The 57671-nt window shown below is 60.2% G+C and carries 48 protein-coding genes and 3 tRNA genes (1 of these 51 running past the window's edge); 40 read left to right on the top strand and 11 right to left on the bottom strand.

Features of this window, described 5'->3' with window-relative positions; genetic code table 11:
* Positions 1 to 990 carry the 3' portion of a universal stress protein gene (locus tag CRD60_RS07175; protein ID WP_113860604.1) on the top strand. 30 nt of this gene lie to the left of the window's left edge, so only the last 990 of its 1020 coding nucleotides appear in the window; the start codon falls outside the window, past its left edge; it ends in the stop codon at positions 988 to 990.
* Between the two features lie 194 nt (positions 991 to 1184).
* Here the strand turns inward: CRD60_RS07175 and CRD60_RS07170 are convergent, their stop codons facing one another.
* A complete protein-coding gene (locus CRD60_RS07170) occupies positions 1185 to 1598 on the bottom strand; it encodes an OsmC family protein (RefSeq protein WP_113860603.1) in 414 nt (137 codons plus the stop codon).
* 166 nt (positions 1599 to 1764) lie between these two features.
* Here CRD60_RS07170 and CRD60_RS07165 point away from each other — a divergent pair, with 166 nt between their 5' ends.
* Genes CRD60_RS07165 through CRD60_RS07155 form a run of 3 tightly spaced genes read left to right on the top strand, consistent with a single transcriptional unit; the run spans position 1765 to position 3941 of the window.
* Positions 1765 to 2637, top strand: a complete 873-nt coding sequence (locus CRD60_RS07165) for a thymidylate synthase (protein ID WP_113860616.1) — start codon at positions 1765 to 1767, stop codon at positions 2635 to 2637.
* A gap of 46 nt (positions 2638 to 2683) precedes the next feature.
* Positions 2684 to 3382, top strand: a complete 699-nt coding sequence (locus tag CRD60_RS07160; protein WP_113860602.1) for a dihydrofolate reductase — start codon at positions 2684 to 2686, stop codon at positions 3380 to 3382.
* A complete protein-coding gene (locus tag CRD60_RS07155; protein WP_113860601.1) occupies positions 3375 to 3941 on the top strand; it encodes a low molecular weight protein-tyrosine-phosphatase in 567 nt (188 codons plus the stop codon). The genes CRD60_RS07160 and CRD60_RS07155 overlap by 8 nt, the downstream gene beginning before the upstream one ends.
* A gap of 143 nt (positions 3942 to 4084) precedes the next feature.
* Here the strand turns inward: CRD60_RS07155 and CRD60_RS07150 are convergent, their stop codons facing one another.
* Entirely contained in the window at positions 4085 to 5554 is a 1470-nt protein-coding gene (locus tag CRD60_RS07150; protein ID WP_113860600.1) for a DASS family sodium-coupled anion symporter, read from the bottom strand.
* A gap of 317 nt (positions 5555 to 5871) precedes the next feature.
* Here CRD60_RS07150 and CRD60_RS07145 point away from each other — a divergent pair, with 317 nt between their 5' ends.
* Positions 5872 to 7494, top strand: coding sequence for an NAD-dependent malic enzyme (locus tag CRD60_RS07145; protein ID WP_113860599.1), 1623 nt, complete (start codon positions 5872 to 5874; stop codon positions 7492 to 7494).
* 264 nt (positions 7495 to 7758) lie between these two features.
* Positions 7759 to 8709 carry a LysR family transcriptional regulator gene (locus CRD60_RS07140; protein WP_161522210.1) on the top strand — a complete coding sequence of 317 codons (951 nt, stop codon included), beginning with the start codon at positions 7759 to 7761 and terminating at the stop codon, positions 8707 to 8709.
* 241 nt (positions 8710 to 8950) lie between these two features.
* Here the strand turns inward: CRD60_RS07140 and CRD60_RS07135 are convergent.
* The 3 genes from CRD60_RS07135 to CRD60_RS07125 form a co-directional block, all read right to left on the bottom strand.
* Positions 8951 to 9023, bottom strand: a tRNA-Phe gene (locus CRD60_RS07135).
* A gap of 45 nt (positions 9024 to 9068) precedes the next feature.
* Positions 9069 to 9142, bottom strand: a tRNA-Asp gene (locus tag CRD60_RS07130).
* 99 nt (positions 9143 to 9241) lie between these two features.
* Positions 9242 to 9907, bottom strand: coding sequence for a DUF4190 domain-containing protein (locus CRD60_RS07125; RefSeq protein ID WP_113860597.1), 666 nt, complete (start codon positions 9905 to 9907; stop codon positions 9242 to 9244).
* 181 nt (positions 9908 to 10088) lie between these two features.
* On the opposite strand from CRD60_RS07125, the gene trmB reads away from it, so the two are divergent.
* Together trmB and CRD60_RS07115 are read left to right on the top strand one after the other, a co-directional pair.
* Positions 10089 to 10973, top strand: a complete 885-nt coding sequence (gene trmB / locus CRD60_RS07120) for a tRNA (guanine(46)-N(7))-methyltransferase TrmB (protein ID WP_113860596.1) — start codon at positions 10089 to 10091, stop codon at positions 10971 to 10973.
* Positions 10974 to 11049: 76 nt separating this feature from the next.
* Positions 11050 to 11121, top strand: a tRNA-Glu gene (locus CRD60_RS07115).
* Positions 11122 to 11541: 420 nt separating this feature from the next.
* Here CRD60_RS07115 and CRD60_RS07110 read toward each other — a convergent pair.
* Positions 11542 to 12315: a (S)-acetoin forming diacetyl reductase gene (locus tag CRD60_RS07110; RefSeq protein WP_113860595.1), complete on the bottom strand. Its 774-nt coding sequence runs from the start codon at positions 12313 to 12315 to the stop codon at positions 11542 to 11544.
* 226 nt (positions 12316 to 12541) lie between these two features.
* Here CRD60_RS07110 and CRD60_RS07105 point away from each other — a divergent pair, with 226 nt between their 5' ends.
* The 10 genes from CRD60_RS07105 to CRD60_RS07060 all read left to right on the top strand — a co-directional run bounded on the left by CRD60_RS07105 (position 12542) and on the right by CRD60_RS07060 (position 25231).
* Entirely contained in the window at positions 12542 to 14122 is a 1581-nt protein-coding gene (locus CRD60_RS07105) for an AI-2E family transporter (protein WP_113860594.1), read from the top strand.
* Positions 14122 to 15348 (top strand): glycosyltransferase family 2 protein, encoded by a 1227-nt coding sequence (locus CRD60_RS07100; RefSeq protein WP_113860593.1) that lies wholly within the window; start codon positions 14122 to 14124, stop codon positions 15346 to 15348. Before CRD60_RS07105 ends, CRD60_RS07100 begins: the two co-directional genes overlap by 1 nt.
* 214 nt (positions 15349 to 15562) lie before the next feature.
* Entirely contained in the window at positions 15563 to 16489 is a 927-nt protein-coding gene (locus tag CRD60_RS07095; RefSeq protein ID WP_113860615.1) for an ABC transporter ATP-binding protein, read from the top strand.
* Positions 16486 to 18135 (top strand): ABC transporter permease, encoded by a 1650-nt coding sequence (locus tag CRD60_RS07090; protein ID WP_113860592.1) that lies wholly within the window; start codon positions 16486 to 16488, stop codon positions 18133 to 18135. Before CRD60_RS07095 ends, CRD60_RS07090 begins: the two co-directional genes overlap by 4 nt.
* Positions 18136 to 18246: 111 nt before the next feature.
* A complete protein-coding gene (dacB, locus tag CRD60_RS07085) occupies positions 18247 to 19716 on the top strand; it encodes a D-alanyl-D-alanine carboxypeptidase/D-alanyl-D-alanine endopeptidase (protein ID WP_113860591.1) in 1470 nt (489 codons plus the stop codon).
* 2 nt (positions 19717 to 19718) lie between these two features.
* On the top strand, positions 19719 to 20873 hold the full coding sequence (tilS, locus tag CRD60_RS07080) for a tRNA lysidine(34) synthetase TilS (protein ID WP_113860590.1): 1155 nt from the start codon (positions 19719 to 19721) through the stop codon (positions 20871 to 20873).
* 1 nt (position 20874) lies between these two features.
* Positions 20875 to 21438: a hypoxanthine phosphoribosyltransferase gene (hpt, locus tag CRD60_RS07075; protein ID WP_113860589.1), complete on the top strand. Its 564-nt coding sequence runs from the start codon at positions 20875 to 20877 to the stop codon at positions 21436 to 21438.
* Complete coding sequence (ftsH, locus tag CRD60_RS07070; protein ID WP_330848984.1) at positions 21435 to 23729, top strand: ATP-dependent zinc metalloprotease FtsH; 2295 nt, start codon at positions 21435 to 21437, stop codon at positions 23727 to 23729. Before hpt ends, ftsH begins: the two co-directional genes overlap by 4 nt.
* A gap of 12 nt (positions 23730 to 23741) precedes the next feature.
* Entirely contained in the window at positions 23742 to 24656 is a 915-nt protein-coding gene (locus CRD60_RS07065) for a hypothetical protein (protein ID WP_113860588.1), read from the top strand.
* Positions 24653 to 25231 (top strand): DUF3180 domain-containing protein, encoded by a 579-nt coding sequence (locus CRD60_RS07060; RefSeq protein WP_113860587.1) that lies wholly within the window; start codon positions 24653 to 24655, stop codon positions 25229 to 25231. Before CRD60_RS07065 ends, CRD60_RS07060 begins: the two co-directional genes overlap by 4 nt.
* Positions 25232 to 25510: 279 nt before the next feature.
* Here CRD60_RS07060 and CRD60_RS07055 read toward each other — a convergent pair whose 3' ends face one another.
* Positions 25511 to 26440: an acyl-CoA thioesterase gene (locus tag CRD60_RS07055; RefSeq protein WP_113860614.1), complete on the bottom strand. Its 930-nt coding sequence runs from the start codon at positions 26438 to 26440 to the stop codon at positions 25511 to 25513.
* 447 nt (positions 26441 to 26887) lie between these two features.
* The gene (gene ettA, locus CRD60_RS07050; protein WP_113860586.1) at positions 26888 to 28564 is read right to left on the bottom strand and encodes an energy-dependent translational throttle protein EttA; all 1677 of its coding nucleotides are present in this window, start codon (positions 28562 to 28564) and stop codon (positions 26888 to 26890) included.
* A 313-nt stretch (positions 28565 to 28877) separates the two neighbouring features.
* On the opposite strand from ettA, the gene CRD60_RS07045 reads away from it, so the two are divergent.
* Positions 28878 to 29552 carry a GNAT family N-acetyltransferase gene (locus CRD60_RS07045; protein ID WP_236630899.1) on the top strand — a complete coding sequence of 225 codons (675 nt, stop codon included), beginning with the start codon at positions 28878 to 28880 and terminating at the stop codon, positions 29550 to 29552.
* A 101-nt stretch (positions 29553 to 29653) separates the two neighbouring features.
* Here CRD60_RS07045 and CRD60_RS07040 read toward each other — a convergent pair whose 3' ends face one another.
* Positions 29654 to 30070: a peptide deformylase gene (locus CRD60_RS07040; protein WP_113860584.1), complete on the bottom strand. Its 417-nt coding sequence runs from the start codon at positions 30068 to 30070 to the stop codon at positions 29654 to 29656.
* A 253-nt stretch (positions 30071 to 30323) separates the two neighbouring features.
* Here CRD60_RS07040 and CRD60_RS07035 point away from each other — a divergent pair, with 253 nt between their 5' ends.
* The 16 genes from CRD60_RS07035 (at position 30324) to CRD60_RS09310 (ending at position 45106) form a co-directional block, all read left to right on the top strand.
* Positions 30324 to 32279, top strand: a complete 1956-nt coding sequence (locus tag CRD60_RS07035; protein WP_113860583.1) for a DEAD/DEAH box helicase — start codon at positions 30324 to 30326, stop codon at positions 32277 to 32279.
* Between the two features lie 848 nt (positions 32280 to 33127).
* The gene (locus tag CRD60_RS07030; protein WP_113860582.1) at positions 33128 to 33553 is read left to right on the top strand and encodes a cupin domain-containing protein; all 426 of its coding nucleotides are present in this window, start codon (positions 33128 to 33130) and stop codon (positions 33551 to 33553) included.
* A gap of 24 nt (positions 33554 to 33577) precedes the next feature.
* Entirely contained in the window at positions 33578 to 33901 is a 324-nt protein-coding gene (locus CRD60_RS07025) for a carboxymuconolactone decarboxylase family protein (RefSeq protein WP_113860581.1), read from the top strand.
* Between the two features lie 761 nt (positions 33902 to 34662).
* Positions 34663 to 37353: an excinuclease ABC subunit UvrA gene (locus tag CRD60_RS09185; RefSeq protein ID WP_407923183.1), complete on the top strand. Its 2691-nt coding sequence runs from the start codon at positions 34663 to 34665 to the stop codon at positions 37351 to 37353.
* A gap of 142 nt (positions 37354 to 37495) precedes the next feature.
* Entirely contained in the window at positions 37496 to 38227 is a 732-nt protein-coding gene (locus tag CRD60_RS07015) for an MIP/aquaporin family protein (protein ID WP_113860580.1), read from the top strand.
* Between the two features lie 316 nt (positions 38228 to 38543).
* The gene (locus tag CRD60_RS07010; RefSeq protein ID WP_127975670.1) at positions 38544 to 38750 is read left to right on the top strand and encodes a hypothetical protein; all 207 of its coding nucleotides are present in this window, start codon (positions 38544 to 38546) and stop codon (positions 38748 to 38750) included.
* Positions 38726 to 39079 (top strand): hypothetical protein, encoded by a 354-nt coding sequence (locus tag CRD60_RS07005; RefSeq protein WP_113860578.1) that lies wholly within the window; start codon positions 38726 to 38728, stop codon positions 39077 to 39079. Before CRD60_RS07010 ends, CRD60_RS07005 begins: the two co-directional genes overlap by 25 nt.
* The gene (locus tag CRD60_RS07000; protein WP_113860577.1) at positions 39076 to 39891 is read left to right on the top strand and encodes a hypothetical protein; all 816 of its coding nucleotides are present in this window, start codon (positions 39076 to 39078) and stop codon (positions 39889 to 39891) included. Before CRD60_RS07005 ends, CRD60_RS07000 begins: the two co-directional genes overlap by 4 nt.
* 33 nt (positions 39892 to 39924) lie before the next feature.
* Positions 39925 to 40113, top strand: coding sequence for a hypothetical protein (locus CRD60_RS08670; RefSeq protein ID WP_127975669.1), 189 nt, complete (start codon positions 39925 to 39927; stop codon positions 40111 to 40113).
* A gap of 358 nt (positions 40114 to 40471) precedes the next feature.
* Complete coding sequence (locus tag CRD60_RS06990; RefSeq protein WP_113860575.1) at positions 40472 to 40990, top strand: hypothetical protein; 519 nt, start codon at positions 40472 to 40474, stop codon at positions 40988 to 40990.
* Entirely contained in the window at positions 40972 to 41250 is a 279-nt protein-coding gene (locus CRD60_RS06985) for a hypothetical protein (RefSeq protein ID WP_127975668.1), read from the top strand. Before CRD60_RS06990 ends, CRD60_RS06985 begins: the two co-directional genes overlap by 19 nt.
* Complete coding sequence (locus tag CRD60_RS06980; RefSeq protein WP_113860573.1) at positions 41225 to 42271, top strand: hypothetical protein; 1047 nt, start codon at positions 41225 to 41227, stop codon at positions 42269 to 42271. Before CRD60_RS06985 ends, CRD60_RS06980 begins: the two co-directional genes overlap by 26 nt.
* Before the next feature lie 96 nt (positions 42272 to 42367).
* Complete coding sequence (locus CRD60_RS06975; RefSeq protein ID WP_113860572.1) at positions 42368 to 42628, top strand: hypothetical protein; 261 nt, start codon at positions 42368 to 42370, stop codon at positions 42626 to 42628.
* A 44-nt stretch (positions 42629 to 42672) separates the two neighbouring features.
* Positions 42673 to 43308: a hypothetical protein gene (locus CRD60_RS06970; RefSeq protein WP_236630903.1), complete on the top strand. Its 636-nt coding sequence runs from the start codon at positions 42673 to 42675 to the stop codon at positions 43306 to 43308.
* 138 nt (positions 43309 to 43446) lie between these two features.
* Positions 43447 to 44580 carry a DUF5979 domain-containing protein gene (locus CRD60_RS08825; RefSeq protein ID WP_161522209.1) on the top strand — a complete coding sequence of 378 codons (1134 nt, stop codon included), beginning with the start codon at positions 43447 to 43449 and terminating at the stop codon, positions 44578 to 44580.
* Complete coding sequence (locus CRD60_RS09310; RefSeq protein WP_113860569.1) at positions 44552 to 45106, top strand: DUF5979 domain-containing protein; 555 nt, start codon at positions 44552 to 44554, stop codon at positions 45104 to 45106. Before CRD60_RS08825 ends, CRD60_RS09310 begins: the two co-directional genes overlap by 29 nt.
* A 222-nt stretch (positions 45107 to 45328) precedes the next feature.
* On the opposite strand, the gene msrB is transcribed toward CRD60_RS09310, so the two are convergent.
* A complete protein-coding gene (gene msrB, locus CRD60_RS06955) occupies positions 45329 to 46249 on the bottom strand; it encodes a peptide-methionine (R)-S-oxide reductase MsrB (RefSeq protein ID WP_236630902.1) in 921 nt (306 codons plus the stop codon).
* Positions 46250 to 46795: 546 nt separating this feature from the next.
* Here msrB and CRD60_RS06950 point away from each other — a divergent pair.
* The 4 genes from CRD60_RS06950 to CRD60_RS06935 all read left to right on the top strand — a co-directional run bounded on the left by CRD60_RS06950 (position 46796) and on the right by CRD60_RS06935 (position 53175).
* The gene (locus CRD60_RS06950; protein WP_161522208.1) at positions 46796 to 50770 is read left to right on the top strand and encodes a DEAD/DEAH box helicase; all 3975 of its coding nucleotides are present in this window, start codon (positions 46796 to 46798) and stop codon (positions 50768 to 50770) included.
* Between the two features lie 244 nt (positions 50771 to 51014).
* Positions 51015 to 51623: a hypothetical protein gene (locus tag CRD60_RS06945; RefSeq protein ID WP_127975665.1), complete on the top strand. Its 609-nt coding sequence runs from the start codon at positions 51015 to 51017 to the stop codon at positions 51621 to 51623.
* A 49-nt stretch (positions 51624 to 51672) separates the two neighbouring features.
* The gene (locus tag CRD60_RS06940; RefSeq protein ID WP_113860566.1) at positions 51673 to 52323 is read left to right on the top strand and encodes an ABC transporter permease; all 651 of its coding nucleotides are present in this window, start codon (positions 51673 to 51675) and stop codon (positions 52321 to 52323) included.
* A gap of 291 nt (positions 52324 to 52614) precedes the next feature.
* Entirely contained in the window at positions 52615 to 53175 is a 561-nt protein-coding gene (locus tag CRD60_RS06935; protein WP_330848985.1) for an ABC transporter ATP-binding protein, read from the top strand.
* A gap of 283 nt (positions 53176 to 53458) precedes the next feature.
* On the opposite strand, the gene CRD60_RS06930 is transcribed toward CRD60_RS06935, so the two are convergent.
* Positions 53459 to 54673 carry a nucleotide disphospho-sugar-binding domain-containing protein gene (locus CRD60_RS06930; RefSeq protein ID WP_161522207.1) on the bottom strand — a complete coding sequence of 405 codons (1215 nt, stop codon included), beginning with the start codon at positions 54671 to 54673 and terminating at the stop codon, positions 53459 to 53461.
* Positions 54674 to 55500: 827 nt separating this feature from the next.
* Between CRD60_RS06930 and CRD60_RS06920 the strand changes: the two genes are divergently transcribed.
* The gene (locus CRD60_RS06920; RefSeq protein WP_113860612.1) at positions 55501 to 57528 is read left to right on the top strand and encodes an HsdM family class I SAM-dependent methyltransferase; all 2028 of its coding nucleotides are present in this window, start codon (positions 55501 to 55503) and stop codon (positions 57526 to 57528) included.
* Positions 57529 to 57671: the final 143 nt, after the last annotated feature.

The following is a 57671-nucleotide window of genomic DNA, read 5'->3' as shown; positions in this document are numbered from 1 at the left end:
GTCGATGGTTCACACGCAAGCTACAAGGCCACCTGGTGGGCGGCGAACTATGCCAAGCACGCAGGGCTGACCCTGCAGATCGTCTGTGCCTATTCCCTTCCTTCCTACGCCGCCGTTTCCTTCGATGCCACCTATACGGCCATGGGTGACGACAATGCCGCCCATAGCGATGCCCAGGGCATCCTCTCCAAGGCCAAGGCCATCGCCGATGAGCAGGGTGTGGAGGCGGCAACCCTCATCGTCACCGGTGACCCCTCTTCGGTCTTCGTGGAGCTGTCACGCAACTACAGGCTGATCGTCATCGGCAACCGTGGCAAGGGCGGCCTGGCTGAGCGTCTGCTGGGTACCACAAGCTCCTCCCTGCCAGCATACGCATACTGTCCCATTGTTGTGGTGCCCTACACCGATGACGACGGCAAGCCCATGCATCTGACCAACAACATCAGCAAGGTGGCTGTGGGTTCCGACGAGTCCAAGTGGGGACTGAAGGCTCTGGAGATCTCTGCCGACCTGGCCTCGTCCTGGGGTGCCAGCCTTGATGTCATCGACGCTGTGCCGGGTGTGCAGGGCATTGACGGTGAGGGGGTCATGGATTCCTATATGGAGGATTTGGATGCCACCATCAAGCCCCTTCAGGAAGCCCACCCGAATCTGAAGATTCACAAGTCCATCGTGCCAGATAGCGCTGTGAGCGCCCTGACCAAGGCCTCCTATGACCATGATTTGGTGGTGGTTGGTTCCCGGGGTCGCGGAGGCTTCACTGGTCTGCTCCTGGGGTCCACCAGCCAGGGGCTGATCCAGCATGCCGCGGGCCCGGTATTCGTGGTGCCGCGCAAGTATGTGGAAGCCGAGCAGCTGCGGGCCGAAGGCAAGCAGGGAGCGCCGGTGGAGGGTGTGGAATCCGTCTCGGTGCAGATGGCCGCAGCGGATCAGGTTGAGGAGCTGGAATCCAGCATTGACCCCATGCACAAATCCGGTGACCAGGCCTGATGCTTAAGATGGCGGGTTGTACACCTAGGCACTCCCGCCGCACAAAGCCAAGCCGGCGCCTGGCTGGCAGCGGTTTAAAGGCGATATGACTGAGGCCGGGACGATAGTATCAATCGTCCCGGCCTCAGTGCATTCTGAGCTGACATGCCCCGGCACCAATAACCCAGCACCAAGGGTGATTGCAGCCCAAGCGGTTACTGCTTGACGGTGATTTCCTCGCTCACCGGCGTGGCATGCTCATAGGTGTGCATAACCATGCAGCTGCGTTCGATGTGCTTCTGCACCCGCTCCTTGAACTTCTCGACATCCTCGTTGTGCAGGCCGGCCGAGCTGGCATCGAGCTCAATCTGCTCCTTGAAACTGGCGAAGCCCTTGAGCTCGTCGTCATAGGTGCCATCCACGGAAATGGTGGCGCCCTTGCCTTCGCCCAGGGTGCTCTCGACCGCGACCTGGCTGGATAGGGCCGCGCAGCCGGCCAGAGCCAGCTTCATGAGGTCGCCGGGGTCGAACAGACCTTGTCCGTGGCCGAACTTGATATGGGCGCCATCGTCGCCGAAAGCATCCCAGGATCCATCCTTATTGCGCTCAACCCACACTTTTTTGGCCATTATGGCCTCCTTCTTCAGGTAACAACTTATAAACATACCGGTTGGAGACCCGAGTGTCCGGGTCTGAGTGGACAAGAACAAATCTAGTCGGTTCAGTGGGCTTTTGCTGGCAGCTGTATCAGGTGTGGTCTTCTTTCCCGTCAGTGAGCTTGCTAGACTGGTCCCCATGGCTTTGACTCCAGAAGAACTCGCACAGATCCGCACCCGCATTCCTTCCCGTCCACAAACCGATATCCCCATGCCCTATGAGGATTTGGTCAGGAAGATACTGACGGAGGGAACGCTCAAGTCGGACCGGACCGGCACCGGCACCATCTCCCTCTTCGGGCAGCAGATGCGCTTCGATCTGGCCAGCAGCTTCCCCCTGCTGACTACGAAGACGGTCTTCTTCAAGGGGCTGGCCTATGAGCTGCTCTGGTTCCTCAAAGGCTCCAGCAACGTGCGCTGGCTGCAGGAGAACAATGTTCACATCTGGGACGAATGGGCGGATGAGAACGGGGACCTGGGCCCGGTCTATGGTGTTCAGTGGCGGAGCTGGCCGGCTCCCACCCCGGAGGACCCCAACCGGACCATCGACCAGATATCCAAGGTTCTTGAACTGATCCGGACCCACCCCGATTCCCGTCGCATGGTCGTATCCGCGTGGAATCCCGCCGAGGTAGACCAGATGGCCCTGCCTCCCTGCCATGCCCTCTTCCAGTTCTATGTGGCAGACGGCAGGCTTTCCTGCCAGCTCTACCAGCGTTCCTGTGACATGTTCCTGGGTGTGCCCTTCAACATCGCCTCCTATTCGCTGCTGACCCTCATGATGGCCCAGCAGACCGGCTTGGAGCCGGGGGAGTTTGTGTGGACGGGCGGCGACTGCCACCTCTACGACAACCACATCGACCAGATTTTGACCCAGCTGGGCCGTGACCCCTATCCCTACCCACAGATTCGCCTGAACAAGGCCGATTCGCTCTTCGGTTACCGGTATGAGGACTTCGAGATCCTCAACTACCAGCATCATCCGACCATCAAGGCGCCTGTGGCGGTCTGAACCGGAAGCTAGAATAATCCCAATCGGATTCCAAGGAGAGTACGAAATGGAGCATGACAGTAGCCGCAGTGGCTATCACGAACCCGTGCCCGGATTTGCCGGGCAGGACGAAGACGAGGATTGGGGCGATGACATCGTCAAGGTCTTCCGGGTCAATCTTATTTGGGCTCAAGCCTCCGGCAAGGACGGTCGTGAAGGCGTCATCGGTTTTGAAGGCGGCATGCCTTGGCATCTGGCCGAGGACATGCAGCGCTTCAAGGAGCTTACGGTCTCCCATCCGGTGATCATGGGTCGTAAGACCTGGGAGTCCTTGGGGGCAAAGTTCCGCCCCCTGCCCAAGCGGGACAATATCGTGATCTCGCGAGACCCTGAATACCGCGCCCCAGGTGCCGTTGTGGTCACCGATTTCGAGCAGGCCCTGGACATAGCCAGGCAGGAGTCCATTCCCGATGACGGGATGGACCGTTCGGAGATTTGGGTGATTGGTGGGGCGCAGATATTCCAGATGGCCCTGCCTCGGGCCAATAGGGCCTATGTCACGCAGATTGACGCGCAGGTGGATGCCGATGCCTACGGGCCTGATATGGAGTCCCTGATCCGTGTGGAGGGTTGGGAGATGACCCAGCAGACAGACTGGCGGCAGTCAGCCAAGTCGCAGCCCCAGGGTGTCCGTTACCGCTTCCTGACCTACGAAAAGCATGATCGCCCCTTTGATGAGAAGGAAGGACGATTCCAGGATGAGTGACCAGAGCAAGGATTTGGCCGGTCAGGGCAGAGGTACGGGAGCCGAACCCTATCGGATCATGACCGTGTGCACCGGCAACATCTGCCGGTCTCCCATGGCTGAGATCGTACTGCGCGCCCGCTTTGAGGAGGCGGGTCTGGGGGAGCGGGTCACCCTGGCCTCCAGTGGGGTCAGCGATGAGGAATACGGCAATCCCATAGATCGCAGGGCGGTGCGGGTCCTCAAGGAACGCGGCTACCAGCTGCCCTCCCGCCATTTTGCCCATCGGATCGACACGCAGGAGATCGCCGAGACCGACCTCTTCCTGCCCATGACCGCCTCGCACATGCGCTCCCTGCGCCGCCTGCTACCAGCCGAGAAGCAGGATGAGGTTCGCATGTACCGTAGCTTCGACCCCAAGCTGCCTGTTCCCACCCCCGGCCGGGAGGACAGCATTGACCTGGTGGACCCCTGGTATGGCGGCCCCGAAGACTTTGAAGTCGCCATCGACCAAGTTGAGGAGGTTGCCCCCCACATCGTTGATTGGGTGGCCGGGCAACTGCAAGCGTCAGGCGACTGAGGGACATAGACACCGAAAACAGAGGGGTTTGGACGATACTTGCGGTATCGTCCAGACCCCTCTTGTCGTGTGTCGGCGGCCATGGGGCGGTCAGTCCGCGAGTACATGCCACTGTCTTGACCCACCCCATGGCATTCGGCCGATCACCAGATGCCGATGACCTTCCACCAGCCCATGCCAACGGTCAGGAAGATGCTGACGGTGATCAGGCCGCAGATCAGGCCGATGCGCAGGAACTCCGATGTTTTGACATACCCAGCGCCATAGATGAGTGCCGCAGGTCCCGAGGCATAGTGGGTCATGGCACCGATTAGTCCCGAAGCCACGCCCAGCATCAGGGCTGCTGCGATGGCAGGGACTCCGGCCGCTACGGCCACACCCACAAAGAGGGTGTAGATCGCAGCCACCTGGGCCAACTCGGATGCGAACATGTAGTGGATGAAGAAGTAGAAGAAGGTCAGGATGGCCAGGACCAGCATCCAGGGCAGGCCATGGACCATATTGGCGATCAGCTTGCCCGCCCAGCCAGTCACACCAAGGTCATTCAGGGGCTGAGCCATGCCGACCAGCACGCCGAAGAAGATCAGGGTGGACCAGGCGGACTTGTTGGAGGCCATGTCGTTCCAGCTGATGATCTTGGTGCACAGGAGGACCGACACGCCCAGGAAGGCCACAGCGGTGGCATTGACGTGGAAGATGGAGCCCGTGGCCCACAGGATCAGCATGACGATGAAGGTGACCATCATGATCCACTCCTGACCGCTGAGCGAACCCATCTCCCTGAGTTCCGTCTTGGCGTCGGCCTGGGCCTGGGGCACATGCTTGATGGTCGGTGGGAAGAGCTTGTATATCAGGGCGGGAATCACGATCAGGCAGAGCAGACCAGGAACGATGCAGGCCAGGGCCCACAAGCCCCAGCTGATGTTCACGCCGGATTTCTGGGCCAGTTGGCTCACCACGGGACCAGCCGCCATGGCGGTAATGAACATGGCCGAGGTAATGGCGTTCACATTGTTGGCCGTCAGGGCCAGGAAGGCACCAATGCGCTTGCGTGACTCATCTGATTTGGGTGTGGAATCCTGCACGTCCGAAACGGAGGTGATGATGGGGAAGAGGATTCCTCCCAGACGTGCGGTGTTTGAAGGCGTCGCCGGTGAGAGAACCAGGTCGGCCGCTGCCAGGCCATAGGAGATGCCCAAGCTTGACTTGCCTAGGAGGGATAGGAAGACCAAGGCGATTCGCCGGCCCAGACCCGTGGAAACAAAGCCCTGGGCGATGAAGAAGGCCGCCACGATCAGCCAGATCGACGGGCTGCCCAATCCACTGAAGGCCGCCTTCTTCACGTCCAATGCGCCAGTGAGCATGCCCACCGTCATGCCGATGATCGCCACCGACGAGGTGGGCAGGGGCTGAAGTATAAGGCCCAGAATCGTCCCCACGAACACGCCAAGCATGTGCATGGCCTGCGGGGTGAGACCTTGAGGTGGTGGTATCAGAAAGATGGCAAGTCCCACTACCACGCAGACAAGCGAGTGTACCAGCTGGTTCGTGTCGAATGTGTCCTTGCCTCCCACTGGCTTTTGGGGGCTTTGTTGTATACCTGTGGTCGACATGAGGTGCTCCTTCACACGGAAACTCAATGACACCATCGGTGTCGCACGGACGTTCGCGCGTCCAAGTCGCGCATCCTTGACGTGGCTTGCGATGGTGTGCCCACCGTATCCTCATGCGAAGCGACGCACAAATAGATGACAGTAATATGGACTCAGCTCCTGAACCGCTTGGCGAGTCTTGCTGGAAGCGCGGCCTTCCGCCCTTGGTCCCGTATTCGAATGCCCTATTTGCAGGTGAAAGTCCGGCTTTTTAGGCTGGCGCTCAGGGAGTCTATACAAGGACGCTAGGCTCCACCAATAGCAAAGGTGAGTGAACAATGACCGGTTTCAATACGTTGAATGATTCATACGTCACCAATGGACTGGGGTATTCCGCACAGGAGAGGGAACGTTTAGGCATAGACGGCCTCTTGCCCGCAGCAGTGCAGACCAACGACCAGCGGGCCGATATCGTCTACCGGCGTTTCCTGCAGGAACCCACCGATCTGGCCAAGCGCATGTATCTCATGAGCATCTGCCGCAGCGATCGCAAACTCTTCTATCGGAGCATGGATGAGCACCTGACCGAGTACATGCCCATAGTCTATGCGCCAACCGTCGCCCAGTCGATCCAGCAGTATGACCAGTATTATTCCGGCTCGGACGTCGCCTACATCTCCATTGAGCACCCCGATCGCATCGGCGCCGCCTTGGAGCAGTATGCGCAGGGCCATGAGATCGATCTGGTGGTATGTACCGACGCGGAAGGCATTCTTGGCATCGGGGATTGGGGGGCCCAGGGGGCCGAGATACTGACAGGCAAGCTGGCCGTCTACACCGCGGCCGCCGGCATAGACCCCTCCCGTGTGCTGCCCGTTATGGTGGATGTCGGCACCAACCGTCAGGCCCTGCTCGACAACCCCGATTACGTGGGCAACCGATTCGAACGGGTGCGCGGCCAACGCTATGACGACTTCATCGAGCGCTTCGTGCAGGAGACGCTCAAGCGCTACCCCAAGGCCTTGATCCACTGGGAGGACTTCGGCAGGCCGGAGGCGGCTCCCATTCTGAAGCGGTATCAGGATAGTATCCTGACCCTGAACGACGATATACAGGGCACGGGCGTCACCATTCTGGCGGCCCTCCTGGCAGCCCGAAAGATCTCAGGCATAGCCCCTGAGGAGACCAGGACGCTCGTGTTCGGCGCCGGAACGGCAGGCGTGGGTATTGCCGACCAGATCGTTGATGACCTGGTGCTGCGTCATGGCATGGATGAGGAGACAGCCCGCAGGTCGGTCATGCTCTTTGACCGTCAGGGTATGGTCATCTCCGACCAGGAGGATCTGACCGAAGGGCAGCGGAAGTATGCTCGTCAACCTGGTGAGTTCCCAGCTGTGAGTGACACCGGTTCCCTGGTTCAGGCGGTGGATGCCTTCCGTCCCACTGTGCTGGTCGGCACCTCCACCAGGGCCGGCGCCTTCAGCAAGGAAGTCGTCAAGACCATGGCCAGCCATGTGGAGCGCCCCCTGATCTGCCCCATCTCCAACCCGACCGAGCTGGCTGAGGCCAAAGCCAAGGATGTCATAGCCTGGACTGAGGGCCGCGCATTCGTGACGACCGGTACCCCCTCGGAGCCCGTCGAGTTCGGGGGCACCAACTACTATATCGGCCAGGGCAATAACGCCCTCATGTACCCCGGCATTTGTTTTGGGGCCATCTGCGCGAAGGCCAGCCGTGTAAGCCGTCAAATGCTGCTCGCCGCCGCCTACGCCATCTCCGATATGATTGATGCCGACCAGCCGGGTGCGGCTGTCCTGCCCGCCATCAAGGACCTGAGGGAGCTCTCGCTGCGTGTCGCCACCGCTGTGGCCCAACAGGCCGTGGACGAGGGCCTGAACCGTGAGCCCATTGACAATGTGGCCCAAAGCGTTGCGGACGCCCGTTGGTCCTTTGAGGACTGACGCACGGCATTGTGCGGCGGCAGGGTCTCACCTGCCCTAGTCCAGGTCGGGCTCCAGTCCCTATTCAGGGTAGGGTTGGAGCCCGGTCAGAACCGGGGCACAGTGTATGCGGGCCTCATTCTGGTATTTGTAGTCAGCTGAACCATGTCAATCCGGTAGACTGAATGACGATGACCAATCTGGACACAAGGCGGTGGTTCCACCCTCGTGCCCCTGCTCCAGGGGGAGGGGCTGGTCGGTCGGTTTACGGAGAGGTGGATGGCCATGGCGCAGATTGAGAACATCCGCGACCTAGAGATTCTGGTTGCTCTTGCCCAGACTCACTCCTTCACGCATGCCGCCTACCAGGTAGGACTGTCTCAACCCACGGTCTCCATGGCCATCAAACGTTTGGAGGAACAGCTGGGCAAGCCCCTGGTGGAGCGTAGGCGCTTCGGTGCGGGCGGCGTGCAGCTGACCGATGCTGGTCTGGTGGCGGTAAGCCGTGCCCAACAGATTTTGGTGGAGCTGGATACCCTTGGTCTGGCTGTGTCAGCTGTGGGGCGCAATCGCATCAGACGCGTTGGCCTGCCGCCCATAATCTCCTCCCTCCTGAACTGCGACCAGGAGGGCGATACGCCCTCGATGCCGTCGGGATTCGTGGGGGTCTCCTTGGAGACCGTGGGCTCCAGCCGGCTGCTTGAGCACATGCGCAAGCACCAGGTGGATTATGGTGCGGTTGCGGCCGTCGATGACCAATTGCATATATCCGGCGTTGAGACCCGCAAGATGACCACCTACCCCTTTGGCCTGGCCGGCAGCCAAGGACTTATGAGCACCTTGGGGGTCGATGTGAGCAGCGGGCTTACCCTTGGCGATATATCAGATCTGCCTGAATCGGTCCGGTTTGTGACCCTCAACCACGACTTCGTCCATGCCCAGGCTTCAGACCAGCTGCTGCGCCAGCAGGTGTCGGTCTCGCGGATCATAGAGGTGGCTGATCTTGATACCCTCAAAGCCATCACGTCCGCAGGCATAGCCTTGGGCTTCATCACTTCCGTGGGTGTGGAGGAGGTAGATGGCCTGGAGTTCATGCCATTCATCGACTCCAAGGCACCCAAGTTCAACATCTACCTTTTCCATGACCGTGACCGCGCCTCCAGTCCCAGGGCTGAGGCCGATGTTCAGGCTTTCGCCCACTATGCCAGGTATCAGCTGGTCTCCGCCCCGCATTAGCCATAAGACTCCCGGCATATTGGGGTGGGCTAAGGTCTGCGGGCATCGTTTCACTTGTGGGCCCGGAGGCAGGGCGGTAGCTATAGGCCCAACTTCACGGACTGATGGACACACCCGTCAGCTACCCGAACTGCACTGACTAGCGGACACACATTGTGGCGTATATCCCAAAACATCAGTCAACGGAATGACAGGAAAACCCCGCAGTCCGAGATTTCTGGGACTGCGGGGTTCATTCTCGTGGCTCCGAGCGGCATCGATCCGCTGACCTCACGATTTTCAGTCGTACGCTCTACCAACTGAGCTACAGAGCCATGGACAATCAAAAACCCGGCAGAACCGGGCACTTGATTTTCCAGCGACCCCGGCCGGACTTGAACCGGTGACCTCCGCCGTGACAGGGCGGCGCTCTAACCAACTGAGCTACGGGGCCGTGGCTTGCTGTTTAAGCAGCCGAGTAGCTATATTACACATATCTGGCCGGTGCGCAAGCCGCAGAGCCTTCCTGCGTGTCGTTGCCCTGCTGCCCAGCTCAGGCCGCTGAAATGGTCAGGTCAGACCAGGAATTGACCGGTGAGCACGTCCAGGCCACCAGTTCCTCCTCGCGGGGGGATTTCCGGCGCTCAAAACGGGTGAATTTGTCATCTTCAAAGGAGTAGTCGTCATCGTCGCCGTAGTTGTTGTCGCTGTAGCAATCATGGGTCTCGCAGTATCGGTTTGCGTAGTCGGTGTCAATGTTGCCGGCAATGAGTGCGAAGAAGAAGACGAAGAATATGAGCACGGCGGAGACCACCAAGGAAAACGCGCTGATGATGGTGCCGGCTATGGCCAGTGCCTTGCTTTCCTCTCCGGTCCGCTTGATCTGCCTCCAGGCGATGATCGATAGTACCAGCCCGGCCGGCGCGAAGAAGAAGGAACAGATGAATCCGACGATGGACATGGCGTTCCAGGAGCCCCTGCGTGGCGTCATATAAGGACTGGTGGGGGGAGGGTATGCCTGGCCCATGGGCATCTGTGGGCCTGGCATGACGGATGGTACCTGATTGTAGGGCTGGGTGTAGGGGTTGGGCACCGGGGCATGGAACTGCGGTCCCATGTGGGCTCCCTGCTGGTAGGACCCATGGGCTTGATCGTTGGATAGGGGCTGCTGAGGCTGATAGGGCTGCTGTGGGGCCGGTCCCGGGTTATTTGTGCTCATGTACCGATTCTACCCGTTGGATATGAATGAAGCGTGAAGCGTATGGAGGGGGTTCGGGCAGACCTTATCGGGTCCGAAGGTCTCCAGGCTGGGCGTCGCTCCTTACTGTCGTTGCCGGAGCGACTGGTCGCGCTCGCGACGACCTAGCAGTCGTTCCGGGTCTTCCCCTAGAGTCGTGTATATGAATGCAAGCGAGATTGACCCCACGGCCAGGCAGGAATCAGATCAGGGACAGGTCGCCCAATCGGCGACTAAGGAAGGGCAGGCTGCTGCGAGCCCCAAGGCGCAGGGCAGGCCCCTCCTGTCCTTCGTGCGCCGGTCAAGTCATTTGACTGACCGCTTGCAGCGGGCCTGGGACTCCTACGCGGACACCTACCTCCTTGATGTCAATGCGGGGGAGGGGTCCTTGGAGGTCGACCCACAGCTGAGCTTCGACCAGGATTTTCAGGCGCTGCACTGGGGCCATGCCCATCCCCTGGTCCTGGAGATAGGCACCGGTCAGGGCGAGAACATCGTGGCCGCCGCGCAAGGCGATCAAAGCACTGACTTTCTGGCCGTCGAGGTCTATGATCCCGGCCTGGCCCATACCATGCTCATGGCGGGCAAGGCCAATGTGGATAACCTGCGTATGGCCCAGGTCAACGCCCCTGAGCTCCTGGAGGCCATCAGCGACGGGTTGCTGGCCGAGGTGTGGACCTTCTTCCCCGATCCCTGGCCCAAGACCAAGCACCACAAGCGCCGTCTGGTCCAGGAGGGGCTGGCCCGGCAGGTCTGGCGGACCCTCAAGCCTGGGGGAGTCTGGCGGATCGCCACCGACATCGAGGACTACGCCCTGCATGTGCACGAGGTCATGGACGGCCTCGACTACTTCCACAATGAAGGTGGCCTGACCGTCAGCCTGCCCACCGAGCATGTGGGCAAGGGCAACGCCGATATGGCCGTGGACTTGCCCCATGCCGATGTTGAGGAGTCGACCCGCTTCGAGGGCAGGGTACTGACCAACTTCGAGAAGAAGGGCGTGGCCGCCGGCCGTAGCATTCATGACTTCTGCTACCGCAAGCTTTGAGGCTCTGGCACGCCTCATACCACGACACGCCGGTATTGCGGCAGGCTTGCTCAGTCCCTACTATTTAGTAGTCGTTGCCCCCTTCGTCTAACGGTTAGGACACCAGACTTTCAATCTGACAACGAGAGTTCGACTCTCTCAGGGGGTACCTATGGCTACCGCGTTCAAGTACGCGGCTTCCCGCCCTTGCTCCGGCCTGTGCCTGGAACCTGGATCAGGTATCTTTCTGCAACTGCTTTGTTTCTGTCGGATGTCGGATCGCGAAATCCCTTATGTTGGCTATTGATGTGATGTGCCTTTTCTTCTAGGAACGTCGTCCGCTGGAGTTTCCCCTGCTCTTGGCGGCGCTGCAGGGTGTGGAATGCGTGCGCTGTCATGATGCCTCAAAGAGGATATTTTGATAGGCAGTGGGCGCAAGAATCCTAAGTATGGGGTGCATTCGGCTGGTATGTCTAAAATCCCGTTTTCGATTCAGGGCCTGCTGGGGGCGCGAGGAATCGGAAACGGGATGTGATGTTGGGGCTGTGGCTTGGGGCCCGCTGTCAGGCCTGGGCTCACCGGCTGCCGATCAGTGGAACTGCATGCCACCGTCGACGATGATGGTCTGGCCGGTGATGTAGTTGGAGTCAGGTCCGGCCAGGAAGGAGACGGCCGCAGCCACATCATCGGGTTCGGACAGGCGCCCCAGTGCGATGTCCTTAGAGAAGGTGCTCATGCCCCACTCGTCGGACTTGCCGGCGTTCTTGCCCACCTGATGGGCGATGTCCATCATCATGGGGGTCTTGACGATGCCGGGGGCGTAGGCATTGGCGGTGATGCCCTCGGAAGCCAGGTCCCGTGCGGCCACCTGGGTGATGCCGCGTATGGCGAACTTGGTGGAGCAGTACATCATCAGGTTGGGGTTGCCGACCACGCCGGCCTGGCTGGAGGCGTTGATGATCTTGCCACCATGACCCAGCTCACGGAACTTGGCGACGGCCGCCTGCATGCCCCAGATGGTGCCGGCCACGTTGACGTGCATGACCTTGTCGAACATCTCCTGGGTAATGGTCTCGATCGGTGTGGTGGGAGCCAGGCCGGCGTTGTTGACGATTACGTCGAAGCCGCCAAACTTGTCGGCCACGGTGTTGACGGCTGCTGCGAAGGCCTCGCGGTCCGCCACGTCAAGCTTGACGGCCATGGCTCGGCCGCCCTCGGACTCGATGGCCTTGACGACTTCGCCGGCCTTGTCCTCATTAAGGTCGGCCACGGCAACGGCAAAGCCGTCCCTGGCCAGACGTTTGGCGATGGCTTCTCCGATGCCCTGTGCGCCGCCGGTGACGAAGGCTACTTTCTTGGTCATTAGAACTCCTTTGATCATGTGGTTATGACGAGTTCATGATACTGCGCGCATATGAGGCATCTATGAAGCCACAAGCATCCAAGTGCTCCAGAAAGGAAGACCGCATTGGTTGACCGGGATATGCGACCCTGCTATTTGCGATGGTCAGGTCGATAGAACCAGGCTCATGCTGGATGTGCTTCGCGCCTGGGGAAGGGCGGTAGGGCGGTGTGTAGGATGGTGGGTTATGACTCAAGAGGACAATCAGAAGATAGATTTCGCTTCGGTGTTCCCCGCCAAGGGTGACCCGCGAAGGCCACCGGATTGGTGGGGCCGGGGGCTGCTCTATGTCGCCATTGCGATCTTTCTGGCCGTGTTCGTGTGGCATGCATGGGGTGCCGTCGAATTTGTCGTCTTCGATGTGGTCATCTCGATCTTCATCGCCCTAGCCATGGAACCCCTGGTGGTCAAGCTGGTGGGCCATGGTTGGAAGCGCGGACTGGCTTCCGCCACCAGCCTGACCGGACTGTGCATTCTGGTCGTCGCCCTTCTGGGTCTGTTCGGCAACATGTTCGTCCAGCAGGTCATCTCTATGGTCAAGGGCGCCCCGGCCCTCTACAGCCAGATAGTGGAGACGGTCGAGCAACACACCAGCTTCAAGATGCCGGAGATCCAGAATCTGGGCGGGGAGATCTTCAAGAACCTGCAGACCTCCTGGGTCACCGATTTCGCCGGCCAGGCCCTGTCGACCACCATGGGCCTCTTCAGCTTCCTCCTGAACCTTCTGACCGTCCTGATGGTCACCTATTACATTTCCGCCGCTGGTCCCAAGATGCGGCGGTCCCTCTGCCAGTGGCTGGGACCGGCGACCCAACGTCGCTTCCTGCTGGCCTGGACCATAGTCCAGGACCAGATATCGGGCTTCCTCTTCTCCCGAAGCATCCTGGCCGTACTGAACGCCTTCTTCATGGCCATCTTCCTTGAGATGATTCATGTGCCCTATTGGCTGCCCCTGGCCCTCTTCTGCGGTATCACCTCCCAGTTCGTGCCCACGGTCGGCACTTATATCGGTGGCGCCCTGCCCGTGGTCTTCGCCTGGGGTTCCAACGGCCTGACCTATGCCTTGGCCGTGCTGGTCTACATCATCATCTACCAGCAGATCGAGAACATGATTCTCTCGCCCAAGATCTCCCAGAGAACCATGGACCTGAACCCCGCCATCGCCTTCCTCTCCGTGCTGGTTTTGGGTGCGGTCTTCGGTGCCCTTGGAGCCTTCCTGGCCCTGCCGGTTACGGCCAGCATCCAGGCCATCTTCAAGGTCTACACCAAGCGTTACGAGCTGGTGGATTCACCCCTGATGTACGACCCGGCTCCGGTCAAGAAATCCAAGGTGGTCGAGGGGGCCGAGGCCTTCAGCGAGCATGTCATCAAACCGGTCAGCGACCATATTCCACGCGCGGCCAAGGGGTCCAGTGCCCGGGTGCCCAGCAGTGACGAGTTCCGGGAGCTGCGCAATGCCCTGTATCGGACTTCGACCTCCCAGGACCTGGACGAGTCGGAGACGGTGGCCATACCCAAGGGGATTCTCGCCGAGCGCCATGGCAAGCCCAGCCTGAAGGGTGTCCAAAGGAATCGTGCGGACTCGGAAGCTGGAGAGGCCAAGGGGCCGAGTTCTGCCGGGCCAGGGTCTGATGGGTCAGAAGCAGGTGGCGCCGGGCAGGCAGAGTCCGACTCTGGCAAGCCTAGGGAATTCAAGCCCAAGTCCAGCCGCCAGCATAACCCCCAAGCCAAGCGAGACAACGATAATCCAAGAAGCAGGTGGCAGTAATGGTATTGCTGAAGGTTCTTGACATCCTTCTGCTGATCATCGGTGGGGCCGGAGTGCTCTACCAGGGCGTCTGCATCGTCGCCTCACTTTTTCATAAGGAGATCCGCTTTCCTTCGGCCCCACAAGACAAACGGTTCGCAGTTCTGATTTCGGCTCGTAACGAGGAGGGGGTCATCGGCAACCTCATCGACTCCATCCACGGCCAGACCTACCCCAGCGACCTGATCGACATCTGGCTGGTGGCCGACAACTGCACCGACCAGACGGCCCAGACCGTGCGAGACAAGGGCGGCCATGTATACGAGCGCTTCAACCAGGAGCAGATTGGCAAGGGTTACGCCCTGACCTACCTCCTGGATTGCATGATCCGTGACGGTGCCGCCGATGACTACGATGCCTTCTTCGTCTTCGACGCCGACAACCGCCTGGATAAGCACTACATAGAGGAGATGAACAAGGCCTTCCAAGCCGGCTTCAAGATCCTGACCTCCTACCGCAACTCCGTCAACCTCTCCGACAACTGGGTCTCCTCGGGTTCGGCCCTCTGGTTCATCCGTGAATCCCGCTTCCTGAACAACTCCCGCATGGTCTTCGGTTCCAGCTGCCACGTGGGCGGCACCGGCTTCATGTTCTCCAGGGAGATCATGCAGCGCAACAAGGGCTGGAAGTTCCACCTGATGACCGAGGACCTGGAGTTCACCATGGATTCGGTCCTGCACGGCGACCGCATCGGTTACTGCGGTACGGCCATCCTCTACGATGAGCAGCCGGTCTCCTTCAAGCAGAGTTGGCGGCAGCGACTGCGCTGGAGCAAGGGCTTCCTGCAGGTCTTCCGTTATTACGGGCCGGCCCTGATCAAAAGGGCCATCCAGCAGCGTGACTTCTCTGCCGTGGACCTCTCCCTGCTGATCTGCCCCTTCACGGTCCTGGGCGTGGGCAGGGCGGTGCTCGGCTGCCTCTTCCCACTCCTCGGCTTCGTCTCCTGGTCCAGCCAGCTGACGGCGTTGATCAATTGGTCGGCCGGCATCGTGGTCAGTATCCTCTCCCTCATGGCCCTGGCGGCCCTGACCATCGTGGCCGAGCGCGGGCAGATAGGCGCCTCCAACAAGGAGCTTCTGGCCTATGTGCTCAGCTTCCCCATCTATATACTTTCCTATGTTCCGATCTCTTTCCAAGCCATCTTCTCCAAGGTCCAATGGAAGCCCATCGAACACAAGGGTGACTAGCCTGCCCAGCGCGGCATTCCAGCTTGTGGATCCCTTGCCATGCCCTGTGACAGTGATGAGATGTGACCGAGCCTTTACCCTGCTTCCCTGAAGACTTGCCTACGGGAGGGGGGGGGGTATCTCATATACTGCTTATATGATTGAGACATTCAGTGATGCTGCCACTAGGTCCGCCAGTGACTCCACCCCCCAAGCCGTATATGCTGCTCCACAGATGGCTCCGGCCATGTCTGCGGCCCCTGGAATGCCACCGCTGAACCCTGCCGCCGCAGTATCCATCCGGGGCCTGTACAAACGTTTCGGCGACAAGGTGGCCGTCAATGGTCTGTCCATGGACATCCCAGTGGGTTCCTTTTACGGCCTGGTTGGGCCCAACGGTGCCGGCAAGACCACCAGTCTGAACATGTTGACCGGTCTGCTGAAGCCAGATGGCGGGTCGGCCATGGTCCTGGGGCAGGAGGTCTGGGCCAATGTCAACCAGGTCAAGCAGGCCATCGGTGTCATGCCGCAGACCGACCAGATCTTCGACCGGCTCACCGGCATGCAGCTCCTGATCTATGCGGGCATGCTTCGTGGCATGAAGCGGCCCGAGGCCATGCGGCGGGCCACGGACCTCCTGGCAGCCTTCGACCTGGCCCAGGCGGCCAACAAGATGGTGGCCGACTATTCGGCGGGTATGACCAAGAAGATCTGCCTGGCCGCGGCCATGATCCACAGCCCCCGCCTGCTGGTGCTTGATGAGCCCTTTGAGTCTGTGGACCCGGTCTCCTCGGCCAACCTCAAGGACATTCTGGTTGAATACGCCTCGACCGGCGGCACGGTCATCATCTCCTCCCATGTCATGGCCCTGGTCGAGAAGATGTGCACCCACGTGGCCGTCATCAGCGATGGACAGGTCAAGGCCGCCGGAACGGTCGCCCAGGTGGCCAACGGTGAGGACCTGGAGGACCGCTTCCTCCAGCTGGTCGGTGGACGCCACAGCGCCGCCCACCTCTCCTGGCTCAACGGCGGTGGAGCGGGCCAGTCCGGCAATTGCGGTCAGGGACCTGTGCCCCAGACCACAGCGCCTGCCATGCCTCAGACACCGACACTGGCGCCACACCCAGCTGGTGATTCCGCCGGTTTCGGGGAGCCCCGATGAAGACGGCCATCACCATCGTCAAACTTCGCTGGGCCCTGACCTGGGCCAACATGCGCAAATCCGTCTGGCAGACCATCGGGTACATCTTCGGCTGGCTCATGGGCGCAGGCCTCATCGCGCTGGTGGCGGCTACCGCCAAAGGCATCAATGCGGAACTGGCAGGTCAGGAATCGGCGAGACACGCTCAGACCATGTCCTTACTGGTGGTCCTGGCCGGCTCCATCATCACTGTGATGGTCGTCATCATCCAACTGCTCTACATCGGGCAGGGCTCCACCCTGAATACCAAACGGTTCGAGCTCTTCGGCATCCCCGACCGGCAACTGCAATTGGGCATCCTCCTGGCGGGTCTCAGCGGAACCCCTGCCATCGCCGGCCTGGTCTCCCTCCTGTGCTGGTCCATGGCCTACCTCTGGCTGGGTCCCTCGGCTTTCACCTTCGCCCTGGTTGCCGCCCCCCTGTGCATCGTGACCATGATGAGTATAGCCAAACTCTGCATCTCCCTGGCATCGACCATGCTGACCAGCCGGCGGGGCAAGAACGTCTTCTATATCCTGATCATGCTCATCTTCATCGCCATGCTGGAGGCTCCGGCCCTGATCGGCGGGGCACAGTCAGGGCCAGATGGGGACCTCCACTTTGATGCCAACCTCTTCTCCGCACCCTCTCGGATTCTGGCCTGGACACCCCTGGGGGCCGCCTTCCAACTGCCCTTCGACGCCTGTGCCGGCAACTGGCTGGCCCTGGTCGGCCGCTTGCTGATGCTGGGACTCACCTGCCTACTGTGTTTCATGGGTTGCACCTGGTGCCTGCGCTATGAACGACTCCATGCGGGAGGCAGTCAGAGGACGGCCGCCATCAAGGGCATCGGCTCCTTCTCCTGGATGCCTGATTCGGTATCGGGGGCCATTTCCGCCAGGGTCTTCACCTATCTGCGGCGCGACCCACGGCAGGGCATGTTTTTGGTCATGCCCCTGCTCTTCGTCCTGATTTTCGGTTTCCAGGGGCATTCGATGGGCAGCAGCGCCATGGTCTGGCAGTCCCTGATCTGGGGCGGCTGGTTCATGAGCATGATTGAAAGCAATGGCCTGGCCTACGACGGGCTTGGCTTCACCATGCAGGTCATCATGGGGGTGTCGGGCAGGCAGGATAGGCGTGGCCGCGTCCGGGTCTACATGCTGACTTCAACAGCCTACCTGCTCATCATGGCGCTTGCCCTCTTCATCTTCACCGGTAGTTGGAGGACCGGCGCGGGGCTGGAGGTATCCCTGACCGTGCTGGGTGTGGCCTTCGCCTTCGCCTTCAGTTCCCTGGGTCTCGCAGAGGTCACCTCCACCACCCTCATGTACCCGGTGCCCTCCATGGATAAGCCCTTCTCCTCGCCCCAGGGGCGGGCCATGGCCCAAGGTTTCATCCCCTTCGTCTACATGCTGGGCAGTCTCGTTCTAGTCATTCCGACGGGTATTGCGGCTGCCCTGGTCTTCGGCCTCCTGGGTGGGAGCTCCTTGTGGATCATCGGTGTGGTTGGTCTCATCAATGGCCTGGGCATGCTGGCTCTGGGCACCCGGCTGGGTGGCAGGCTGCTGGATTCACGGATGCTGTCCATAGTGGCCACCCTGGGTTCCTTCGCCGGCCTGCAGAAGTAGCATGGTCCGGCGGTGAGGAGAGCGGGCTTCGCGTTGACCTGCCGATGCCCTAGCATAAGCTATGAGTGAGCCAGAACCGGCTCCTGGCAAGTGGACGAAGGATGATGACAGGTGCAAGAGGCGGAGAAAACCAGGACTTGCGGCCCTGACGGATCCGGCTGGGTTCGTGCCCACAGGGTCCTGACCGTCAGTCTGTCATCACTCCTGGGCCTGCTGCTGGTCACCGCCTATCTGCTGGCCGATGTGACAGATGCGCTCCCTGGTCCGCTGACCTTGCAGCCCATGGTCGAAAAGCATTATCCGGCTCCGGCCACTGTGGGTGCAGTCAAGAGGCCGCTGACCGGGCCCGCCGACCGCAACAGGCCCATTGACCAATCCCAGGCCCAGCAGCTCGTGGACCAGTTCGCCGCCACTGACGGCCTGGGTGAGGATTGGTCCCTGGCCATAGGAGACGCCCAAGGCCATCTGCTGGTCGAGCATGAGGCCCAGCAGCTGCGCCAGCCCGCCTCCACCATGAAAACCCTGACAGCCCTGGCGGCTGCCTCCGGTCTGGATATGGGGTCCACCCTGGACACCCAGACCTACCTGGTCCAAGCGCCTGAGGGCGATCCGCAGCTGACTCTGACCGGGCATGGAGACATGCTCCTTGGCCGCGGCGACAACGACCCCAAGCACGTCAACGGCCGTGCGGGATTGAGGTCCCTGGCCTTTGATACGGCCCAGGCCTTGGGCCGGCGGGGGATCAGCCAGGTCAGGCTGGCCTATGATGACTCCCTATTCGCAGACCAGCGCAGCCCTGCGGGTATCGACCAGAACGACCCTGACCATATGTTCTTCACCCCTCCCTCCTCCATGGCTGTCGACGGCGGGCGGCTCTGGCCCGAAGGTGGACCAGATGACCCGGACGGCTTGAACGGCTACCCACCCCTGTCCACCCATACCGCCTCGGATGCCGCACAGACCTTCGCAGACCTCCTGGCCCAGGAGGGCATCAGCGTCTTGGGTGCTGTCGAGCAGGGGACCACCCCGGCCGCCAGCTCACCTCTGGCATCGGTCTCCTCGGCCCCGCTCAGCCAGGTCATGGCCTTTATGCTTAGGCATTCCGACAACACCCTCGCCGAGGAGTTCGGCAGGCTCCTGGCCTTGGCCGTTCGGGGCGAGAACACACCGGCCGGGGCTGTGGCGGCGGTCAAAGCCAAGTTGGCCGATCTGCGGATAGACAGCCAGGGGCTCAGCATGGCGGATTGCTCCGGACTCGCGCCGCAGTCCTTGGTCTCCGCCAAGACCCTGGTCGAGGTTCAGGTCCAGAATCTTCGCCCGGGTGCCGGGGTGGCCGCCGCAGAGGGCCTGTCGGTGCCAGGGCTGGTCGGCACCGCGGTCGGCAGGCTCGATGATGGGCAACTATCCGGCCAGTTGCGGGTCAAGACCGGCACCCTTGATGATGTGACCTCCATGTCCGGCAACATATCCAGAAGCAAGGGCGGGCTGCTGGCCTTCGCGGTCATCGTCAACAAACCCCAGGATGCCGGCGCCGCCAAGGAGGCCATCGACCGTTTCATCACCCAGGCAGCAGGATTGTAGCCATGGCATACTCCTCCCGTCTGCGCACCGCCATAGGCGACCTCAAGAGCTGCCTGAAAAGCCAGGGCCTGGGCTTGCAGGACCCCGCCTTCGCCCAGCACGGCAGCCATGAACCTCTGCCGGATGCCCCCCTGGTCCTGGTGGCCTGCTCAGGTGGGCGCGACTCCATGGCCCTGGCGGCCCTGACCTCCACTGTTTGTGCCTCCCTGGGCCTGCGTGCCGGCACCCTGATTGTGGACCATGGCCTTCAGGAGGGATCTGCCCAGGTGGCCGACCAGTGCGCACAACATTGCCGGAGCCTTGGCCTGGACCCGGTCCAGCTGCTGACCGTACGGGTGGCGCAAGCTGGATCCGGACTTGAGGCCTCCGCCCGTCAGGCGCGCTACCAGGCCTTGGTCCAGGCGGCCAAGGCGAAAACAGCCGACCTGGTGCTCCTGGCACATACCAAGAGCGACCAGGCCGAGACCGTGCTCATGGACCTCATGCACAGCTCGGGCCTGGATTCCATCACCGGCATGCCGGCCAGCTTCCGGCTCGACGGGGTTTCCTTCGCCCGTCCTTTCCTGAGGCTGACCCGGGAGGAGACCACAGGAATCTGTTCAGACCTGGGCCTGGAATGGTGGGACGACCCCAGCAATGGGGACGGTGCTGATGCGGGGCATCCTCTACCCGTCGACTACCCATTGCGCTCGCGGATCCGCCACGATCTGCTGCCATATATGGAGGACTTCTTCGGGGGAGATCTGACCTCACACCTGGCCCATAGCGCCAGTCTGGCTGCCCAGGACCAGGAATACCTGGAGCAGCAGGCCCAGGAGCTGATGGTGAGATTGGTGGGTTTTGAGCCGCTGGCCTCTGTTGCCCAATCGCCAACCACCTCTCCGAACAGTGCCAAGCTCACAACCGCAGCGCCTACGTCGGCCGGTCCGCAGGCAGCCAGCATCCAGGCAAGGGGGCTGGCCGCCCAGCACCCAGCCATGCGGCGACGGGTCATCGCCAAGACCATGCTGGCCCTAGGACTGCCTGTGCTCTCTCGGCATGTCGAGGCCATAGACCAGCTCATAGCCAACTGGCACGGCCAAGGTCCCATACACCTTCCCAGCGGATATTCAGCAGCCCGTCAGAAACACGTCATTCATCTGTGCAAATATAGGTAATATGCAAATCGCGGACATCTCAGAAGAAATTGATCACGAACTGATTTCCAAGGATCAGATCGAACACAAGATTGCAGAAGTCGCCCGGCAGGTGAGCGATGATTACCGTGGGGGCGATCTGCTCTTGGTAGGGGTTCTTAAGGGAGCCGTCAACACCATGGTCAATGTCGCCATGAATCTGAGCATTCCGGCGGATATGGATTTCATGAGCCTATCGTCTTACGGCTCCGGCACCGTCTCCACAGGCACCGTCAGCATCCGCCAGGACCTGACCACCGATGTCAAGGGCCGCAGGGTGCTGATCGTCGAGGACATCGTCGATTCGGGCCATACGTTGGACTGGCTGGTCAAGGAACTCGAAGGGCGCGGGGCGGCCTCGGTCGATGTTTTCGTGCTCTTGGAGAAGCCCGCCAGGCGCGAGGTGGCAGTGGACGTAAGATACAAGGGTTTTGAGATTCCCGACGAATTCGTGGTCGGCTTCGGGCTCGACTATGACGAACGCTTCCGCAACCTTGACTCCATAGCGGTGTTGAGACCGGAAGTCTACCAAGGAGAAGAAGCATGACCTACCCTCAAGGTCCCCAGCAGCTCCCGCCCATGGGTGGCGGCAACCAGGGGAATAACAGGCCAGGCAACGGCAACCCCTTCACCAATCCCTTCAACCGTAAGGACGACAAGGGGCCAGGCAAGGACGGAAAACATGGCCCGGACGATAAGCGCCCCGTCTGGCAGAACTCCTGGCTCTGGGCGGCCATCCTGGTGCTGCTGATCCTGGCGTCCGTGATGATGTTCAAGATGCCGGGCGCCAAGACCATCGACACCGTCGATGGCCTGCAACTGCTCAAGTCCACCTGCCAGGTCCACAACAAGGGCCAGCAGGGAATCTGCGAGTCCTATGACAGCATCATCGCCAAGGGCGGCAAGGACGACCGGAAGGGCACGGACAAGAACAAGGACGGCGACAAGAACAGCGAGTCGGCCAAGGCCCAGCTCAGCGCGACCCACCAGGCCGATGCCAGCAAGGGCAACATGGTCGTCCGGGCCAACATCGTCGACAACAAGCAGCAGGTGACCCTGGAGCTGTCCCAGGACTTCAGCAAGAGAAATCCGCAAACGGGCAAGGACATCAACTACGGGAAGAACGTCCAGTTCTACTATGCGCAGGCCCAGGGGCCCCAGGTATCCAAAGCCGTGGAGAACGCCAAGCCCAGCAAGGGTTGGACCTCCAGCATCGAGGAGTCCGGCATCTGGACCAACCTGTTGATCTCCGTGGTGCCCTTCCTGATCTTCCTTGGCTTCATCTGGTTCCTGATGTCCAAGATGATGCCTGGCGGTGCCAGCGGCATCATGGGCGTGGGCGGCAAGAAGGGGAACGGCAAGCTGCTGGAGGGTCAGACCCCCACGACCAAGTTCGCCGATGTGGCCGGTGAGCAGGCCGCCGTCCAGGAGGTTGAGGAGATCAAGGACTTCCTCAAGGACCCCTCCAAGTACAAGGCCCTGGGTGCCCGCATTCCCCGGGGCGTGCTCCTGTATGGCCCTCCTGGAACCGGCAAGACCCTGCTGGCCAGGGCCATCGCCGGCGAGGCCGGAGTGCCCTTCTACGCCATGGCCGGTTCGGACTTCGTCGAGATGTTCGTTGGCCTGGGTGCCTCCCGTGTGCGCGACCTCTTCGAGGAGGCCAAGAAGAACGCCCCCGCCATCATCTTCATTGATGAGATCGACGCAGTCGGCCGCAAGCGCGGTTCAGGCATGTCCGGTGGGCACGACGAGCGCGAGCAGACCCTCAACCAGCTTCTGGTCGAGATGGACGGCTTCGACAACGACACCAACCTGATCATCATCGCCGCCACCAACCGACCCGACGTGCTCGACCAGGCCCTCCTGCGGCCTGGCCGTTTCGACCGGCAGGTCGCCGTGGAGGCCCCCGACCTGGAGGGCCGTGAGGCCATCCTCAAGGTTCATGCCAAGGGTAAGCCCTTCGTGCCCGGTGTTGACCTACATACCGTCGCCGTCCGCACTCCCGGCTTCACCGGTGCCGACCTGGCCAATGTCCTCAACGAGGCCGCCCTGCTTTGCGCCCGCGCTGGTGCTCAGCTGATCGACAACCGGGCCATCGATGAGGCTATCGACCGGGTGCAGATGGGACCCAAGCGCCAGTCCAAGGGCATGGCCCTGGCGGAGATGCGCAACACGGCTTACCACGAGGGCGGTCATGCCCTGGTGGCGGCAGCTCTGCGCCATTCCGATCCGGTGACCAAGGTGACCATCCTGCCCCGTGGCAGGGCTTTGGGCTACACGGCTGTTATGCCCACCGAGGACCGCTTCTCCGAGTCCCGCAACGAACTGCTTGACCAGATGGCCTACGCCATGGGTGGCCGTACAGCCGAGGAGATCGTCTTCCATGACCCCACCACCGGTGCCTCCAATGACATCGAGAAGGCCACGGCCATCGCCCGGAAGATGATACTGGAGTTTGGATTCTCCTCCAAGCTTGGTGCCATCAAGTGGGATTCCGCTGACGCCCAGTCCGACGCCGACAGCCTCAAGCCCAAGCAGTATTCGGACAAGACCGCCGAGATTATCGACGAGGAGGTCCGCAAGCTGGTGGAGACCGCCCACGACGAGGCCTGGGAGATCATCAACCAGAACCGTGACATCCTTGATGAGATGGCCCGCCGTCTCCTCCTCAAGGAGACCCTGGATGCCCAGGAACTCGCCGAGCTCTTCTCGACCATCCGCAAGGCCCCCGAGCGCAAGCTCTGGCTTTCCGACGACCGCCGGCCCGATTCGGACCTGCCCCCCGTCGAGATCCCCGAGGGGCTCAGGCAATCACTGGGCGTCAAGTCCGGTGAATGATGGAGGTGGGATGTGAAGGAGCATGAGGCGCAGGGACTAGGTCCACGATCGGCCTCTGGGGTTGTGGCCGGCCGGGTCAAGGCCCAGGTGACCCTCTCCCTGGAGGGTGCCGAAGGGATCCCAGCGGAGGAGCTCCTGCCCCACCTGCATCTCGACCTGATTGTACATTGTGATGATCCTCGGCTGCCTACCATGGATACCTTGGTCAGGGACCTCACCATCACGCTTGCCCCAGTCGATGGTGGAAGCGCGCAGGACCTCGATGAAGAGGGGTTCTCGGAAGCCGGATTACCCTTTGGCCAGGCCCCAAGTGGGCAGGTCTTTCCTGCCGGCCGGCGTCTGCCACATATGCCGGGCCGTGCCGAATCAGCAGCCGCGCTTGAGGATGGTACCGCAGATGCATCGGCTGCCCAGGGTCAAGCCGCCTCTGCCGATTCGGGTCCTCGGATCGCCGGGTCCGCCGTCATCGCCATGAGTAGCGTGTCCCCAAAGGCGGAGCAGATCTTCCGTTCGGTCATTGTGTCCCTGGATGCCATCCCAGGCAACCAGGTGGACGGCATCTCACCCCTGTACCATGTATCGAATCTGGATGGTCCTGATGCCATGTCGGCTGTCCTGCAAGTCAGCAGCCACCAGGCGGCTCCTGCTCTGGCTGCAACCCTTGAGTCCATTGAAATGGCCCATGAGGGGGCCCTGAGTCTGCACCTGGTCGACATGCAGGGTGGCGAGGCTGATACCAGCCCTGCCCATGGTGGTCCCTGCTGGCAGGAGGCAAGGCACAGGGCCGCCGTGCTGGCACCCTGGCTGGATATGGACCCCGATGCCCGCCTGGGCCCGGATCCGGTCTCCTACCTGCTGGCCATGGCTCCTGACGCGGACCGGGTGGGCCTGCTGTCCGCCAACTGGATCATTGGAGAGACCTTATGAAAGTCCGTCGCACCCCCTGGTGGTACTACCTGCTGGCCCTGGTCATCGGCCTGCTGGCTGGTCTTGCCATAGCCATGGCGGCAGAGCGCTTCGCCCTTTCCCTGATTGGTGCCCCCTGGATGGTTTCCATGGTGCTCCTGATCATGGGCATCGTCATTCTGGTCCTGGCCTTGCAGGTCCACAAGTATGCCACCACCGAACCAGCCAAGCGGCGGAGCGGCATGGACCCCGCCAAGGCCGTATACACGCTGGTCAGCGCCAAGGCCCTGGGATTGGCCGGAGCAGCCCTGACCGGCTGGTATGGCGGGCAGATCCTGGTCAGCCTGCCCCATCTGGATGCGCCCTACTATAAGAGGGCCATCATGGAATGCGCCCTGGCTTTGGTGGTCTGTCTGATTGACATGGTCATCGGCATCATTGGCGAAAAGCTCTGTGAGCTACCCCCGACCGAAGGCCCGGAACATCCCAAGGTCAAGGAAGCGAAGCGCCGCCGCAAGTTGGACATCGCCACTGATGCCGCATCAGGCGACTATCGCAAGCTTCGTCATGATTCCCGAGACCGGCCCAGGAGCTAGCCCATACTTTCTATAGGGCTGTTCCAGTGTTGCCGCTGTGCGCGCAGCAGCCCAGTGGCGCATTTTCTTACGTGAGGCTGCAACCCGACCAAGAATGCCATGGTCCAATAGTCAGTGGCCTATGGGCTCAACTTGCCGCACAGCCGTGCCAGCCCTGCCCATGTGAGTCCTGGAGGCTGTAGGTGGTGGGGACAGACGAAAGGCCCCTATGCTAGTGCCCGCGAAAAGCCTGAATTGGCTCCTGGCGGGCACATGCAATTGAGTGGGCGCAGCGGCAGGTTACCGTTGGGGCACGCGGATCATGGCCTCCTGGCTGATGGCTGCCACCAGCTCACCCTTCCGGTTGTATACCTTGGCTGTGCCCAGGCCGCGTCCATGGGCAGCCACCGGGGTGTCCTGTACGTACAGGAGCCAGTCGTTCACGTCCACATCCTGGTACCACCACATGGAATGATCGATGGAGGCGTAGAAGATGCCGGGCGTGGCGATGCTCAGACCGGCCCTGCGCAGCACCGGCTCCATCATCACCTGATCGCATTCCAGGGCCATGATGGCCCTATGCATGGTCTGGTCAACATCCACGTGCCCATCAGCCCTCATCCAGACCATCTGGCTACCCGAATCCTCTGCAGACGCCTCCTTGTCCGGTCCCAGCATGACGGTCCCGCCCACGTGACGGATGTCGAAGGGTGACTGTTCGGCGTAATAGTCAGCAAAGGCGGATTGCTTGGCGTAAGGGGTCATCAGCTCCTTGGCCGAGGTCAGCTCCTCCGGGTCCGGCAGGCCCTGGGGCATGGGGTCGGCGAACTCCACACCGGTCTGCCCGTGCTCCTGGAAGGAGACGATGGCTGTGAGAATGGCCCCCTGCTCCTGGGTCACATTGACCCGTCGTGCCGAGAAGGAACGCCCATCACGCAGGTTCTCCACGTCGAAGTCCAGATCCTGGTCGATGTTGCCGACCGAGATGAAGTAGCCATGCACCGAGTGAGGGAGGCGGTTACCGTCGACCGTCTGTGCCGCAGCCATCAGCGACTGGGCGATGACCTGACCCCCGTAAACCCGACCGGTAGGGAAGTAGATACTCTGCCCACTGATGGAGGTGTGGGCACCCTCGGCCTGCCCTTGCCCCATACTCAACACCTGGACCAGGTGCTCAAGGGGAGTGGCTTCCTGGGACTGTTGCCTTGCGTGTTCATGAACCTGACCCATGGTCTGGGCTCCCTCGTTGTCTGCTGTCATTGCCCGGCCTCTATCTGTGTGAGTAACGATTACCGGGTATCAGTCTATAGGTATGCACTCCATTTACTGGGGAATGTTCACTGTCTGGTATCTCTCATCTGCATTCTGGGCTCTGGGCAGACCATGGGGTAGCTGTTGAGGAATATCAATACCCGCCGCCGGTGACGAGCTTGGAGGGTGACTGCTTGGCCGGCGGTCTGGCCAGGTGCCGATCGGTGTCAACGACAGCAAGCTTACGGCCCAGCAGTGCATGCAACCGGCAGCATGTCTGCGGTGAAACCAATACGCACCTAGTGAGGAGGGCCTGCCGACAACTCATGCCGGCAGGCCCTCCTCACTGTGTCCCTTCAAAGCGCTGTTCTGTCAATGCCATGTCCCGTTATTACCAGCCAGGCAACAGGATCAGGCACTCAGTCCTTACCTTGTGAGCTTGCGGTGCAGGCGGTGGGGGCGCGAAGCCTCTTCGCCCAGGCGCTCGACCTTGTTCTCCTGGTAGGCCTGGAAGTTTCCTTCGAACCAGTACCACTTGGCCGGGTTCTCGTCGTCGCCCTCCCAAGCCAGGATGTGGGTGGCGATCCGGTCCAGGAACCAACGGTCGTGGGAGATGACCACGGCGCAGCCTGGGAACTCGATCAGGGCGTTCTCCAGGGACTCCAGGGTCTCCACGTCCAGGTCGTTGGTGGGCTCGTCGAGCAGGAGGAGGTTGCCGCCCTGCTTGAGGGTCAGGGCCAGGTTGAGGCGGTTGCGCTCGCCGCCGGAGAGGACCCCAGTCATCTTCTGCTGGTCGGCACCCTTGAAACCGAAGGAGGCCACGTAGGCGCGGGTGGGGACCTCCACGCCGGCCACATCAATGAAGTCCAGCCCGTCGGAGACGGCCTCCCAGAGGTTCTTGCTGGGGTCCAGGCCCTCGCGGTTCTGGTCCACATAGGAGATCTTGACCGTGTCGCCCACAGAAAGCTTGCCGGATGTTAGGGGTTCCAGGCCCACAATGGTCTTGAAGAGGGTGGACTTACCCACGCCGTTGGGGCCGATGATGCCCACGATGCCGTTGCGGGGCAGGGTGAAGGATAGGTCGTCTATCAGTACCCGGTCACCGAAGGCCTTGTGGATGTGCTCGGCCTCCAGCACCTGGGAACCCAGGCGGGGTCCGGCGGGAATCTGGATCTCGGAGAAGTCCAGCTTCTGGGACCTTCTGGCCTCATCCTCCATCTGGTCGTAGCGCTCCAGACGGGCCTTGTTCTTGGCCTGACGGGCCTTGGGGGAGGAGCGGACCCAGTCCAGCTCGTTCTTCAGCCGCTTGGCCAGCTTGGCGTCCTTGGCCCCCTGGACCTCCATACGCTTGGCCTTGGTCTCCAGGTAGGTTGTGTAGTTGCCCTTGTAGGGGTAGAGCTGGCCACGGTCGACCTCGCAGATCCACTCGGCCACATTGTCCATGAAATAGCGGTCGTGGGTGACGGCGATGACGGCGCCCTTGTACTGGTGGAGGAACTGCTCAAGCCAGAGGATGGATTCGGCGTCCAGGTGGTTGGTGGGCTCGTCGAGCAGGAGGAGGTCGGGGGCCTCCAGCAGCAGCTTGCACAGTGCCACCCGGCGGCGCTCGCCACCGGAGCACACGGAGACCGGGGTGTCCGGGTCTGGGCACTGGAGGGCATCCATGGCCTGCTCCAGCTGGGAGTCCAGATCCCAGCCATCGGCGGCGTCGATATCCTCCTGGAGCTTGCCCATCTCCGCCATGAGGGCGTCATAGTCGGCGTCCGGGTCGGCCATCTCCTCGCCGATCTTGTTGAAACGGTCCACCTTCTGGGCGATCTCGCCGAAGGCCATCTTGATGTTCTCGCCCACGGTCTTGTCCTCATCCAGGGGCGGCTCCTGCTCGAGGATGCCCACCGTGTAGCCGGGGGTCAGGCTGGCCTCCCCGTTGGAAACGGACTCCTGGCCGGCCATGATCTTGAGCAGGGTGGACTTACCCATGCCGTTGGGGCCCACCACGCCGATCTTGGCGCCGGGCAGGAAGCTCAGGGTCACGTCGTCCAGAATCACCCGGTCGCCGTAGGCCTTGCGGGCCTTGATCATCTGATATACGAATTCAGCCAACTTCGATTCCTCTTCTATGGGCCTTCCGCAGGCCTGGTCTCTTTGTACAACCGTGTTGAAGCCACGAATGCAGTATGTTTTCTCCGCCCTCCATGCTAGCGGAGCAGGGTGACCGAGTTCAGCGGGGGGAGGCAGGGGCAAGGGTGGAAGCAACAGGGTTTGCGGCCGGCTTACTGGGATGTTTGACAGTATATGGGATAAATGATTCGCTGGGGGCCCTGCGCCTGTAGAATCAAGGGCAATTGATTAGTGACGGCAGGTCGGGGTTCCGGGGCCTGGATCACCAGGGGCGACATGAATGTGGGTGTAAGTCATGAACAAGATACAGGGGTCTAAATCCCAAGATGAAGCTGGGCCGATGCCCGGATTGCCGGAGCAGTCGCAGTCCCCTGCCGCCAGCGATCAGGTGGCGGATGAGTCCGGTCTGCAAACGGAGCGTCTACTGCTGAGACCTTGGCGGATCGGCAATGCTGATGATGTCCAGGACCTCTACCGCTACGCCCAGGACCCGGAGATTGGCCCTTCAGCAGGTTGGGCAGTCCACCGCTCCGTGCAGGAAAGTGCCGAGGTCATCGACCAGGTGCTGGCCCGGCCGGAAAGCTATGCGCTGGTGCTCAAGGAGACCGGTCATATCGTTGGTTCCATGTCCTTTAAAACCCCCTCCAACACAGTGTGGCCCGATGGCTGCACACCTGATCGGACCATGGGGATCGGCTACTGGATAGGGCGGCCCTACTGGGGCCAAGGGCTGGCGGTTGAAGCCGCCAAAGAACTGTTACGTCACGGTTTTGAGGACCTTGGATTGTCGGACATCTACGGGGTTCACGATGTTGAAAACCACAAGTCCGAACGGGTTATGGACAAGCTGGGCATGGAATGGGTGCGTATCGCCGAGCATGTCCGTCTGCCCCTCCTGCCCGGCGAGGTATACCGGGACCAGGCCATCCGTTGCCTGATCCGCCGCCAGTGGGAGAGTCGTCAAAGCTGAGGCTGACGCTCGTGGTCTGTTGCCTGCCGTACGCCGTCTGTTGTCTGTGGTCCGCCGTCTGCAGCCCACCGATTTCTGCCTGGGTCCACTGACGGGCGTTGCTAGATCAGCACTCCCATGCAGTGGTCGATCTCGTGCTGAATGATCTGGGCGGTCCAGCCGATGAAGGTGGCTGTGCGCTCGCGGAACCTGTGGTCCTGGTAGGTCACTCTGATTCGCTGGTAGCGGGTTGTGTGGCGGGCGCCATCCAGGGACAGGCAACCCTCCTCGGTCTCATAGGGCCCGTCCTTCTCGATGATGCTGGGGTTGAACATGGTGGCCAGCCCGCCGGTCAGCTCGTCCTTGAAGACGATGATCCGCTTGCTCTCGCCAATCATGTTGGCCGCCAGCCCCGCGCAGTTCTCCTCATGAGCCACCAGAGTGTCCTTGAGGTCCTGGGCCACCTGCACATCCTCCGGCTTGGCCTCCTTGGACACGCGTGAGAGAAAGGCCCTAGACCGCATAATCGCTTGTTCCATTGCTGGCTCCTCTTCCTCGGTATCGGCCGCTTTCGTTTCATAAGGGTACGCCATCCCTGGGCTGCTGGTGAAGGGCCGGTCCAGCTGCCCGGATACACTGAATAGGTTAAGAGAAGCCGCCAAACAAGAAGACAAGGCAGGCTTCATTGTTTGAAAGGCTATTGTGCCGAATTCTGTTGTATATGCTGATAATTTCATTGATGTCGATAGTGAAGCCGAATTGTTCCAAGATTCATCCCTCCCCGGGTCGTCCATGACCACCGCCGACACTTTCGATGCCGCCGATTCGGAGTCCGGTCTGGAGGCCGACCAGGCCCCCGCATTCTCTGAACTGGGCGTTCCGCAGCCCCTGGTCCGCCTCCTGGCCGCCGAAGGCAAGAAGACCGCCTTCCCCATCCAGGCTGATACCCTGCCTGATTCCCTGGCTGGCCGCGACATTCTGGGCCGTGGTCAGACCGGGTCCGGCAAGACCCTGGCCTACTCCCTGCCCCTGGTGGCCCGACTGGCTGGCGAAAGCCCCTCGGCTGCCGCAATGAAGGACTTCGAGCGCATTCAGGCCCAGGGCGGTTCACACTCCCGCTCCAAGGCCATGCTGCCCCACCCCCGGGCCTTGGTGCTGGCACCGACCCGTGAATTGGTCAACCAGATTGATGAGGTCATCACCCCCCTGGCCAAGGCCTACGATATGACCACCGTCACCGTGTACGGCGGCGTCAAGCAAGGCCGACAGGTCAGCCGCCTGCGCTCCGGAGCCGACATCGTCATCGCCTGCCCCGGTCGCTTGGAGGATTTGCTGCGCCAGCGCATGCTCTCCTTGGAGTCAGTTGAGATCTCGGTCCTGGATGAGGCCGATGAGATGGCCGACATGGGCTTCCTCCCATCGGTCCAGCGCCTGCTGGAGCAGGTCGCCCCCGAGGGGCAGCACATGCTCTTCTCCGCCACGCTCGACCACGGGGTCGACAAGGTGGTCCGTCAGTTCCTGAACGATGCCAAGGTCCATGCGGTCGATTCCGCCGAATCCCATGTGGACACCATGACCCACCATGTCTTCTCCGTATCCCAAGGCAACAAGTATGAGGTCATTCGCGAGCTGGCCTCCGGCAAGGGCAAGCGCATCCTCTTCACCCGCACCAAGTACCAGGCGCAGAAGATGGCCAAGAAACTGGTGGATGCCGGAATCCCGGCCGTCGACCTGCAGGGTAACCTGTCGCAGAACCAGCGAGACCGCCACCTGGGCGCCTTCACCGATGGCCAGGTCCGTGTGCTGGTCGCCACCGACGTGGCTGCCCGCGGTATTGATGTCTCCGATGTGACCCTGGTTGTGCAGACTGAGCCGCCGGAGGATTCCAAGTCCTTCCTGCATCGTTCGGGCCGCACCGCCCGCGCTGGTGAGACCGGTGATGTGGTGACTCTGGTGCTGCCCAACCAGCAGCGGGGAGCCAGGTCCATGATGCGCCAGGCCGGCATCAAGGTCAAGGCTGAGGAAGTGGTTCCTGGCTCGCCGATTCTCAAGGAGTTGGTGGGGGAGCACGCCCCCTTGGTCAAGGGCTGGACGCTGACCGTTCCCGTGGTCAATTCCAAGGCCGGTCGTGGTCACGGTGGCCAGAATCGTGGCCGTGGCGGCTCCCGATCCGAAGGGCGTGGGCGCTTCTCGCGGGAGGACCGGAATTTCCATTCCGGCGGCTCATCCCGGGGTCGTGATGGTCGCGGTCGCAGCTCCGGGGGTGACTTCGCTCGTGGCGATTCCTACGCGGAAGGCCGTTCCGACCGTGATGGCTCACGGTCCGGCAAGCGCGGTTACCAAGGCCGTCGGTCGGATGACCGTCATACGGGCCGTTCCTTCGACAGCAATGACCGTACCGATCATGCCGGCCAGTCTCGTCGTCATCAATCGGGCCGCAGCGACGACCGCTTCCAATCCAGCGCTGATTCCCGTGACCGTCGCTCATCGCGCCGCAACCGCGATTCATATGAATCACGCGGCTCCTACGGCTCTCCTGATGACCGCGGTTCACGTGACTCCTATGAATCGAATGACTCCCACAATTCTCATGCCTCGCATGGCGGTCGCAGCGACTACTACGACAAGGGTGGCCGTGGCGGCAGGGGCAAGCGGAACTATGGCGGGGTACAGTCTGGTCGCAGGACCGGCGGCTTCCGTCACTCCGGCAGCAAGAAGAAGTCAGCCCCCTTCCGTGTAGGTCGCTGACCCCAAGTATCTCTGACATCGGGGAAGGGGAGTGCCCAAGTGGGTCCCCCCCCCCCCTGCATATTCATGGTTGAGTTTGACCGTGTCTACACAGCTGGCCCACCCGTGCGTCTGCGATTCGGTCGGGGAGAGCCAGAAGAGGCCCATGAAGACTATTGCCCAACCATGCGTCTGCGATTCGTCCTCTGCGCCTCTGTCTGCTTGGTTCTCCTATATTTTTGGGCTTCGGTTTTTCATGTGTTCGTAGGTTGATCCACCCGTGTTCATGGCTTGGTCCCCCTTACTTGTGGGTCATCCGCCTGCCTTTCCCCGACTTGTGCTCCTGAACCTCCGTGATTTGGTTCCTTGTGTGTTCATGGTTGGGTTGCATGGTTTGGTGTTGTGCCGGTCTGTGTGTCTGCGGCCTCTTTCTCCTCTCTTTCCATGGCTTGTCTCCCTGTATATCTGTGACTTGGTCCTCTTGTGTGTCCGTAACTTGGCCCCGGCATGCCTACGTGTGGTTCCATTACGTAACCCTATCTCTGTCAGCTCCCGTTTCTTCCTGAAGTCGGACCCTCCTTATGAGCATGCTGCTGCGGCTAAGCTTTTCCTCCAAGTGCGGCTCAGCAAGGGTGTGCGCCACGCGCTGTCAGGCGAATCATCTCGGAGTCATGCCCATCGCGGCAATTGGCCTCATGCCTAAAAGGCATTGATTGGTCAGCAAACAGGCATTGGACCTATGCTGCCGGCGGCTCTACCATAACGGCACAGAGGCAGGATTCGCAGCCCCTCGGGGCTATCGGCAAGTCAGGCACGCGCCGACGCAAGAGAGGGCCTGCTCAGTCAGTGCCATGCAATAAGGAGGCAATATGATTCAAGGTGAAGGACGATTCGCAGATGAAGTCAAGGCTGCAACGTTCGGCATTGGAGATGCCAATGACGCCTATAGTCAATATTTCATCGGTCGGAGTTATCTCAATTCTTTAGTCGCTGATCCGGATATCAACGTAGGTGTGGGCAACGTTAGTTTCGAGCCCGGCTGCCGCAACAATTGGCACAGGCATAATGATGGCTTCCAGATACTGCTGGCCACAGCCGGGCGCGGCTGGTACCAGGAGGAGGGTCAGTCCGCTCGCGAGCTGAGACCCGGCGATGTGGTCGTGGTCCATGATGGTGTCAAGCACTGGCATGGTGCGGCCAAAGACAGCTGGTTCGCCCACTTGGCCATCACCGCAGGCACGCCCGAATGGCTGGAACCGGTCACCGATGAGGAGTATGAGGCCCTGGAGCCCTGACCCAGTAGTGCAAGGAAAGGAATCATGATGCAGAAACAAACCGCTGGTCGCGACCAACTGGGCGAATTTGCCCCTACCTTTGCGGAACTCAATGATGATGTCTTGTTCGGTCAGGTCTGGTCCAGGGAGGATAAGCTTCCGGCCCGTGACCGCAGTCTGATCACTTGCAGCGCGCTCATGGCCCAAGGTCTGTTTCCACAGTTGGAGAGCCACATGCGTATAGCCCGAACCAACGGCGTCACCAAGGACGAGATGGTCGAACTCATCACCCACCTGGCCTTCTACGCAGGCTGGCCCAAGGCCTGGTCCGCATTCGACCTGGCCCAAAAGGTCTTCGGAGAAGACTGACCGCAACTCGTCTCCTTCCCTCCTTTCATCGCGTATCCCATTCCGACCTATTCACACCTCCTACCTCGGTTTCTCCTTCCCATCCCTCATCACCTATCTCTATTTCGACTCATTCCCTCCTTTCATCAGGTATCCCTATTTCGGCCTATTCCTTACTCTCATCATTTCTCTCTATTTTGGCCTATTCCTACCTTCTTCCTCCGTCCCATCTTCCTATCCCATATCCCTCATTCCTCCGCCCTGCCCAGCCAGCTCCCTCAATCTCCCTCACATCACCACCTGTCCGAATTTCCTCATTAACGGCCAACTCGTGAGGAATATTGGACAAAATTTGCCATTTTCTGTCCAATATTCCTCATTGACGGCAAAGTCCTGAGGGAATTCGGACAAATATCGTTTGGTAGGTTCTGAGGGTGCGGATGGTGGGAGGGGAGGGTGACCCAGGGGTAGGGGGATGTTGGGCAGTGAGGGTGAGCCAGGGGTGAGGTAGATGGTTAGGAGAGTAGGGTGCTGTCCGGTTGGGGTGTGATGAATGGGTGCCGGGGTGAGGTGTGAGGGTGTTGAGTGTTTGGGATGGTCCTGAGAGGGGATGATGGTGGGTGGGGGCCAGGTTTCGGCGCAGAGCCGACTGGCGGCTGGTCTTCCGGTTGGTGACCATAATGGGACATGTGAATAAGCAACAGAGTGATAGGCATGATGATCTGAAAGATCCATCAGCCACGAAGGGGCGGAACCCTGGACTCCAGCGTCGCAGCCTGGCCGTGGAGCATGATGGTGGGTCTGTCTCGCGGCGACCGGGTCAGGTTCCCACGGTCATCAAGATTGAGGGTGCCAGGGTCCATAATCTGAGGAACATCAACCTCTCAGTGCCGCTCAACCAGCTGGTCGGCATCGCAGGTGTTTCGGGTTCCGGCAAGTCCTCCTTGGCCCTCGGTGTGCTCTATGCGGAAGGGTCCAGACGTTATCTGGATGCCCTGTCGACCTACACCCGCCGGCGGATGACCCAGGCGGAGAAGCCCCAGGTCGATGCTGTGCGTTTCCTGCCGCCGGCCTTGGCCCTGCGGCAGCGACCGGGTGTGGGCGGGATGCGGTCCACCTTCGGCACCTCCACCGAGCTCCTCAACGTCCTCAGGCTCATGTTCTCCCGCCTTGCCTCCCACCGCTGCCCCAAGGGCCACTACCAGGAGCCGACCATCAAGGTGGCCGCCGAGATGCCCATCATCTGCCCAACATGCGGAACCCAGGTCCAAGCCCCTTCCGCGGAGGAACTGGCCTTCAATTCCCTGGGAGCCTGCCCGACCTGCCAGGGCACCGGAACGGTTCGGGACGTCAACGATGCCGCACTCGTTCCTGACGACAGTCTGACCATAGACCAGGGAGCCGTGGTGCCCTGGCGGACCTTCGGCTTCAATGTGCAACCAGACATTGTCAGGGAATTCGGTGTGCGCACCGATGTTCCCTGGCGGGAGCTGACTGACCATGAGAAGGAGATCGTCTTCTCTGGGCCCTCGGAGAAGAAGCACATCACCATCACCTCAATCAAGGGTGTCCACGATTTGGACTTTACCTTTCGCAACGCCCGTCTCACTGTCACCGAGGAGCTCAAACGCGCCACTGACGAGAAGCGTCTGGCCAAGGTATCCAAGTTCCTCATCGAGCGCACCTGCCCCGATTGTGGCGGCAGCCGGCTCAGTCAGGAGGCCCGCTACCCGCTGATTCAGGGCGAGAACCTGGCCCAGACCACCGCCCGCTCCCTGGAGGACCTGATGGCTTGGACCAGGACCCTGCCGGATGGATTGCCGCCGGACATGCGGACCATGGCCCAGGACCTAGTCGATGCCTTCCAGCATATGGGGCGGCGCCTGATCCAACTTGGCTTGGGCTACCTGACCTTGGATCGGTCCCTGGCCTCCCTGTCAACGGGGGAGCGGCAACGGGCCCAGCTCTCCCGGGCTGTGCGCAACGAGACCACCGGTGTCCTCTATGTCCTCGATGAGCCTTCGACCGGCCTTCATCCCGCCAACCTCGAGGGCCTGATAGGTGTCATGAGGGACCTGCTTGATGCCGGCAATTCCGTGGTCTTCGTCGACCATGACGTCACCGTCTTGAAGGCAGCCGATTATTTCGTCGAGATGGGCCCCGGCGCGGGAACCCTAGGGGGTCAGATCATTGCCCAGGGTAGTCCGGAGCAGATTCAGGCCAATAAGGATTCCCGCATCGCCGGTTTTCTGGCTGGCAAGGAGCCGGTGCTGGTACGGCAACGTCGGACCCTACCGCCTCATATACCCTCGGGAGCCAATGTGCCCGATAATGGGGAAGCGCAAGCATTGCCTACCGGGCAGTCAAATGGGCGGCCGGCTGACATAGAGGCATCAACCGCCACTGAGGCAAAGCCGGCAGCCTCAGCAACAGCATCGGCTCGGAAGGCAGGCGGGGACTGGCTTCATCTCACCACCGGCCCCATCCATACGGTCCACCCCTTGAACGTTGCCATTCCGCGGGGTTGCATGACAGCGGTCTCCGGTGTCTCCGGCTCCGGTAAGACCACCCTGGTCCTTGAATCCCTGATTCCCGCCATTGAGGCGGCCAACGACCTTGAGTTACTTCCGGCCCATGTCCACTCAATTGACACGGCCGGCATCGACCGTGTCCGCTTGGTGGACTCATCCCCAATCGGCATCAATGTAAGGTCCACCGTGGCCACCTATACCGGTGTCATGGATATGCTGCGCCGGGCCTTTGCCGCCACCCCGACAGCCAAGGCCAAGGGACTTAAGCTGTCTGACTTCTCCTACAACACCGGCTCCCTGCGCTGCCCCCAGTGTGATGGGACCGGCCAAATCAGCCTGGATGTGCAGTTTCTGCCTGACGTGTCGATCACCTGCCCGGTCTGCCAGGGGAGTCGTTACCGGGACGAGGTCAAGACCATAGGGTTGACGACCGCAGCCCACCCGGCTGCCGTGAACCTGCCCGAACTGTTGGATATGGACGCCAGCCAGGCGCTCAAGCTCTTCGAGCGGCCCATATCAACCCTCGACAAACGAATCGGTAGGGCCCTCAAGACCCTATGCGACCTGGGTCTTGGTTATCTGAAACTGGGGGAGGACACGCCCTCCTTATCCGGTGGTGAGGCCCAGAGGCTCAAGCTTTCCAATGAATTGGGCAAACGTCAGGACAGCACGCTGTTTGTGCTGGACGAGCCGACGACCGGCCTGCACCCCCTGGACGTACGGACCCTGATAGGAGTCCTGGAACGCCTGGTGGATGGAGGCGCCACGGTAGTCTACATCGAGCATGACCTGGACATGATCGCCAACGCCGATTATGTGATCGACATGGGGCCTGGCGGAGGCCAGGAAGGCGGCAGCATCGTGGTCGCCGGCAGTCCCATGGACGTGGCCGCCGACAGCCAATCGGTAACCGGTCGTTACCTGGCGGACCACCTCTCCTGAGGGCTGTCTAGCCGCTTGATTGGCGAATGGTCACGGTGTTGGGCATATTCCCATAGAATGGAAGGCAGGTGGCCGGCATCGTTGCCGAACCGCCAGCCTATACAGCCATCAGTGATGATGCACTACACAGACAGGTACGATTATGGAATACGCATTGATGACCAAACTCGCGGCGGAATTCGTCGGCACGGCGATATTGATGGTCTTCGGCAATGGGGCCGTGGCCAATGTGGAGCTCAAGGGAACCAAAGGCTTCCATTCGGGCTGGCTGACCATAGCTATGGGTTACGGATTCGGTGTGATGTTCCCGGTACTGATGTTCGGAGCCATCTCAGGCGCTCAGATAAACCCGGCCATGACCATCGCGCAGGCGGTCAACGGAATGTTCCCCTGGAATCAGGTCCTTCCCTTCATCGTCGCCCAGCTCCTGGGTGCGGCGGTCGGTCAGCTGTTGGTCTATGCAGCCTATTACCCCCACTACCGACAGACCGAAAGTCCTGAGGCCATCCTCGCCTCGTTCACCACCACGGATGCCTCCGATTCCAACAGCAACTACTTCATCAACGAGTTCATCGGCACTCTGATTCTGGTCTTGGGGGCCCTCTGCTGCCTGGAAGGGGATTGGGGCTCCAAAAACAAGGCCTCCGCAGCGATCGTGGTCGGTTTCATCGTCTGGGGATTGGTCACTTCCCTGGGTGGGCCCACTGGTCCCGGGTTGAACCCGGCCCGCGATCTGGTGCCCCGCATCCTCCACCAGCTCCTGCCCATTGCGCATAAGGGTTCGTCCCGTTGGGGTGAGGCTTGGATACCGGTCGTCGCACCAATCATGGGCGCCATCGGCGGTGCCTTCATCTTCAAACAGCTATTTGCCTAGGATCTCTTCCGCCGAGCTGGAGTCAGACCTGGTACTGTCTGCATGACCATGGGACGGTCGCTGGTCTCATAGTTGAAGGGTTCATTCAGACACTATCAACGGTACTGCTATCGTGGGAAAGGAATGACACCTAAGAAGTTGAGAATCCACAAGGTGCAATGTCGATTGTGGTATCCCTTTCTGGGTGTCGGTCTGTAGCACAGTGATGGGGGAATAATTGAACACGCGAATTTTGCGCGTCTTTTCGGCGCACTGATTTTGATAAGCCTTACTGGGTTTCTTTGCAACAGCCGCAACGTTGATGGAGGGCATTGTCGTGCCAGTAACAGCCAACGCCGCAGTGGGTCCAGAGGCGACTTTCTCGGCTCAGCTGGTGAATGCCGACACTGATCCTTTGCCGGCGCATTCCGGAAAGATCAAGGTGGAGACAGGCAAATCCGTCTTCTACCTGGTGGTCAATATGGGCTGCCCGGCGGCCACGGGGGCCGAGGAGAGCGCTTGCGGCAAGGTACCGCAAAGCTGACCATCCCTAAGCAGTTCGTTGTCCAAGGCCAGCAAAACGGCGGCATAGCGGTGCCCGCAGGGGTCCGGTTCGGCTATCAGGAGTCGGGAACCACCAATGAGGTCACCCTGGACTGGGACAATCTCATTGAGCCCCAGAACGCCGTCATGGTGCCTCTGAATTTTGCCGAGAACACCATCTACGATGACTACAACGGCAAGGAGACCTCCATCCAGACTTTGGCAGCGTCACCAAGGATGGTGCCTGGGCCAACAGCGGCAGCTAGGATTTCGGCTCCACAAGCATCCCGATTATCCAAGTGGACCATAAGAATGCAGCCGTCAAGTTGAGCAAGACGAAGTGGAGTCTCAACGGCCAGGAGGTCGATCATGTAGCTGTGGACAGCGACGCCGATATCAGCTCCTTGACTCAACTTCAGATCCAATCCAACGCCAGTGCCAAGCTGACTCTGACGGAACCGTCCGCAAGTGCACTGCAACCTGGCTACAGCTATGTCTTTGATGCCTTCGACCTGGAATATCTGACCATGGCCCTGCCTGCTGGTCTCGATTCTGCCAGCTATGGCAAGGGCACCGTAATCTACCAATGCGGGGACCAGCAGTTTCCCGCCGACTTCACGGCCACCCAGGCCGGTGCCAAGGCCCAGGTTCCCGCAGCCTGCTCTGGTGTGACCGGTTACGTCCTGACCTTCGACAATGTCAAGGCCCAATCCACCGTGAGCTCCTTGGCCTCCTTCAAACTTCGCAAGACCCTGAGGGGCAAGAGCGAGCCCGTCGTGACCGCCCAGCAACGTCAAAGTTACTACACTGACGGCGGTGACATCGTAGCCTCCTTCACGACAGGAGAGACTCCGGCGGGGCCGATGCCGTATTTCCGGGATATTCGTGTTGATGCCCTGGTCCCCGTGCCCCAGCTCGACCAGGAGTGGACTTCTGACATACGCCATGACAATAAGGCGGTCAGCGGTTCCCAAGAGCCGACGACGCTGACCCAGCACTTCTATAATGCCGGTCCGGTTGATTTGACCTCCCTTGACCTGCGGGCCCCCAGTGATGGCAGCGAAGCGCTGCTTTATAACGCCATTACCGCTAAGCCTAAACTGACTTGGCCTCAAGGTGCCCAGAAGGCCAAAGTCATCTAGAGCTATTACGACAATGCCCACCAGCTGGTGACCTTGTCGGCACAGACCATCAGCCGGGGCGCCGCTCTGCCTGACCTCCCCGCCGGTGTGGGCTGGGATAGGGTAGCCGGACTCTCCCTGAGCTTCACGGCCACCGTCGGCTCACCCATGCCCAAGGGCTGCACCACCAATGGCTGCAAGGGGTCCCTGGTATACAAGAGACCCTGCGCGACAAGCTTCTGAGTGACAGCAGAGACATCTCCACGCCGCAGCGCTACGAGCAAGCGGTGCCCATGAAAGCGAGGATCAAGGCCACAGCCTCCTTCGGAGCGGAGTCCGGCGACATTGAACCGGTCCAGTCCCAGGAGATGCTCACCAAGCCCGCCTTCGGCGTCGGTGCATCCTCCAAGCCGAGCGGCAGTCCCCGGGTCACCTATGCCCCGACCGGAAAGAACGAGGCCGGCGATTTTTGGAGCCGGGGCAAGAGCTATGGACAGCAGGATTACCATCAGCACAAATTGTCCTTCACCATTGAAAGCCGGAGCACTGATACAAAGACACACGTGGCGCCAAGAAGCTGGTCCTGTCGGATCCCATCCAGGTGGGTTCCAACGGCTATGGCCTGGGATCACTCAAAGATGACTTCTTCAATTTCGCCAAACTCACCTCTCTGAAGCCCAATGGCATAACCTGCAGCAGCAAGCTCTCCTCTGGGGCGGTCACCTGCAAGAGCGAGCTCCAGATCTGGGTGGTGGACAAGGTTGACGGTCCCAGCACCGTAACCTTGCAGCCCTATGCCGCCAGCCTTCCACTGGAACAAATCGTGGGCCTGCAGCTGACCATCACACCTGGCAAGGGTGAGACCCTACCGGCCGATGTCGTCTGCAGCATCGACGCGGGTGAGGTCAAGTGGCGCCAGACCGCTCTGACTGACGGCATCGCTGGGGTGGCAGGCAAGGACGTCAACCCTGACAACTACCCGCACCTGTCTGGTTCCTCGCCGAACGACGAACTGAACACTGGTATGAGGACCGCGAGAACCGCGCCTTCGCCCATAGCAATTCTATGGTCAATGACGGTGATCCCGTGTACAACGCAGACATGGGACATACGGAGATGATCCTCATCGAGCGCCCACGAAGCTCCTACAAGACCATTCCGGAGGACGCAAGCGTGGGCATTGGCGCTCAGTCAGCTGGAGGTGATCTGTCCCCGAGCAACCCCTTCCAGCTGGTCACCCTCAATGGGCTGACGAAGATCGAATACCCCTCACTGGCTGACCATGACGCGCACAAGGCAGACGCCCATCTGCAGTTCTACCTGTGGAAGGGAGGCAAGATGGTCGCGGCCGACGATGTCATCAACATCCCGGATTCCTGACAGCATCAAGCTGGACGAGGTCGTGGGCTTGACTCTCAGCTTCTCCACACCCGGCCAACTGATCAAATCCAGTAGCGACAACAGGGGCATCCTGGTCTTGGAAAACGAGCTTCGTGACAAGGTCAGGTCCGCCTCAACCGGCTACGACTTCACCCAAAGCGGCCATGTGTTCAATCCCGGTGCCTACAACGAGTATGTGGTCTCCCCGCCCTTCTCACTTGATGCCGGCGCCTCCATCACCGGTCCGCAGGATTGTACCGTCAACCCCAAGTGGAACGGCAAGGATTGCATCAACGGGGATGGCCCGGATGGCATGGGGCAGGAGGCTGTGGCCCGGCCCACATCCCCGATTGAGACTACGACCAACAAGGGCAAGGCGGTCCAAGACACCGCTTCTCCTCTGTACGCAGCCTCGGTCTTCGTTGTAGGCACCCGCTACAACGTGGGGGCCAAGGTCGAGGAAGCCGGGGATTCCCAGGTGGCCCGAGACCAGCGGCCGACCTACACCAGCAGGATCAGCGTGACCAATACCGGCAACGCCGGTGCTGATCAGCTTCAGCTATCCACAGCCAAGGAACTGGGTGACAACCCACCTGCGGTCAAGGCCCAGGTCTGGGATCTGAGCCAGCAGCCCAAGGACACCCCCAACTACAGCTTGCTGCCCAACTCCTTCTTCGACACCAACGATGTCCAGACCCTGTCGCTTGAGCTCCCCGATCCATCACAGGCCTACATGACCTTACGTACGGATGACACCCCGGGCACCGTAGGAGGCGGCAAGTGGACCAAGTGGTTCAAGGTGACTTCTGGGGCGGTGACCCTGCCTGCGGGCATCACGGCCAAAGAGATCACAGGGCTCCGTTTGAAGGTCATTGGAGGCACGCCTACGGATTCGGGTCTGATCGAAGCCGGCGATAGCGCGGTCGTGACCATTGAATCCCGTCTTCGCGCCAGTCTGCGGTCCAAGTCCACGGACAAGGCACCCATCGGAGAACCCACCCATATGGATGGGAGCCGGTAGACCTGGTGGGTCCCGATCAGTGTCTTTGGGTAGCTTGTGCTCCAGGTCTCCGGTGGCCTGGCCCAGATCATGGACACCGCCTGCGCTGAGTAGAATATGATCGTCTCCCTAGGGTTCAGCTACCCCAAGGCCTACAAGTTCGTAAAGAACTACGATCCGGCCACCAACATAGGTGATACCGAATCCTATGGGTATCCGGGCGACTATCTAAACTTCTACCTGGTGCTCGACAACGAGAAGCGGGCTGACACGGCCACCATATACAACCCAGCCATCCGTGATTACCTGGACGACCAACTGGTCTACACTCGCGCCTGTGGCAGGTGGCCTACGCGCCAAGCCGCTACAAGGGGGTGAGGCCCGCCCTCGTCGTGGGTTCAACAGGTAACACGGTGAAGACCATGACCTGGACCTGGGGGAACATGACCCTTGAGCCGGGGGAGTGTCTGGTCATCAAGCTGCCACTCCAGGTGGGAACTGGTCAGGCCGCCACTCAGACCAATCAGATCACCGTGGCTGCGGACAAGTCCAAGGCCGGCCTGCCCTCCAGCACGACCGAAACTGTCTGCGACAGGAACTTTTCCGGAACAGGTTCCTGCAAGGTGCAGGTCAGGATCCAAACCCACCAGGCGGCCAAGACGGAACTGGAGAAATACGTCGATGCCGGCGGGTTCTCCGACACCCTGCCCGATGGTAGCGATTGCGACGTGCCCAACAGAATAACCTGGGGCGGTTCCGACTGGGTCAAGAGTCCCTGCCACCGGCAGACGACTCCTGGGGAGGAACTGACCTACCGCATCAAGGCCTACAACGCTGGTAGCTCCGATACTCAGTCCTTCCGGGTGGTGGACGAGTTGCCCATGGTCAACGACAAGGTAACGGTGGTCGATGCCCTCCGGGGCACCACCATCACCCCGGAGTACGTCCAGGGTTCGGCCCGTGTGCTCGCGGACCAGGATGTGCAGGCGCTTGGTGCCCGTGACGATGTCAGTGCCAAGACGGAATACACTTCGGCGACAGACCCCTGCGCGCTCTAGGATTCCGAGGAGAAGACAGGCCGGCTGGTATGTGCGCAGCATGGTGCCATATGGAAGGGTGATGACCAGGGGCTGACCGCGGCGGCCATCAAGTTCACCGTCAGGGCCGATGGCACCAGGTTCAAGCCCGGTGAGTACGTGGTTTTGGAATACAAGGTCCGCGTACCGGCCAAGGCAGCTGAGGGTGATGCCATCGTCAATTCCGCAGCTGTGATTGGTCGGGCCAGCGACAGCTCCATCTGGGGCTCCGCCGAGGAGTCCGTACCGGTTGAGACCAAGGTCGCCAAAGGTTCCTACACCATGCACCTGTCCTATGAGGACCAGCAACCTGTGGCTGACTGGCACATCAATAAGGCCCGGTTCGCCGTCTCCTATGCCTGCAAGGGGCCGAGCTGGACTCCCGCTGGCTACGACGGCGCCAAGCGGGGCACGGTGAACATGGGCGAGTTCACCGCAGTGGACCAGACCTTCTCGTCCACTGTGGATGTCCTGCTCTTGGGTACGACCTGCCAGGTGACCGGTATGGATTACCATCCCGACGGCTACCAGGAGCAGCAGGACCGCTATGGTCAGGCCACTGAAAGCAAGCTGGCTGAAGGCTACGGATACGTCTCCAACGGCGTGCAGACCGTCGTTGGCACCAAGGACGACGGCAATAAGCCCCAGGGCCGGCTCAAGGTCGGGTTCAAGGCCACCTCGGTCAAGGTCAGTAAGCGAGTTCAGGACCAGACCGGCCGCATCGACTCCCATCAGACCTACGGGTTCGGTGCTGACTGCTCCCTGGGCAGCCGCAAGGGATTGCATGAGCGGTTCGAACTGGCGGACGGTGACGAACATGTCTTTGAGGACCTGCCCATCGGTATCAGCTGCCGGGTCTCTGAGCACAATGCCAAGGGGGCCAGCAAGACTGATGCCATCATCGGTGTCGCCTCTGCCTCACTGACTCCGGCCACTCCCAAGCCTGGTGTGATCCCGCCGGCGGCCCCGGTCTCCCAGCAGCCGGCCTCTCCAGTCCCCTCCTCTCCGGCGAAGGGGCAAGCTGCCGGCCCGGCAGACACCAGTCAAGGCAGACGGCAAGGACAGGGTCCTGAAGCTGGACAATATCGCTGGACCCAGCACCGGTTACAAGATGGCGGTCACCAACACCTTCCAGGTCGGCAAGCCACTGACCATCACGGAGAAGACCAAGGTGAACTACGGACCTACTCCGGCAGTCCACTACACGGTAGGGCTCTCCTGCCTGGTGGAAGGCAGCCCAGTCGACCTGACTAAGAACGAGGCTAGCCACAGCTTCGACCTCAAACAGGGTGATGGGCAGGGGTCCTATGTGGTTGATTCCGTGCCAGTGGGCAGTATCTGCAGCATTCGGCAGACAGAGAACGCCGGTGCCCTGTCTACCGAGGTTCAAGACAGCAGCAGTATGGGAAGCACTACTGACGGTCAGGTGGAGATTGGTGCCGGTGACCCGCAGCAGGTGACCTTCATCAACAGCTTTCATGTTGATGAGCCGGTCATCCCGGCACCGGCACCAGCACCCGCGCCTACCCCCGCACCGGTGCCTGGGCCTAAGCCTACGCCTGCCCCCGTGCCAGCGTCCAGACCGAAGCCGGCCACAACCCCTGCGGCGGCCGAGGTCCCCAAACGAGTCCCGAAGCCCGTACCGGTTCTGGCTGCGACCGGTGTGTCAGTCTCGGTCTTGCTGATGCTGGGATTCGTGGCCCTCCTCTCCGCCACCCTGCTGTCCGGGGGAAGGTCCAGGTCTGGTGAAGGCGTGGAAGCCAAGCACAGCAGCATCTAGCGGTCTCTGATTCGCCAAACGGCCATCAGTCCCTGAGAAGGAATTGATGGCCGTCTGCTGTTGGGGGGGGGGGGGTGGAAGGCTCCCAGAGATTGGAAATTGCTTGGGCAAGGTGAAACCGCATGTCTTCCTTGCCCATTGAATTAGGGAGAAAGACAGGCGGTTTCTATGATGCTCGACCTGCTGAAGGGGCGGTCACGGAGCTATGTCTGGGTGCTTGGCTCAAGCGCGCTCATCCAACGAGCTCAGCAGATCCCCATATCCCTCGGCCTCCATCCGGTCCTTGGGAACGAAGCGCAAGGAGGCGGAATTCATGCAGTATCGAAGGCCGCCCAGGTCTGCTGGGCCATCTTCAAAGACATGACCCAGGTGGATGCCTGACTGGGCTGACCGGATCTCGACCCGTGGTCTGCCCGGCAGGCTCTTGTCCTGATAGCCCTTGACCAGGTCAGGGTCGATGGGCTTGGAGAAGGCGGGCCAGCCACAACCGGCATCGAACTTGTCGGTCGAACGGAAGAGGGGGGTGCCGCTGACGATGTCCACGTATATGCCGGGTTCAAATGTCTGGTCGTAGACGTTGTCAAAGGGGCGCTCGGTCGCCGCCTGCTGGGTGACCGCGTACTGTTCTGGGGTCAGCTGCCAGACACGTTCGATGACTTGCTGTCGCTTGCCGACATTGAGGATCTTGGGCAGGGAGATATGGCAGTAGCCGCCCGGGTTCTTGTTCAGGTAGTCCTGATGGTCGTCCTCGGCTGGGTAGAAGTTCTCGAGGGCCTCCACGGCCACCACGGGTTCACGCCGGGTCAGCCCAGCCAGCTCTTTGACGGCTTGTCGGTAGCAGGCCTCCTGGGGCCCATCGGTGAAGAACATGCCGGACCGGTATTGGCGACCGACGTCATTGCCCTGCTGATTCAGAGAGAAGGGGTCGATCACATCAAGGAAGAGCAGGGCCAGGGACCGCAGGCTGAGCCGTTCCGGATCGAAGGTGACCTTGACGGTCTCAGCCGCATCGGTCTCACCGGAACATACCTGCTCGTAGGAGGGCCTGGCCAGCTTGGACTGGGCGTAGCCCACCTGGGTGTCCAGTACCCCATCCATGCCCTGCATGTAGCGTTCCAGACCCCAGAAGCAGCCGCCGGCCATATAGGCTGTCTGGCTCTTGGCTGAACTGGCCTGCCCCGCTGTCGGGTCCTGCCCGACGGCTTGATTGCGGTCCTCTTGCCCTGGCTGATGGTCTGTGCCTGTCATGCTGCCCCCCGTGGCTGCTGTGGTGATGGTCTGCGGCGATTGTGGGTCTTCCCCTATGTTCGCCATCCTGGTGTTGCCAGTATGGCACGGCTCCGTCCACTCAGCCAAGAGAGGATTCACATGCTGACTGGAGGCGGATTCGTCGGGTGCGAACTGATGGTGTGGCCGCATGTGGGGGAGCGGTGCCGGAACTTTGAGGGTGTCCTTTGCCCGCTCCGCCCCAGCGTCCTGGCATCTGCCCGCTCCGGCAGCCTTAGTCCGCAGCGAACAGGGCGATTCAATATTCTCTTGGCCGATACCCTGGCATGGACTAAACTGGGTGAGTTGCCCTACTGGGCCGCAGGTAGCTTGGCGAATGCCGGTGATGGGCGAATCAGGAGAAGGTCGTCGGTCCAGGGCGGCGGGGTGTTTGCATATAGGACGAGAGGGGATTGCGGCAGAGTGGATTGGCATACATCGGTCTATGGGGCACGCACGGGTGACGCCGGGGGCTATGGCTTCCATGCCGATGATGATGAGAATGAGCTGGCTGTCGCCTTCGGACAGCGTGCCATCGTCTCCGATGCGCGACTGCGTCAGCGGGCGGGCAAATCCTACTATCGGGCCTACGAGGTGGTCTCCGGCCACCGGCTCCACAATCTGAGCGCAATCGACGATGGTGACCAGCTCACTCTACGGGGCCAGGTCCGCAATGTCTACGAGTTTGCCGAGGACTATGAGGTCTGGGTCAAGGTCGGACTGCAGACCCGGGACATCACCGACTCCTCCTGCAACTGTCCGGCATTCGGACGCTATGGGGCCATCTGTAAGCATGTGGTGGCGCTGATACTATGCTACAACGAGTCCTCCGAAAACTTCGAAACTGACGGAGTCAACGGCCCTGCTGCTGGCCGGGGGGCTGGTTTTGCCGGGGGGCTGGGTCGGCTGGGCCAACCGGTCAAGCAGACCTCCTCCACCCTCCGGGCCTTCATGCGCCAGGAGGAGGACGAGCGTCGCCAGCAGCGCAGGAACCGCGAATTGGAGCTGCTCAAGGAGGTTGATAATCGGGCAGAGGCCGAGCACAACGGCGACGGCATCATGGCCACACGCCACATGCCCATTGGGTCGGTCAGTCTGCGGCCCAGCCTTGAGGCGGGCATTCACTCCTGGTTCCTGCGCCTGCGCATTACGGTGCCCAGCCGAGGCGTATCCTACGTGGTCAAGGATCTGGCGCAACTGACTCAGGCCGTCCGTCGGCGCAGCTATGTCTCCTACGGCAAGAAGCTGGCCTTTGTCCACTCGGCGGACACCTTCGATCCGGTGTCACGAAGTCTGCTGGACATCATCGACCGGGCTATGGAAATCAGGCAGAGCTCCGACTCCTACAGTGGCTACCGCCGGACCAAGGCGGAGAAGGGGGCGATCTCCCTGTCCCAGGATGAGGTGAGCCAGATACTGGACCACTTTGTGGACGCCAGCCGGACTGTGGACTACCTGTCGCCCGGCCAGTACTCCACACAGCCAGTTCCCGTCCGCGTGGTGGACGGCGATCCCGACCTGGGCCTGGCGATCGAGGAGGATACGGAGGCCGCCAAGGAACCCGCACGGCCCGGCCGGCCGGTACAACCCGGCTACTACATCAGCCATGCCCTGACCATCGAAGGCCTCATAGCGGGCCGTCAGTCCTCCTTTGTGCTGGTCCGCCCCAGCGGCGGCAACCTGCTGGATAGTACCAACAATCCGATCATCCACCGCTGCTCCCAGGAGTTCGCGGCCCAGGGCAAGCTCCTCTCCCTGCTCTGCAAGGGCGACCAGGAGCGGGACCTCTACCTGGATGGCCAGGACCTGGAGGTCTTCTCCAAGACCATCCTGCCCACATTGGTGGCCATGGAATCCGCCGCCGAACAATCTGGCCAGATGGTGGACAAGGGCAATGGGACTGGCGATTCGGCCGATGGTTCAGTGGGTCTGGCCCAACGGGTCAAGCTGCCGCCCGAGCTCAGAGCGATGAAGCAGGACCCCTGCCTCATCGAGATCTACCTGGACCGCAACCGGCGGGGTATCAGCTGCGACCTCCAAGCCAGGTACGGTGACCGTCGCTTCCATGTCTTCGACGGCATCGACCCCGGTGACCCAGTCAGCCGCGACCGTGACACTGAGAATCTGGCCATGGAGGCGGTGCGTCACTACTTTCCGCGGCCCAAGGACGGCCATATGGCCTGGCTGTCGGAGGAGGACGACAAGGCCATCTACAAGCTGCTCACCGAGGGTCTGCCGGTCTTCCGGGGCCTGGGGCAGGTCTTCTCCACCCAAGGATTCGACGGGCTCACCGTCGTATCCCATCCCACCGTCAGGTTGGGGCTGTCGGTTGTATCCGGCCTGGTCGAGGTCTCTGCCATAGCCGACGAGATCGACCCCAAGGATGTGCCCGACCTGCTTAAGAGCTACCGGAAGAAGCAGCGTTTCCACCGGTTGAGTTCCGGGGCATTCGTTGACCTCAAGCAGTTGGACACCAGCCAGGTCGATGAGCTGGTGGCCGACCTGGGGCTCAAGCCCGATGCCCTTGAGACCGGCAGCCTACAGGTCCCGGCCTATGGTGCCTACTATCTGGACAGTCAGGTGGACCCGGCCTACAAGGACCGGTCCTTCAACAGCTATGTGCATGACCTCAGGGTGGTGGACCCCAAGTGCTACCAGGTCCCGGAGGCCCTGAGCACAGTCCTGCGCCCCTACCAGGCCGAGGGCTTCCGCTGGCTCAACACCATCTGTGACAAGGGATTCGGTGGCATCCTGGCCGACGAGATGGGCCTGGGCAAGACCGTCCAGCTCCTGTCGTTCTTGGAGTCACGCCTGCCGGACTCCCGCAAGGTCGGACCCAGCCTCATCGTCTGCCCGGCCTCACTGGTTTACAACTGGCAGGCGGAATGCGGCAAGTTCGTTCCCGACCTGCGCGTGGGGGTCGTGGCAGGCAGCAAGGCCGACCGTCGCTCTGTACTGGAGGGGGCCAAGGGGCAGCAGTCTTCCGCCTACGACCTGCTCATCACCTCCTACGACCTGCTCCGCCGTGACATCGATGACTATAGGGGTCTTGAGGTCTACTGCATGGCCCTGGATGAGGCCCAGTACATCAAGAACCATGCGACCAAGTCCGCCAGGGCTGTCCGCAGGGTCACCTCCCACCACCGCTTCGCCCTGACCGGCACGCCGATAGAGAACCGCCTGTCGGAGCTCTGGTCCATCTTCGACTTCCTCATGCCGGGTATGCTGGGTTCCTACGCCCACTTCCGCGAGCGCTTTGAACAGCCCATCCTCAGTGGGGATCCGACGGCCCAGAGCAAGCTTCAGGCCTTTGTGGGGCCCTTCATCCTGCGCAGGCTCAAGGCCGATGTGCTCAAGGACCTGCCTGAGAAGATTGAGAACGTTATAACCGTTCAGCTGGAGGGTCAGCAGCGGCGGCTCTACGCAGCCCTGGAGAGCCAGATGAGGGCCAGCCTGACCAAACAGCGGGACATCGAGTTCAAGATGGGCAAGATTCAGATCCTGGCCCAGCTGACCAAGCTCCGTCAGGTCTGCTGTGACCCCAGGCTGCTCTATGCCAATGCGGGGGAGAGGAGCGAGGGCTTCGATCGAGAGGCCCTGTTTGCCGGGCAGCCCAACCGAGACCAGACCCCATCCGCCAACGCCTCTGCAGGTGTTCAGCCAGTCGCGGCATCGCTGCCCCCAGGCGAACTGGGTGAGGCCAGGCTGCTGGAGGCCGGTGCCAGTGACCTGCTTGGTGGAGACCAGGAAGGCCAAGGGCCGCTGGAACTTGGGGATGTCATCGGTTCCGCAGGGGCTGGTGATTCCGGTGGGGGCGGTCGGGGCCAGTCAGGTGTCAGCTCGAAGGCCAGTGGAGCCAAGGCCGGTAGGAGCGGCTCCTCCGCCAAGTTGGACGCCATCGAGGAACTGGTTGACTCCTGCCGGGATGCCGGGCGCAAGATGCTGATCTTCTCCCAGTTCACGTCGTATCTTGACCTGATCGCCGAGCGTCTGCGCGGCAAGGGCGTGGCCTATGACATGATCACCGGCGCGACCCCCAAGCGCAAGCGCCTGGAGTTGGTCGACCGCTTCAACCGTGACGACACCCCTGTCTTCCTGATCTCCCTCAAGGCCGGCAACACCGGTCTGAACCTGACCGGCGCCTGTGTGGTCGTCCACGCCGACCCCTGGTGGAACGCCGCGGCCCAGGAGCAGGCCAACGACCGGGCCCACCGGATAGGCCAGACCCAGGACGTCAACGTCTACCAGATCGTCGCCAAGGACACCATCGAGGAAAGGATCCTGAAACTCCAGCAGACCAAGACCGACCTGGCCGCCCGCTTTGTCGACGCTGCCTCAGCATCAGGAGCCGTCGTAGCCAGCCTCAGCAAGGATGACCTCCTCTCCCTCCTGGGCTGAGCCACTCGTATTCAGAAAACGGTTAGGAAGCTCTATGAACTTTCTAGCCAACATCCAGCCAATTCTCCCGAGATGTTCGGACTGTGACTGATAGATTCGATTCGTCAACATACGACGGCGTACACACGACTACACGGGAAGGGGCGCGAATGTATATATTCAGCAACGCTCTCAAGAACCTATGGAGAAACAAGGGCATGAACATACTCTTCGCCATCATCGCCATATGCACCATGGGGTACTGGTGCGCAACGCATCCGGCAGCCTGATCGACGGCTACCAGCAGCAGTTCGGGTCCAAGGTGACCCTGACGCCAGACATGAGCGGCGGCATGAACGCCAAGCCCTCGGCCCCGCCCTCCAACGAGCAGATGATCGAGTTCGGCCAGTCCGATCTCCTGCAGAAGGCCGACTACACGGCCAAGGCATCCATCCTGCCCGACAAGCTCACCATGATCGATGAGATGGACGAGAAGACCAAGGCGCAGACCCATATCCAGATGATGGGCGGCGGACCCGAGGGCGAAGGGCAGGCCTCCGGCCCGGCAAACATGCCCAAGACCTCCCTGCTCGGCTACGACTCGGCCAACATCAGCGAAGACTTCAGCTCCGGCAAGCGCAAGATTGTAGAAGGCAAGGTCTATGCGCCCGGCAATAAGGAATGCCTCATCAGCCAGCAGCTGGCCAAGCTCAACAACCTCAAAATAGGAGACAAGAACAACCTCCTGGGCTTGATCGAGGGGGCCTCGGCTGAATTCACCATCTCCGGCATCTACTCCGACTCCACCATGGAGGGGCAGGCCAAGATGCCCTTCAAAGACCCCTTCATGAACCGCAACAACACGAAATACTGACCTCACAGGACGCGGCCCTGTCAACCCCCTCTTCAACAACTCAGGCTACGTGGACGCCCAGTTCTACCTCAAGAACCCCAAGGACCTGTACGCCTTCCACACGGAACTGACAGCCAAGGGGCTGCCCAAGGACTACAAGGTCACCACCGATGCCTCCGCCTACAAAAAGCTGACCGCACCCGTCGAAAGCCTGCAGAAGCTGGCCACCGTGTTCTTGGTCTTGGTGATTGTGCTGGGGGCCGTGGTGCTGCTGTTCGTATCGCTGATGAACATGCGCTCGCGGACCTACGAGATTGGTGTGCTGCGTGCGATAGGCATGAAGAAGGGCAAGGTCTCCGCAGGGCTCATCTCCGAGGTCCTGGTCATGGTGGCCGTCTGCCTGCTGGCCGGACTGGGCGTGGGCTACGCCGCCACACAACCCGTGGCCGAATCCATGCTGCAGGGGCAGCAGACCTCCTACGAGCAGCAGCAGAAGGACTCCGAGGAAGGGCCTGAGGGCGGTGTCGTCTTCCAGGGATTGCCCGGCCAGAGCGATGCGCCCAAGGACGTCAAGCCCACCAAGATCGCGGCCCGGATGGACGGCAAGTCCCTGGGGCAGATCGTGGGTATCTCCCTGGACATCGTGGTGCTGGCCTCCGCAGTGAGCGTCACCTATATAACCCGCATGGAACCGCGACGGATACTGGCCCAAGGAAACTGAGATATGGTCATCAGTTCCATCAGTTCCTTCATTTCCACGTCCCCTTGTACCGCTTTTACCGCCATAGGAGCAAACGAGGAGTAACGAATATAAGCAAAGCAATGAACCCACTGAGCCCAATCAACCCAATGCGAAGACCTCGGCCAGCGTGCCAACCAAGACGGCCGTGAGGGTCGCGGAGCCGGGGGAGAGCGTGCTGTCCCTCAAGCAGGTCTCCTACCGCTACAGCAAGAACCAGCGGGCCGTGCTCAAGGACATCACGGCGCCTTCGAGCCCGGCAGGCTCTACACCATCATCGGCAAGTCCGGCGCCGGCAAGACCACCCTGCTCTCGTTGATCTCCGGCCTGGACACGGCCACCGGTGGCGAGGTGCTCTACCGGGGGCAGAACGTGGGCAAGCTGGACCGCGACAACTACCGGGCCCATAGCGTCGGCACCATTTTTCAGGGCTACAACCTGCTGACCAACGCGACTGCCCTGGAGAACATCGTCCTCTCCATGAACATCAGCGGTGTCAAGGGCGGCAATAAGAAGCAGACCGCCCTGGAGTTGCTGGAGCGAATCGGCATCGACCGGGAGACCGCCAACCGCAAGGTCCTGCAGCTGTCCGGCGGCGAGCAGCAGCGCGTCGGTATCGCCCGCGTCCTGGCCCACAACCCCGACGTGATCATCGCCGACGAGCCCACCGGCAACCTGGACCGCGACACCCGCAAGACCATCATGGACATCCTGGCCCGCCTGGCCCACGACGAGGGCAAGTGTGTGATCGTAGTCACCCACTCCCAATCCGTCACCGACCGCGCCGACGATGTCTTGGGGATACTGCAGGGAACACTGAGCCGGGTGAGGTAGATGAAATAGCTGCATCCAGCGGCAGGCCATATGAGACTGATTCCGCCGGGTGTACACACATGGGCCGGTTTCCGTTTCTTGCATTAATAGCAAGAAGGACCGGCCCATGTCTTGTATCTCTTGAAGAAGTAGGCCCGTAGTGAATAGCAAGAATGAATAGCAAGCAGGACAATTCCGATGTTTTCGTTTCTGCATGTTGGTAGCAATCAATCGGAGATGGATAAAAGTTTTATAAGGTCATCAACCAGCTGTTGATTGCCTCCGGCCTTATGTAGATCTAGGCTCATCTGCTTAAGGTTCTGGTGAATTTCGGTGGAATGCAGCAGTTGACGGGCTGCCTGACTGATTGCTCTAGGGGCTTGGGGAGGACCTGGCCCAGTTCCAGCTCCTGGACGCGGGCGGCGACAGTGGGCTGGTCGTCGGCCATGGGGACCACCAGCATGGGGACCTGGTAGTAGAGGGCTTCATTGACGCTGTTCATGCCGCCATGGGTGATGAAGAGGGCGGCCTCTTTGAGCACGGCTATCTGGTCGACCGAATCAAAGACCTGAACATTGGCTGGCAGGGTGCCAAGCTTGGCCCTGTCGAAATGACGTCCCACCGACATGACCAGTCGGACCGGCTGGTTGGCGACGGCCGCGATGCAGGAACGGTAGAAGAGGAGAAACGTGCTGAAAAGCGTGCCCAACGAGGCATATATGAGCTGTGGTTGCTGCGACTGTTGTGGTGGTTGTGGATGTGTGCTGGCAGTGTTGGCTGGATTTGTCTCGTGCCTGTCCTGGTCGGGCGTAGTAATTATGACGGTCGATGCGTCAGTAGCCGTCGTTTTGGCGGGAGCAGTATGAGGGGAGCCTGTGTTGTCAACTCTGGTAGGTTCGTTGTATGACTGTTCTGTAGGTTTCCTGCCGTCAGCCTGAGTGCCATCTGATCGAAGGTCCGCCAGATTCTCACATCCACGCCCGTCGAGGGATGGCCCTATGAACTTGAACTTGTCTGCTGGAAAGCTGTCGCCATCAATCTGGAAGGACCGCGAAGTGTAGACGTAGGTCAGGGTCGGATGGTTCTCGGTCATCTTAGTGATGAGGTTGTCGTTTTGTATTAGCCCTCGCTTCTGCATGAGCCGTGACAGGGGTTTCAGCAGCAGGTCGCTGCCCATGAGACCGCTGACATGAAGGCCGCCGGAGCCCGACATCCTCCTGAAGATGTCCCGGTTATAGGCGAAGGTTGAGTAGAAGCGGATGGTGGGGATGCCTAGGCGGTCTGCCAGACACTTGCCATAGGCGAAGATGCCACCCTCATAGAGAAGCGCCGCATAGTCTCCGCTTTCTCCCAGCCGTAGCAGGGTGCGAGGAGCCGCGAAGAAGACCTCCACCGTGCTCTGCGTTTTCGTGGGGTGCTCCGGGTAGTTGTCATAAGGGACAAAGGTCGCACCCGTCTCCTCGATCTCGCGTCTCCATCGCGAATCGCAGATATAGGTAACCTCGAACCCCGCCTCCACCAGCGTCCTTACCGACCCCAGCGTCGGATTGATATGCCCCCAATAAGGCACATTGACCATGAGCAGACGAACAGCATGGCGTGGACGGTCGGTCCCATTGAGCCGGACTGTGTCCGTTGCCTTCTCAACGGTTCTGGTTATCACAGTATCAGTGCCTGTGTCCGTGTCCCTGTTCATCGGGAATCGACTGCCCACATTGCTCTTCATGAGCTGAGCATATCTTCATCAGGTGTGATTCAAACGCAGAAGTTCAAGGTTCGGAACGGTTGACTCACCCTTGAAATCTCCGGTCTTGTATTAAACCGTATGGTTTCGAGATTAATTGATATCAAAGAGATGGGTGTTTAAGCTTTTCCGCTCGTCTACCTAGTTGACCGATACCCGGTCTGACCCTCTGCAAAATCACCTCCTATGGCTTTGACTGGATATTCAGCTCTGGCTCGAGTGAAATTGTTCAGCATGATTTCGCCCCAATCACAACTCAACTTGTCCGCCAGCATATTGTAATTATGTCAGCATACCTATGAAATTATGTGACATCATATTCGGAATGTACAGTTTAAACGAACAAAGGAGGTAACCATGGTGAGAATATCTACCACGACCGTGTGCATAGATTCCGAGTTCAAACTGAAGAATCCAGTCAAATCTTCGAAAACCTCGGACCGTCGCCCTCTGGGGTTAGCGCCATATCCTTCAAAGCCGTGGTGTGGGAGCGAGGGCTGCCATTCGATGTTAAGTAGGTAGCAGATGGTGGGAATATCATAAACAGCGCGGCGAGTACATGAGTATTTTGCCATTATAGACAAATGAAGCCGGGAGGATACGTGACAAGCATCGAGGAGAAAGTCGAAGAACATTTCAAAGCAGTTTTGGATGATTTCGGCATTCGACATTTTGGCAAAACAGAAGGAATCAACGACTCCATTACCAAAGCGCTTAAGGAAGCAGAGTCAAAATCAGGTGGCTCAGGCAAGAACTATCCAGATATTCAGCTTTTACTGCAAAACAGGGCACGTAGGGATATTCCTGTGATGATAGAAGCCAAGGGGACAAAGAATAAGCTGGAGAAATTGACCTCTGACGGTGATATTGAACTGGTATCGAGTGGCAAGAACCCGAATCGCGCCGTACAACAGTTCGCTGTGAACGGTGCTCTGCACTATGGCCTCGCGATTTTGAACGAAGGCACGTACAGCGAGGTGGTCGTCATCGGCATCAACGGCACGACGATGGAGAATGGTAGGGTCCAGGACCCGGAGATCAAGGCATACTATGTGTCGAAGAAGAACGACGAGGTTCCGAAAGAGCTGGTTGGCTTCGACTTCGCTCAGATGAAGGAACCGAATATTGACACGTTCTATGCCGAACTCGACGAGTTGTCTTTGACGGCTTCGGAGAAAGAGAAAATCAAGCGAGATAAAGAGGAATTGCTGGAGCAAAGCATCAAAGATATCCATCAGAGAATCTACGATGACACAAGTCTAAAGACTCTACTAAGCACTAACGCAAAACTATACCTTTTCTGCGGTCTCATTATGGCGGGATTGACGACAGAAGGTGTAAAACCTCTTGAAATATCTGATTTTCATAGCAACGACGACGACTACGACAATGATGGTAGTCTCGTTCTGAACCGAACACAATCCTTCTTACGCAAAAAGAATAGCTCGAGGGATAAAGTTGACATGGTGTTGGACTATCTGAAGCCTGTATTTGAGAAGCGTGATCTTTGGAAGCCTGAGAAAGGCGAAAGCACCATCAAATCTATATATAAACAGATAAAAGCCGATATCCTGCCCCTGTTGGAAGGCAGCGTCCATCTGGATTTCACAGGTAAAATCCTAAACAGTTTGACCGATTGGGTATCTATTGAAAACGACAAGCGGAACGATGTCGTGCTGACTCCGCGTTTCGTGACGAATCTGATGGCGCGAATCACGAGGACGGACAGGGACTCATTCGTTTGGGATACGTGCATGGGATCGTCAGGTTTTCTGGTGTCGGCTATGGAACTCATGATTGAAGATGCAAAGATTTGCATAAAAGATGTTCAGGAGTTGGATGACAAGATCGACAACATCAAACGTAACCAGCTGCTCGGTATTGAGATTCTGGGAAACATCTACCTACTTGCTGTACTAAACATGATCCTCATGGGCGATGGTTCGTCGCAAATCATCTGTGGCGACTCGCATAAGGAAGTTCCACGATTCATTGAGAACCATAACTTTCCTGCGAACGTTTTTCTATTGAATCCACCCTATTCGGCACCGGGCAAAGGACTTGTTTTCGTCCAAGAGGCATTATCCCGTATGAATACGGGATATGGTGCCGTTTTGATTCAGGAAAACGCTGGAAGCGGACAAGGGGACGTGTATTCCAAGCGGATTCTGGAGAAGAATACGCTGATTGCAAGTGTGCATATGCCCTCAGATCTTTTTAATGGCAAGTCATCCGTGCAGACTGCAATCTACCTGTTCGAGGTCAACCGCCCACATGAAGAGGATGACGTCGTGACGTTCATCGATTTCAGCAACGATGGGTATAGTCGTCAAAATCGTAAGAAATCAACGCAAAAAGTCAACCTGAGAAACACGGATCATGCTATCGAACGTTATGACGAACTGACGGCTCTTTGCCTTGGCAAGAAGCCAAAGACCGACTATTACACTGAGGCGAACGGTCTTGTCATCAAGGATACGATTTCGCTAAAAGGCGACGACTGGACATTCGGTCAGCACAAGAAGATAGACATCACTCCGACAGAAGATGACTTCAAGAAGAACGTCGCTGACTATCTCGCCTGGAAGGTGTCTACAATGCTGAAGGGTGAAGATAATGCTGATATTTAAACAGTTTGCATTGGGTGACCTCTTTGAGTCTTCCACCGGCGATATTGATCTGCAACAGAAAGATGTTAATGGTAAAGGTTGTTTCTTGATTAACAGTGGCTTGGACAATCGAGGTATCAAGGGCAGGACAGATAGACCTGCAA

Origin of the sequence: Bifidobacterium aemilianum, assembly GCF_003315635.1 — a bacterium.
In the GTDB taxonomy this organism is placed as follows: domain Bacteria; phylum Actinomycetota; class Actinomycetes; order Actinomycetales; family Bifidobacteriaceae; genus Bifidobacterium; species Bifidobacterium aemilianum.
Note: the sequence above shows the minus strand (reverse complement) of the source record. Positions and strands in the feature narration are given on the sequence as shown.

Bases quoted from the DNA above. Each gene is read 5' to 3' on its own strand.
- CRD60_RS07110 (WP_113860595.1), bottom strand. From the start codon at position 12,315: ATGACCAAGAAAGTAGCCTTCGTCACCGGCGGCGCACAGGGCATCGGA.
- CRD60_RS07125 (WP_113860597.1), bottom strand. From the start codon at position 9,907: ATGAGCACAAATAACCCGGGACCGGCCCCACAGCAGCCCTATCAGCCT.
- CRD60_RS07055 (WP_113860614.1), bottom strand. From the start codon at position 26,440: ATGGGTCAGGTTCATGAACACGCAAGGCAACAGTCCCAGGAAGCCACT.
- CRD60_RS07165 (WP_113860616.1), top strand. From the start codon at position 1,765: ATGGCTTTGACTCCAGAAGAACTCGCACAGATCCGCACCCGCATTCCT.
- CRD60_RS07090 (WP_113860592.1), top strand. From the start codon at position 16,486: ATGAAGACGGCCATCACCATCGTCAAACTTCGCTGGGCCCTGACCTGG.
- CRD60_RS07105 (WP_113860594.1), top strand. From the start codon at position 12,542: ATGACTCAAGAGGACAATCAGAAGATAGATTTCGCTTCGGTGTTCCCC.
- CRD60_RS07145 (WP_113860599.1), top strand. From the start codon at position 5,872: ATGACCGGTTTCAATACGTTGAATGATTCATACGTCACCAATGGACTG.
- CRD60_RS06985 (WP_127975668.1), top strand. From the start codon at position 40,972: ATGGGACATACGGAGATGATCCTCATCGAGCGCCCACGAAGCTCCTAC.
- hpt (WP_113860589.1), top strand. From the start codon at position 20,875: ATGCAAATCGCGGACATCTCAGAAGAAATTGATCACGAACTGATTTCC.
- CRD60_RS07035 (WP_113860583.1), top strand. From the start codon at position 30,324: ATGACCACCGCCGACACTTTCGATGCCGCCGATTCGGAGTCCGGTCTG.
- CRD60_RS07155 (WP_113860601.1), top strand. From the start codon at position 3,375: ATGAGTGACCAGAGCAAGGATTTGGCCGGTCAGGGCAGAGGTACGGGA.
- CRD60_RS07030 (WP_113860582.1), top strand. From the start codon at position 33,128: ATGATTCAAGGTGAAGGACGATTCGCAGATGAAGTCAAGGCTGCAACG.
- CRD60_RS07045 (WP_236630899.1), top strand. From the start codon at position 28,878: ATGAACAAGATACAGGGGTCTAAATCCCAAGATGAAGCTGGGCCGATG.
- CRD60_RS07100 (WP_113860593.1), top strand. From the start codon at position 14,122: ATGGTATTGCTGAAGGTTCTTGACATCCTTCTGCTGATCATCGGTGGG.
- CRD60_RS07095 (WP_113860615.1), top strand. From the start codon at position 15,563: ATGGCTCCGGCCATGTCTGCGGCCCCTGGAATGCCACCGCTGAACCCT.
- CRD60_RS07150 (WP_113860600.1), bottom strand. From the start codon at position 5,554: ATGTCGACCACAGGTATACAACAAAGCCCCCAAAAGCCAGTGGGAGGC.
- ftsH (WP_330848984.1), top strand. From the start codon at position 21,435: ATGACCTACCCTCAAGGTCCCCAGCAGCTCCCGCCCATGGGTGGCGGC.
- CRD60_RS07170 (WP_113860603.1), bottom strand. From the start codon at position 1,598: ATGGCCAAAAAAGTGTGGGTTGAGCGCAATAAGGATGGATCCTGGGAT.
- CRD60_RS07140 (WP_161522210.1), top strand. From the start codon at position 7,759: ATGGCGCAGATTGAGAACATCCGCGACCTAGAGATTCTGGTTGCTCTT.
- CRD60_RS06980 (WP_113860573.1), top strand. From the start codon at position 41,225: ATGTCATCAACATCCCGGATTCCTGACAGCATCAAGCTGGACGAGGTC.
- CRD60_RS07060 (WP_113860587.1), top strand. From the start codon at position 24,653: ATGAAAGTCCGTCGCACCCCCTGGTGGTACTACCTGCTGGCCCTGGTC.
- CRD60_RS06970 (WP_236630903.1), top strand. From the start codon at position 42,673: ATGACCTGGACCTGGGGGAACATGACCCTTGAGCCGGGGGAGTGTCTG.
- CRD60_RS07015 (WP_113860580.1), top strand. From the start codon at position 37,496: ATGGAATACGCATTGATGACCAAACTCGCGGCGGAATTCGTCGGCACG.
- CRD60_RS07025 (WP_113860581.1), top strand. From the start codon at position 33,578: ATGATGCAGAAACAAACCGCTGGTCGCGACCAACTGGGCGAATTTGCC.
- CRD60_RS06975 (WP_113860572.1), top strand. From the start codon at position 42,368: ATGATCGTCTCCCTAGGGTTCAGCTACCCCAAGGCCTACAAGTTCGTA.
- msrB (WP_236630902.1), bottom strand. From the start codon at position 46,249: ATGGCCGGCGGCTGCTTCTGGGGTCTGGAACGCTACATGCAGGGCATG.
- CRD60_RS07040 (WP_113860584.1), bottom strand. From the start codon at position 30,070: ATGGAACAAGCGATTATGCGGTCTAGGGCCTTTCTCTCACGCGTGTCC.
- CRD60_RS07160 (WP_113860602.1), top strand. From the start codon at position 2,684: ATGGAGCATGACAGTAGCCGCAGTGGCTATCACGAACCCGTGCCCGGA.
- tilS (WP_113860590.1), top strand. From the start codon at position 19,719: ATGGCATACTCCTCCCGTCTGCGCACCGCCATAGGCGACCTCAAGAGC.
- trmB (WP_113860596.1), top strand. From the start codon at position 10,089: ATGAATGCAAGCGAGATTGACCCCACGGCCAGGCAGGAATCAGATCAG.